Here is a 57,671-nt window from a genome sequence, read left to right on the forward strand (position 1 = left end):
GAGAAACCCGATCTGACCAGCGTTTGAGTGGCCTGTGCAGCAACTTTTGTTTTTACCAGATTGGGAAGGGCGAGTTCTTCGAATAACAAATCGAGATACTCGTCCTTGGAGATCTCGAAGCCGAAGTCATCATCCCCTTCGCCCGAATTGGAGGCCTGACTGCCCCCACCGCCTTGATTTGATTTTTCAGGCCGCTTTACCTGATCACCCTCACTGAACTCTTTGTTACCAGGGTGAACATTTTCTTGTATGCCTCCAGAGCCATGATGAATGATTGGCTCTTTGACATCCTTGGCGGGGATGTTGATCTTTTCGCCAGACTCAGTATCCGTAATGGATCGTTTACTGATCGCATCAGATACGGATTTTTTAATCTGCTGTTTGTATCTCCGCATCAATCTTTGACGGTTCACGGCGCTCTTGTTTCGCCCGTCCAGTCTGCGGTCAATGATCATGGCCATAGGTCACATCCTTTATTCATACTCAATCGACTCTCGCTGTTACATCACCTCCTTCATGTTAGTTGGCCTTCCGAACACGCAGATACCACTCGGACAGTAATCGAACTTGCTTGCGCGTGTAGCCTTTGGTCATCATGCGGCTGATGAAGTCCTCATGTTTTTGCTGGTCCTCAGTAGAGGCCTTGGCATTGAAGCTGATAACCGGCAATAACTCTTCGGTATTAGAGAACATCTTCTTCTCGATAACGGTGCGCAATTTTTCATAGCTGGTCCAGCTGGGGTTTTTGCCATTGTTATTGGCGCGTGCGCGTAACACGAAGTTGACGATCTCATTGCGAAAATCTTTCGGATTGGAAATGCCCGCTGGCTTTTCAATTTTCTCCAACTCTTCATTAAGTGCGGAGCGGTTAAGAAACTCGCCTGTGTCCGGGTCACGAAACTCTTGATCCTGCAGCCAGTAATCAACATAGGTGACATAGCGGTCAAAGATGTTTTGTCCGTACTCTGAATAGCTTTCGAGATAAGAAGTCTGAATCTCCTTGCCAATAAACTTGATGTATTCGGGAACCAGGTGTCCCTTGATGTATTCCAGATAGCGTTCCTGCAGCTCTGGCGGGAATTGTTCCTGCATGATCTGTTGTTCTAATACATAGAGTAGATGAACGGGATTGGCTGCAACTTCGGTATTGTCAAAGTTGAAAACTTTGGAGAGGATCTTGTATGAGAAACGGGTGCTGAGTCCGTTCATGCCTTCATTGACGCCAGCATAGTCCTTATACTCCATAAGGCTTTTGGCCTTGGGGTCAGTGTCTTTCAGATTTTCTCCGTCATAGACCCGCATCTTGCTCCAGATGTTTGAGTTCTCAGGCTCTTTCAAGCGTGTCAAGACTGCGAATTGGGCCATCATTTTGAGTGTGTCCGGTGCGCAGGGTGCTTCTGCCAGACTCGAATGGGTAATCAGCTTTTTATAAATCTCTATCTCTTCAGTGACTCGGAGGCAGTAAGGCACCTTGACGATGTTGACGCGATCCAGGAAGGCCTCATTGTTCCTGTTGTTTTTGAAGCTCTGCCATTCTGATTCGTTGGAGTGAGCCAGGATGATACCTTCGAATGGAATGGCGGATATGCCTTCAGTGCCTTTGTAATTACCCTCTTGTGTTGCCGTAAGTAGGGGATGCAGCACTTTAATCGGTGCCTTGAACATCTCGACGAATTCAAGCAAGCCCTGATTGGCTTGGCAGAGTCCACCAGAGAAGCTGTAGCAATCTGGATCGTCCTGGGAAAATTCATCCAGCTTTCTAATATCCACTTTGCCAGTCAGGCTGGAGATATCCTGATTGTTCTCATCGCCAGGTTCGGTCTTGGCAATACCCGTCTGGCTAAGTCGGCTCGGCCATACTTTTACGACCTTGAATTTAGAGATGTCCCCGCCATACTCGCGCAATCGTTTAACCGCCCAGGGGCTGGGTATATGGTCCAGGTAGCGGCGTGATATTCCATAGCGCTCGAGGATAAGTTCGCCATCTTCGTTGGGGTCGAATAGGCCCAGCGGGCTCTCATTCACAGGAGACCCTTTTAAGGCATAAAAGGGCACTTTCTCCATGAGGTATTTGAGTTGTTCGGCAAGGGACGACTTGCCGCCACCCACTGGGCCTAACAGGTACAGGATCTGCTTTTTCTCTTCCAGACCCTGGGCTGCGTGACGCAAGAATGACACTACCGATTCGATAGCATCTTCCATTCCATAGAATCCATTGAAACTTGGGTAGGTCTTGATTACCTTGTTGGAGAAAATGCGGCTGAGGCGAGGGTCTTTGCTGGTGTCTACTAGATCTGGATCACCGATGGCTATGAGCAGTCTTTCTGCAGCAGAGGCGTATACTGATTTGTCCTCTTTACAGAGATCCAGATACTCTTCCAGTGTTATTTCCGATTCCTGATTGGCCTCAAATCGACTCTGATAATGGTCAAAAATAGTCATGGAGTCGTCCCTCCTGATAGTGTGATACGGTACCGCCATCCGCATTTACAGCAGTATGGTGTCTGTTTTCTCCTCGCCTAGTCTGTCCGTTATTCGTTATGTTTTTCGGCGCAACCAACATAAAGATATACTTCGCTTCAGTTTATGTTGATTTCGTGTAACGCTTATTCGAGAAGCTTAGTTGATGTTTTAGAACTTTGCCGTGAATGTTGTTAAAAAAAAGCGGCATAATATTTAGTGACAGCATTCAGGCAAAGTTAGTTTCAAATAATTTGAATTGATTATCGTGCAGTATGCCAACAGCGATTTTTCAAATGTTGGGCGATAAAAACATGAAGGTGTATCGATGAGTATGCAGCAACTGATTGAGATAATGGCCCAGCTAAGAGATCCAGAAGGAGGCTGTCCTTGGGACAAGGAGCAGACGCTGGAGACTATTGTTCCCTATACCATTGAGGAGGTATATGAGGTCGCTGACAGCATTGCCAAAGATGATATGCCAGAGTTGTGTGATGAGCTGGGCGATCTCCTTTTTCAAATCGTCTTCTATGCGCAAATTGCCAGTGAGCAGGGCAATTTTGATATGGGCGATGTGACACAGAGTATTTGCCAGAAAATGTTGCGTCGTCACCCGCATGTCTTTGCTGATGTAGAAGTGGCCGATGTCCATGAACAGACTCTTCGGTGGGAACAGTTAAAGGCCGAGGAGCGTCAAATAAAGGCCGGGACTTTGCCGGCTCGTCAGCTTGATGGCGTTGCCAGGGCGCTACCCGCACTGATACGGGCCGAAAAATTACAAAAGCGTGCAGCAAAAGTGGGTTTTGATTGGTCAGATAAGATGGATGTGCTGGCAAAGGTCAAAGAAGAGTTGGCCGAACTGGAAGCTGAATTGACGGTTTCCCAACCGGCCCCTCAAAAGATTGCAGAGGAGATGGGCGATCTGCTATTCAGTTGTGTCAATCTGAGCCGACATCTTGGTTTGCATGCCGAGACATTGTTACGTGAAGCTAATGATAAATTCCAAACACGGTTCAACGGTATGGAAGAGATGGTTTTGGCAGAGGGTAGATCATTAAAGGACTCCACATCGTTGGAGATGGAAGATAAATGGGAAGCCGTAAAGAAAATGGAAGGTAAATGATGAGGATGAATAGACGTTTGCCACATTGGCTATGGCCGCTTTGGGTTTTACTGATTGTTGCGGGTATCACGGGCTGTGCCACCAATCCAGTGACAGGAAAGAGTGAGCTGGCGCTGGTTTCAGAAGCGAGTGAATTACAAATTGGCCAGTCACAGTATCAGCCCAGCCGTCAGATGCAAGGAGGTGACTATAAGCTTGATCCCTCCCTGATCAAGTATGTGCAAGGTGTGGGACAACGTCTGGCGGCCGTCAGTGATCGAAAGTTACCCTATGAGTTTGTTGTGCTTAACGATTCAACCCCTAATGCCTGGGCCTTACCCGGTGGCAAGATCGCAGTGAATCGGGGATTACTGCTGGAATTGGATAATGAAGCTGAACTGGCGGCTGTGCTGGGGCACGAGATTGTCCATGCGGCTGCACGCCATGGTGCACAGGGAATAGAGCGCGGCATAGTACTCCAAGGTGTATTGCTCGCGGCCGGAGTAGCGACTCGTGACAGTGACTATTCTCAGTTGGCGGTCGGTGCTGCAGCTGTAGGGGCCAACCTGATTAATCAAGGCTATTCGCGTGATGCAGAGTTGGAGGCGGATCTGTTTGGTATGACCTACATGGTCCGGGCAGGATATGATCCGATGGCGGCTGTAGGGCTGCAGGAGACCTTCGTCCGCCTCTCAAAAGACCGTAAAGAAAATTGGCTGTCAGGTCTGTTTGCCAGTCACCCCCCCTCCATGGAACGTGTTGAGAAGAATCGGGAGACGGCCAGACGGCTGGCGAAAGGCGGGGATTTGGGGCGTGAGCGTTATCAAAAGCAGATAGCCGCATTGAAGCGTGTTGCCCCTGGATATGCAGCGTACACAGAGGGGTTGGCTGCCCTGCGTGATAAGAAGCCAGATCAGGCTTTGGCGCTGGCAAAAAAGGCGATCAAAATTGAGCCCAGAGAGGCCCTGTTTCATGGGCTTAATGGGGATGCGTTGGTGCTGAAGCGGAATAACCCAGCCGCGCTGAGTGCCTACGACCGGGCGGTGCAGTTGGATAGTGATTTTTTCAGGCATTTGCTTAAACGAGGCGCGGTCAAGGCGGAGTTGGGCGATCACGTAGGTGCCAGACAGGATTTAAGTAAAAGTATCGAGCTTCTGCCAACAGCAGATGCGCACTATCTCCTCGGTCAGGAAGCCTTGCGGGCAGGAGATAGGCAGCAGGCCTTGGCACACTATCAGGCCGCTTCTGGCGCTTCGTCTGGGAGTGGCCAGGCTGCGGCTGCGGCATTGGTAAGGCTTGATCTCCCTGCGCATCCGCACAAATATCTTAATACCTCCCTGGCCGTTGACTCTTCCGGTAGGTTGCTGATTCAACTGGAAAACCGGACAACCGTTGCAGTCAGTAATCTGCACGTTCAGTTGGGTGAGCGTAGTGCCAGCGGGCGGGTCAGCGTACGTGCTGAATATAAGGTTCCGGAAAAGCTGGAACCTGGTCAGCGGATAGTGTTAAGGAGTGAATTCCGGCTGGCCAATGCCGGGTTGGTGAGTCGCTGGGCGGGGCGGGTAGTACGGGCGGTGATTGATGACCGCTAGTCAACACACATACCCGTGTGTGTTGCTGGGTTCGAATAATCTGCGCTTGCTGGTTGAGTCCATAAGCCAAACTCAGGAATAATGCCGTATGAGTTTTTTGGATCACATAGCCGCTTGCAATACCCACGATGCGAGTCGTTTTCTCCCCTTTATTGTTTCAGGGCATGTTGTTGGCCGGGTAAACCGTGACTTCGTACGACGGCTGTTGTCCTGGCCCGAGATATTTGATATTACGGACGCCTCTGTTTCGCTTATGGATCGAGGGGATGGCTTGGCACACCGTTCCGAAAAAGTGGCTGATGCGCTGGAACGGCTAGTCAAACAGGGCGTGTTGCGCCCTTTTCATGGTGAACAATATGCGGCGTATGCCGATGGGACTCCTGGTCCGCTGTTACTTATTGATCGGGCGATGGCGCCTTGCTTTGGTATTCGGGCCTTTGGGCAGCATGTCAACGCCTTTGTCCGAAGCCCTGATGGGCTAAAGATGTGGATCAGTCGTCGTGCGGAAGACAGACTCCACTACCCCGGACATCTGGATAATCTCGCTGCAGGTGGACTTCCTTACGGTATTTCCCTCGAGGAGAATCTGGCCAAAGAGTGTTGGGAAGAGGCGGGCATACCCCTTGAGTTGGCAGAACATGCCGTTCCCGTTGGCGCTGTAAACTACCACATGGATACTCAAATCGGTTTTAAATCCGATACGCTCTATTGTTATGACCTTGAATTACCAATAGATTTTACACCTGCTTGCACTGATGGTGAGGTGCAGGCGTTTTATCTCTGGCCAGTTGAGGAGGTAATGGAGCGCGTGAGAAGTGGCAATGAATTCAAACTCAACTGTAACCTGGTTATTATTGATTTTCTTATCCGCCATGGCTATATCAACCCGGATGAGCCGGGATATATGAACCTGCTCACGGGCTTACATCCAGTTATGCCATTCCTCGAATAGGGCGTGCTAAACTCAAACTCATCATGTGATGAAACCTATGGGGCCCATTTGAGGTCCAACGGTTGTTTACGGGATATTACTCTGCCTATGAAATTTAGATATCTGCTGCTTTCGGCCTTTCTGCTACTCCAGAGTGTATCGCTGGTATTTGCCAGTGTCCGGGAGGTTCCACTAGATGAACTGCAGCCGACCCGCTCACAGCGCCAATCCACTCTGATCATTTTAAAAGTGATCGATGAGTATCATTACAAGAAGCATCAGCTAAATGATGAGATGTCAAAGGCGATATTAGATCGCTATCTGACAGTGCTGGATCCCAATAAAAACTTCTTTATGCAGGGTGATTATGACCGTTTTGCAGTTGTGAGCGATCGATTGGATGATGACCTGAAAGAGGCGAGGCTCGACTCCGCATTCAATATCTTTCGAGTATACCGTCAGCGGGTTGATGAACGCATTGATCTTGCGTTGAAATTGTTGGAAGTGGATTATGATTTTACGATCAATGAAAGCTATCAATTCGACCGCGAAAAGAGCCCCTGGGCAACCGATAAGCGGGACCTGGATGAGCTTTGGCGCAAGAAAGTAAAAAGCGATATCCTTAGTCTGAAGCTGAAGGATAAACCGCTGGATGAGATTCGCAGCACCCTGGAAAAGCGCTATGCCGGAATCCAGCGGCGCACTCGCCAGATGGACTCTGATGATGTGTTCCAGATCTTCATCAACTCCTATACGCTCAGTCTTGAGCCCCATACTTCCTATATGTCTCCCCGTGTTTCGGAGAATTTTGATATCAGCATGCGTCTCTCTCTCGAGGGTATAGGTGCAGTGCTGAAAAATGAAAATGAATACACCGTGGTACAACGCACGGTGGTTGGTGGTCCTGCTGCCCTGAGCGGTCAGGTCAACCCGGGGGATCGTATTATCGGAGTCGCGCAGGATGCCCAAGGCGAGATGGAAGATGTCGTTGGTTGGCGGCTACAGGATGTGGTTGATCTGATTCGGGGAGCGAAGGGGACCACTGTTCGCTTACAGTTACTGCCGGAAGATGAAGGTTCCACCGGTCGTTCCAAGCTGGTCACTTTGGTTCGTAATGAGATTAAGCTTGAAGACCAGGCGGCCAAGAAATATATCATTGAAGGCCTGGGTGGTATGGGTAGTACTAAAATCGGAGTCATTGATCTTCCAGCATTTTACCGGGATTTCCAGGGCTTTTCTAAAGGTGATGAGAATTCTACCAGCACCACGCGGGATGTCCGTCGTTTGCTTAAAGAGTTAGAGGCGGAAGGGGTTGATGGTGTCATCATTGATTTGCGACAGAATGGCGGTGGCTCTTTGGTAGAAGCTACCGAGCTGACAGGGCTTTTCATTCCCTCCGGCCCAGTGGTCCAAGTTAAAAATGCCTCTGGAAATCTCGATATAGAGCGTGATCCCGATCCCGCTCAGGTATATGGCGGTCCGTTGGCTGTCTTGGTTGACAGGCACAGCGCTTCGGCCTCGGAGATTTTTGCCGGGGCCATACAGGATTATCATCGCGGTATAATCATAGGCGAACCTACTTTTGGAAAGGGGACGGTACAAACGCTGGTTGATCTTGGTCGATTTGTTCGTTATGGCGATAAGAATCTTGGACGGCTTCGCCTAACGATGGCGCAATTCTTCCGCATAAATGGTGGTAGCACGCAGTTCAAAGGTGTCGTCCCTGATATTATTTATCCTTCAGCCGTTCAGTCGGATGAGCAGGGCGAGCGAAGTCTTGAAAATGCACTTCCCTGGGCCCAGATTCGCGCTGTACAGTATCAAAGTCAGGGGTTGGGCGTATTAGAACCGTATCTGCAGAAGCATCAGCAGCGCGTAAAAAATGACCCTGGTTTTACCTATCTCACGCAGGTCGAAACCCTGTTGAAAGAGGTCCGGGAGCAACATTCGGTCTCGTTACTGGAGAAGGATCGGGTGGTTGAATGGGATTTGCGGGAAAAACGCCGTAAGGCAGAAAAAAATCATTTCCTGACGGCAATTGGTTTAGCGCCCGAGCCAGATGAGAGTGATGAAAAAACAAACCGGACTGATCCTGTTTCTGACAAGGATGATCCTGTTGCCCGGATCATGCTCAACGAAGCCGCGCATATCCTTGCGGATTATATTGGGGGGCAAAGTCGGGCTGCGATGGTCAATTAACCAGATTGATTAACCCGGAAAGTCAGCTGTCTATCCACTTCCGAATGCGGTTGGCATCACCAAATGGGGTGAGTTTTCCAAAGGAGTTGAGTAACACAATAATCAACTCTTTTCCTTTCATTTCAGCCTGCATGACCAGGCAACGACCGGCCTCGTTAATATAGCCGGTCTTGCTTAAGGATATATTCCAGGCTCGATTTTTTAATAATCGATTCGTGTTTCCAAACGTCAGCGCACCTTTTTTGGGATAAGGGTGAACATCCATTTTGAGACGGGTGGTAGCGGCCTCTATCTCAGGGTAGCGACTCGCCGCGCTGACCATCAGTGCCAAATCATGAGGGGATGCCACATTGTCTGCTTCCAATCCGGCAGGATCTGTAAACTGGCTCTGTGTCATGCCTAAGGCCTGCGCCTTGGTGTTCATGGCCTTGATAAAGGCCTCGGTGCCACCAGGATATGTCCGGGCCAGGGCGCTGGCGGCGCGGTTTTCGGAGGCCATCAGGGCGAGATTCAGCAGGTCTCCACGACTGAGTGTGGCCCCGTATTTGAGTCTTGATCCGGTTAGTTTTATCAGGTCTCTGTCCTGCTTGGTGATAGGGATCTTTTCATCCAGTGAGAGTTTGGCATCGAGTATGACCATTACGGTCATTAGTTTGGTAATGGACCCTATAGGCCTCGGTTGCTGGCTCTTCTTGCTGTATAACTCATTGCCCGCTTTATCGATAATCAGCACAGAGGCAGAGCGTAGTTTCAGTTTTCGGGTATCAAGATGAGTCCATATCTCACGGTCAATAGCCTCAGTAGCAGGGTTTTCTTGTGGCTGCGCCGTGTGCTGGGTGCTGTTTTTACCCGCGTATAGTGCACTGCTGGATAGAATAAGGATGAATAAAACCAGGTTCTTCAATCTCTTGTCTCGGGCTATTGAAATTAGACTATCTTTGCCCAACCTGATGTTAATTGCAAAAAGTGTTGTGATTGGGTGTGGCCCGCGGCAATAGTCTGGAGATGTGGTTGATGCATCGGACAGATGATAGTCGCAATGGCTATAATGCCAGTTAAGGAATGGGGCTTTGTCCGGTGCAAGTGGGACGAATATCCAAATCAGACATATAGCCGGGACATTACGATTGTATCAAACAGTTGAAGACCGCATTCGGCAATTGCCGGATGATATCGGACAGTACCTCGCCACGGGGGGGGCTGTAGGGCTCGAAAAGGAGTGCCTGCGCGTATCTGACAGCGGTAGTATTTCACAACAACCGCACCCTTCCAGTCTCGGTTCAGCCCTTACAAATGCCTATATTACGACGGATTATTCTGAAGCACTGGCTGAGCTGATTACGCCACCCTGCCAGCAGGTTGATGAGGCACTGGCATTTCTCAGTGATACCCAGAAGTTTGTCTATGATCATCTGGACAATGAATACCTCTGGGCGACCAGTATGCCCTGTGTCCTGGATGGGGGAGAGAATATTCCGCTGGCCTATTACGGCACCTCCAATCCCGGCATTATGAAGAATGTCTATCGTAGAGGGTTGGGTCACCGCTATGGCAGAACTATGCAGGTGATCGCCGGAGTACACTTTAACTTCTCTTTTGATGAGGCCTTCTGGCCACTGTTCAGGGCGATGCAACAAAGCAACAAGTCGCTACGTGATTTTACCGATGACGCCTATCTGTCACTGATCAGGAATTTGCAGCGATTTGGCTGGTTGATTCCCTATCTTTTTGGTGCATCACCTGCGGTCTGCAAGTCCTTTTTAGGTAATAAGCAGACGGACCTTGTTCTATTTGATAAAAATACCTACTACGAACCCTATGCGACCTCTCTACGCATGGGTGATATCGGTTACACCAATAGCAAAGAGAAAGGCGTTGGCATCAAGGCCAACTATAACAATCTACAGAGTTACATTGAGAGCTTGACCCATGCGATCGAGACCCCCTGTCCGATGTGGGAGAAGATCGGCGTAGAGGTGAATGGACAGTATGAGCAGTTGAATGCCAACATCCTGCAGATTGAGAATGAGTACTACACCACTGTTCGCCCCAAGCAGATCCTGCACGGCATGGAGAAACCCACAATTGCTTTGCGTCGCCGTGGTGTTCGCTATATTGAATTGCGTTCTCTCGATGTGAATGCCTTCCATCCTTTGGGCGTCAGTCATGAGCAACTCTATTTTTTACGTGCCTTTATGGTCTATTCGTTGTTGATGGATAGTCCGCCCATCAATGTACAGGAGCGTAGAGAGATTGATCAAAATATTGGTGGGGCAGCTCACCGTGGACGCGATCCTGCACTCTATCTTTCTCGTCAAGGTCGTGATATTCGTTTACGTGACTGGGCGCGTGAGTTACTTCAAGCGATGATACCAGTGTGTGAATTACTGGATAAATGGGATGATGCTAGACCTTATACGGCAACCCTTCAGCAGCAGATGGCCTGTGTCGATGATCCTGAGCTGACCCCTTCAGCCAGAATGCTACAAGAGATGCGTGATCAGGGAGAAGGCTTCTTCCATTTCGCCAAGCGAAAGTCACTTCAGCACCAGGCCTATTTCAGTGGCTTGGTACCGAGTACGGAGCGATATCAGCTGCTACTCCAGGAAGCGAAGTCCTCACTGGCACAGCAGCATCAGATTGAACAAGAGGATAAACAGACATTTACCCAGTTTTTGGCGGACTATTTCGCGCAACACTGAGTCTGTTTTTGGTCTCAGACTTGACGGAGTACCCAATCCATTGCCCAAAAAGGGAGCAGGCGTTTTAACGTCCCAAACAGGTAGGTCGGAAAGGTCACGTAGTATCGTATCTTTGGCCGAGGGCTCTCCAGGGCGTGAATGACTCTCTTGAGTACGGATTCTGGTGGCAGTGTGAAGGGTACCGCTGGTCCCTTTTTAGTCAGGCGTTCTTCCATTGCTTGATAGGCCTGCCTATGGAAGCTCTGTGTCGGGTCAATGTTCTGTTTCCACATGCTGTAGGCATTGGCACGAAACTGACTTTCGATGGGGCCTGGTTCGATCAGGCTGATCTTAATCCCGCTACCCCTCAATTCTGCCCGCAGGGTGTCGCTGAGTCCTTCCAGTGCAAATTTACTCGCATTATAGGCGCCCCGATAAGGCAGTGCGGCAAACCCGAGGACCGAGCTGTTTTGGATAATGCGTCCCTCTCCCTGTTTGCGCATTATCGGAATGACCCGACAGGTGAGCTCGTGCCAGCCAAAGAGGTTAGTCTCAAACTGTGCCCTCAAGGTTTCCCTGGATAGATCTTCTATCGCACCTGGCTGTCCATAGGCGCCGTTATTGAAGAGGGCATAGAGTTTTCCGCCAGTGATCGCAAGGGTGTGAGCAACGGCCTGCTCAATGCTTGCGGAATCCGTCAGATCAAGCAGAATGGCGCTAAAGCCGGCTGCGGTTAATCGGTCTACATCTTCCTGCTTCCGGGCGCTGGCAATGACCTTATATCCGCGCATTCTCAGACCTTCTGCAGCGCAGAGACCAATGCCACTGGAGCAGCCAGTAATGAGCACGCTTTTATCAATCAGGTTTTTCACGCCTATCTTCCTGTGGGTCAATTATTATAGAAAGTCAGCCCTTTCCTCAGACACCGAATTTTGATTCTGAGCGATACCAAGTTACGTAGTTGTGTCTGAAGGATCAAGCCGCTTTCTTTGTGGAGCGAAGGGTTTGCAGATAATAGTGGATTAACCGAATATAGAATGGTGTTGAACGTTAAAGTTTTTAGCGATGTATCCGCTACAAACGTTAGTACTGAAATAGGTTTTTGCGCGGCCTAGAGGGCGTAATGAGGAAGTATTTGTGGATATAGCGACACTGATCGGATTATTGGGCGGTTTTGGCATCATTATTGGTGCTATTGCCACGGGCGGCGATGTCATGCTGTTTGTTAACGTGCCCTCGATTCTGATTGTGGTAGGTGGCACTTTCATGGTGACGTTGATGCAGGTCTCCCTGAAAGATTTTCTGGGCTCATTCAGTATGGGCATGAAGGCCTTCTTCTATAAGACAGATGATGCAGCGACCTTGATTGAAGAGGCGGTCACACTGGCGGATGTGGCACGTAAAAACGGGTTGTTGGCATTGGAAGGTCAAGAGATCAGTAATGAGTTTCTCAAACAAGGTATTGGGCTCTGTGTTGATGGGCATGATCCCGCCTTGGTTAATCGGTTGCTCAGTAAAGATATTGATCTGACTATACAACGCCACGAGGTGGGTCAGACCATGTTTAAGAATATGGCTACTATGGCCCCTGCCATGGGTATGATTGGCACTCTGGTTGGTCTGGTGCAGATGTTGGCGAATATGTCGGATCCTGCCAGTATTGGGCCGGCAATGGCGGTGGCGCTGCTTACCACGCTCTATGGTGCGGTGATTGCCAATGCCTTTGCTCAGCCGCTGGCCGATAAACTGGCCCGGGCAAGCGCCCTGGAAAAGACAAATAAGTCATTGATTATAGAGACAATAGCCGGCATTCAAGAGGGCATGAATCCGCGTGTTCTCGAACAATTGCTTTCTACCTATCTCCCCTCCAATAAACGTACCAAGGATGAGGCAGAGTAACGGGTATGTCAGATGATTGCCCAAAATGTGATGCAGGATTACCCCCCTGGTTGGCAACCTTTGCTGATTTGATGTCCTTGTTGATGTGTTTTTTCGTACTGCTGCTCTCATTTGCAGAGATTGATGCCATCCGATTCAAAAAGATGGCGGATTCTATGAAGGATGCCTTTGGCGTACAGCGGGAAGTACAGGTGACTGATATCGTCATGGGGACCAGCGTTATTAAGCAGGAGTTTAGTCCCTCTACCATTCCAGAGCCCTCACTGGTCGATGAGGTGCGTCAACAGACCACAGACGTAGAGAAACAGCATCTTGATGTCCCGGATGCGGCTTCGAAATCAGAGGCTGAAGTGGCCGCTGAGGCAGAGGCAGAGGCAGAGGCAGCGGAAGAGGCAGCGGCAGAGGCAGCGGAAAAACTGATGCAGGAGATTGCCCAGCAGGCCGAAGAGATCAAAGAGGCCATGCAGCTGGAAATTGAAGAAAAATTGGTCACTGTTGAGACACAGCAGGCGAAGATTATTATACGTATTAATGAAAAGGGCTCATTCCCTTCAGGTAGCGCAAAGCTGAATGATGATTTCTACGGTGTGATGGTGCGTCTCAGTGAAGCGGTGGCTAAAACCCCCGGTAAAGTCGTTGTGGCGGGACATTCCGATGACGTGCCGATATCGACCAATCGTTTTCGGTCAAATTGGGAGCTCTCTTCCGCCCGAGCCGTTACTGTGGTACATGCCCTGTTGGATGATCCAAACGTTGATCCTGGCCGTGTAAAGGTTGAGGGGCATGCCGATTCACAACCTTTAGTGCCTAATGATTCCAGAGAGAACAGAGCCATCAATAGGCGTGTCGAGCTGATCATTGAGCGTGGCTCCGATGTTGAGAGTGGTGAGGCCTTGGCCATTCCACCTGCTCAGGGCTAGGGTGATTGATGATTTATTCAAGCAGCAGAAAGCAGGAGTGAAGGGCCGTTGAAGATCAGTCAGGATGAGCGCAGGCAGTATTTTCGTATCGAAGACAGTTTGACACTCAGCTATCAGAAGGTGCCATTGGACGAGGTTCCTGATTGTGTTGAGCGTCTTGAGCAAGAGCTCGACAGTCATTTTACCGTGGTCAGCAGCCTTGCCGCAGTTACCCAGGAGATGACGGGTACCTTGCATAAAATAGAGGCGAGTCGCCCTGAAATTGCGGCCTATTTAAAATCACTGGATAAAAAGATTGATATCCTTGGGCGGGCTTTTTTGGCACAGGCAACTGAGCTATTCACTCAGCCTACTCAGGAAGTGAATCTGAGTGCCACCGGGATTTCGTTTAATGTATCGGAACCCGTTTCGGAAGGCACTATTCTGGAGCTTAAAATCCTCTTATTACCCTCCTATACTGGAATTCTCTGCTTTGCTGAAGTGGTGAGTTGTGATGAGCGGGATGCCTCTGATTCAGATCACAGCTATAATCTCAGAACAAATTTCTCACATATACGAACACGTGATCGCGATGTTTTGATCCAGCATGTTATTCAGCGTCAGGGTGCTCAGATCAGGCAAGCGCGTGAAGCGCAAGAAAGAGAAAGTTAATAACGCTGTTATTTAGTCACCCGTTGTTTGACGCAGTGTAGATAAGCCTGTTCATCGGGTGCACGGTTTTCCCGCTGCGCCTCCCAAAGCATTTTTCCCAGACACTCCATCATTTGGTGTTCAGCCTCATGGCTGTCGCCCACTTTTGCCACGGCTTTTTGATAAAGATTGCGAATACCGGCAGGCCGGTCGGTGCCGATTTGCTCCTGTAGACTGATGTGCATACCCATATGTAGGAAGGGATTCGTCTCCCCGCCATCGGGAAGGAAATCTTTGTCGAGCGCATTGTCTGCTGATTCAATCAGTGGATGATATTCCGGGTGCTGCTGAATAACCCCTGCGAGAAGTTGCTCAAGGGGCACTAACATCTCTCCGCTCTGGGCCTTACGCCAGGTCTCGGTAAAAAAACGGCGCATTTGTGTTCTATCAGATCCAAACATTACTCATCAATCCAGGTTTTTATCGCGAAATTCACAGAGATCCTCAATGATACAGGAACCACAACGGGGGGAGCGAGCCGTACAGGTATATCGGCCATGCAGAATCAGCCAGTGATGGGCATCCAGCAGAAACTCCTTGGGTATATGGCGAAGCAACCGTTTTTCTACCTCAAGGACATTTTTTCCTGGTGCGATTTTTGTCCGATTGGCGACCCTGTATATGTGAGTATCGACGGCCATGGTGGGTAGCCTGAAGACGGTATTTAGTATCACGTTAGCCGTCTTTCTGCCGACTCCTGGGAGTAACTCCAATGCTGCCCGCTCCTGAGGCACTTTACTTTGGTGATCACGTATCAACAGTTCACAGGTTTTTATAATATTGGCGGCCTTGCTGTTAAACAAACCGATTGTTTTTATGTAGTGCTTAAGACCCTCTTCACCCAGGGCGACAATGGCCTCCGGGGTATTCGCAACCGGATACAGCTTGGCAGTTGCCTTGTTGACCCCTTTGTCTGTCGCCTGCGCGGATAGAATGACGGCGATGAGTAATTCAAAGGGGTTTTCATACTGGAGTTCTGTAGTGGGGTTGGGCGTGTGCGCTTTAAAGCGCTCAAAGATGGTTTGCCGGATCTGTTTGTTCATAGTGCAATTTTATCATGACTCGATTTTTGCGCGCGGATAAATGTGTTGCGGTTGGCTATTCTGATGATCACTGGCTAATATCCGTGGGACACCCTTTTAGATCGTGTAAGATATAAAGTAGTATACGGTACTTTATAATAACGGTCATATTAGACAATGAGGCATAGGATGCTCACTCGGCTAGACCCCGCGTTGCTTAGAAACCCGGAATTCCAATCAGCAATGGTTCGGCTGGCCATCTGGTTGTTTGCTGTTCTCTACATCGGACTTGGCGCTGCCAGCGACTATTATCTGGTTGATATCGATGACTATTCGCTGTTGTTTGGCGGTTTTTTATTCTTGTTTCTCTCGTTGTTGGCAAGTGTGATACATCGCCCGGTTTGGGAAGCGCGACGCTATTTCTCACTTTTGATGGATGTTTCCGCTACCAGCTTCTGTATCTACCTTACCAAGGACATAGTGAGCCCTTTCTACTTGCTCTATATATGGATATTTATCTCGTATGGCACACGTTACGGAAAAGAGCATCTCAAGTCTGCATCAATTCTCAGTATCCTTGCCTACACCCTGGTATTAACGGCATTGGGTCAATGGGAGCGCTATACCTTTGAGGTGATATTCTTTCTGCTGTTGTTGATTATGCTGCCACTTTATCAGTACGTGTTGTTAAGAAAACTCCATCAAGCCCGGCAGGAGGCCGAGCAGTCTGATCAGGCGAAAAGTATATTTCTATCCTGCATGACCCATGAGTTGCGCACCCCGCTGAGCGGTATTATGGGTATGGCTCAGTTACTCAAAAATACCCCGTTGAATATTGAGCAGAAGGAGTATCTGGAATCGATTGTCTCATCGGGGAGTGTGCTTGATTCATTGATCAGTGAAGTGCTTGATCTCTCTAAAATGGACGCAGGCGGTCTGGAGCTCAAGCCACACCTTTTTGATATAAGGACCCTCTGTCGTGATGTGAGCCAGTCGCTCTCTCATGAGGCATTGGATAAAGGTCTTGAGTTAATTTGTGATGTGGATGAACGACTGCCAGCATTGGTCTTCTATGATGAGTTGCGGCTTCGGCAGATCTTATCCAATCTGCTTTCGAACGCTTTAAAATTCACTGCATCTGGTGAAGTCGTGTTACTGGCAAAACTGATTTCCGCCGAAGATGAAGGGTTGACCAGTGAGTTGTGTATTGAAGTAAGGGATACCGGAATTGGTATCGAGCCCTCACACCAAGAGAAGTTGTTTGAACGTTTCTGGCAGGCAGATACTTCAACCACTAGTCATCATGGGGGTATCGGGCTTGGTACAACTATCTCACGCCGCCTGACCCACTTGATGGGAGGGGAGATTGGCGTGATCAGTAAGCCGGGTGATGGATCTACCTTTTGGGTAAGACTCCCCCTGACAGGGCAGGGTCAATATCCTAATAAAACCAATCTGAGCCGGTATGACGGCTTCTCTGTTCTGATTTATGAGACGAATTCAACGTCGCTACAGTTGCTGAAGAAGTGTTGTGCGACTTATGGTATTCACTGTAATGGTGTGTCGCGTCTGAGTGAGCTCTCGGAGGTTGTCAATCAGGTTGAGATGCAGGGAGGCGTGGATTATGCCATTGTTGCCGATTCTCCTTCCGGGCAAGATATTGCGAGAATTGGCCGTCTCATTCGCAAACACCTGAGGAGCGATCTGCCCGTTATTCATCTTGGCTATCTTGAACGCAAGTCTCCCGATAAACACCCCAACAATCATTTCTTAAAAAAGCCTTTTATCTGTTCAGATCTATTTCAACAAATTTCTACAGTGCTGAAAGAACCTCTCTCCACGGTAGCCGTTTTAGACGGGAAGCGTAATTTTGAACAGGTGAAGATCAGCGTGCTGATGGCTGAAGATAACGCCATTAATGCCAAGGTTCTAAGTACTTTGTTAAGTGGAATTGGTTGCAGTGTAGCCTGGGCCAGGGATGGAGAGGAGGCGTTGGCGATGGCTTTGAAAGGCCGTTACGATATCGCCTTTATTGACTTGAGAATGCCCAAGCTGGATGGGTTGGCATTTACCAGAGAGTGGCGAGCAGGTGAAAAGGCTAATGTCCGATTACCTATCATTGCCCTGACCGCTAACACCAGTGCCAGTGTTCGCCTGCAGTGTGCAGAAGCAGGTATGGACGATTTCCTGGCCAAGCCTGTTGATGAACAGCTACTACAGAAGGCTATTGAGCGTTACAGCGCAGTTGGAACGGGCTAATCTAGGCTGTATTGGTTTCCATCTCTTCATTTGAAGAGGAGATAGGGGCTGGCTTCTTTTTTGGCAGTCTACTATCAATGATATTTTTTAAGGCAATCATTAAACCGAGACCCAGAAAGGCGCCTGGTGGCAGGATCGCAATCAGCATGCCTCTGAAATCTGAGCCCAAGCTGATGGCCCAATCGCTTGCTATCGGTCCAAACATGAGGTCAGCTTGGGCAAACAAGGTACCAAGGCCGATCAGCTCACGCAGGGACCCCAACGCAAATAAAGCGCAGGTAAAGCCAAGTCCCATGGCCAAGCCATCGACTACCGCAGGCACAAGATGATTCTTTGATGCAAAGGCTTCAGCGCGCCCAATAATGGCGCAGTTTGTCACGATCAGTGGAATGAAAATACCCAGGACTTTATATAGATCGAAGAACCAGGCGTTCATGCTCAATTCTACGGCAGTTACAAATGAAGCAATAACAATGACGAATACGGGTAACCGTACCTCAGGTCTTACCAGGTTTCTGATAAGCGAGACGGTCGCGTTGGACATTACCAATACTGCTGTTGTGGCGATACCCAGGCCGAGGCCATTGATGGCAGTGTTCGTAACGGCCAGGAGTGGGCAGAGCCCTAGCAGGGCAACCAGTGCCTGGTTATTACTCCAGAGACCGTCTTTAATCAGTTTTGCGTAGCCGGTATCGCTCATTTTTTGGTTGCCTTTTCCCGATCCATAAACAGGGACTCACCGTGCCTATCAAAATACATCAGGGTGTTTTTTACGGCGTTCACGATGGCGCGAGGTGTGATTGTGGCCCCGGTGAACTGGTCAAAATCCCCCCCATCTTTCTTAACCTTCCAGCGGGTATACTCGGGATTGGAGAGTGATTTTCCATTGAAGGAGTAGATCCAATCTGATCGATTCTCCTCAACCTTATCGCCTAATCCCGGTGTCTCCTTATGTGAGACTACCCTGACGCCACCTAAAGTGCCGTCTGTGCGGACTGCTACCAGTAGCTTAATCGGGCCGCTATAGCCATTGGGTACCACAGAGGAGAAAACTGCCGCGACAGGCTTTCCCTGTTTTCGCCCGAGATAGACCAGGGTCTCATCACTGCCTAGCAGGTCTTTCTGGTGAGCGATTTGGGTATCAGTGACAATGTCATTGTCAATGCTTTCAGCGGGTACCAGGGCGACCAGGCTGCGTAATAGCGCTTCACGCTCGTTGGCGGCAATTTTGTCAGCTGTCAGGTCATTGGTCACTGCAACCAGTGCGGTACCAGCAGTAGCGAACAGGGCCAACAATATACCAGCAACAGATACGGGATGCTTAATCACGCCGTGCCCCCTGGTGTCCGAAAGCCCTGGGTTGGGTGTAATAATCAATGGTTGGTGCTGCCATATTCAATAACAATACGGCGAAAGCAATGGCATCGGGATATCCACCCCAAGTGCGAATGACAAAGACCATGAGGCCGATGCAGGCGCCATAGACCAGTTGGCCTTTTTTAGTCGTACAGGCTGAAACCGGGTCGGTGGCGATAAAGAAGGCACCGAGAATTGTTCCGCCTGTGAACACATGGAACATGCCAAACGGATAGGCCTCCTGATCCAGGAAGTGGAACAGCATGGCGATAACCAGCAGACTGGCCAGCATGGAAACCGGGATGTGCCAGCTGATAATCCGTTTGTAAATCAGGAACAGGCCACCGAGCAGATACCAGTTGCCAACCCATTCCCATCCACGCCCACCAAAATCACCCCACAGAGGGCTCATCAGGATCTCACTGACCATCTTGCTCTGATCTAACTGGGTAAACATGGAATCTAATGGTGTAGCCATGGTCAGGGCATCCCAGGTGAGTCCACCCGGTAAAGCGCCCGTGAAGATGACCGTTGCCGTCTGAAGGAATGTCAGGGGATGTTCGTTCAGCATCTCTGGAGGTAGCCATGAGGTCATCTGAACGGGGTAGGAGACCAGCAGTAGAACATAAGCCGCCATGGCTGGATTAAAGGGGTTGTAACCCAATCCGCCATAGATTTGTTTGACGAGGAGAATGGCAAATGCAATACCTATTACGGTCAGCCACCAGGGCAGTAGTGGAGGTACCGCGACGGCAAACAGGAGTGCGGTCAACACGGCGCTGAAATCGCCAACCACTGGAATTATAGGGCGTTTTCTTAGACGCATGGCTAGCGCTTCACAAATCACCGCGGTAACACTGGCGAGCAGCATATTGATTAGAATACCCCAGCCAAAATACCAGGTCATGGCTATTGCCCCGGGTACCAGTGCCAAAATAACCAGCAGCATGGTCCGGCTTACACTATTGGGCCGGTCACTGTGTGGTGATGTGATGGTGGTGAATTGCATCTTCGCTAACCGCCTTGCTCATCAGTAGTGGTCGCATCCTCTTCATGACTTGACCTGCGTGCATCCACTTTTTTAATGGCCTGCTTCTGGGCCTCTGTGAGGTCATCTTGATTTTTTGGCTTTATTCCGGATTCAGCTAATTTAGCCTTCTTTTCTGCGGCACGCTTAAGTGCTGCGGTGATGGCGGCTTTTTTGGGGTCCTCGCCGATGTCATCAGGCGATGCCGTTTTTACCGAAGCCTCTTTTGCCTTTGTTGCGCTTAGGGCCTCCTTCTTCTGCCGAATTTTGGCTTTTCGCTCGGCCTCTAGTCTCTCCTTGCGTGCCAGTTGAGCCTCGTGGCGTTGGCGTGCCTTTTCAGCAGCGCGTTGCTCCTTCTCCTGTGCCCAGCTTTCAGTTTTTGCAAAACGGAAGTATTGCACCAGCGGAATATGCGAAGGGCACACGTGTGAACAGCAACCGCACTCGATGCAGTCAAAAAGGTTGTATTCCTGTACCTTTTCAAGATCTTTGGCGCGTGCATACCAATACATCTGTTGCGGTAGCAGGTTGGCTGGACAAGCCGCTGCGCATTGTCCACAACGGATGCATGCCAATGCGGGTTGAGGATCAGGTGACTCGGTTTTATCAGCAGCCAGCAAGCAGTTGCATGCCTTAGTGATGGGCACCTCATCCGTTGCCAGGGTAAAGCCCATCATGGGTCCACCCATAATGAGCTTAGAGACCTGCTCTGTGTAGCCTCCGGCTTGAGCAATAAGCTCGGACACCGGTGTGCCGATCAACGCCTCTAGATTCTTCGGTTGTGCTACACCCTTTCCGGTGATGGTGACATAGCGGGAGATTAGCGGCCTTCCCTCCAAAACGGCTTCAGCTACTGAGTATGCCGTTGTCACGTTATGGCAGATCATACCAATCGTTGCGGGTATCTTGCCGGAAGGTACCTCTTTACCGGTTAAAACTTTTATAAGCTGTTTTTCACCGCCGCTCGGGTAGAGTGTCGGGATAGTAATAACTGAAATCCAGGACAACTCATGATCTGTTACAGCCTGTCGAAGTGAGCGAATGGCTTTTGGTTTGTTGTCTTCAATGCCGATGAGGCATTTTTCTGCACCGACTAGCCGACGAATAATCGTGATGCCAGAGAGGATTCTCTCCGCTTGTGTCTGCATCAAGAGATCATCACAGGTGATGTAGGGTTCGCACTCAGCACCATTAATGATCAGGGTGTTGATTGGATTATCCAGTCCAGGGGTAAGTTTGACGCTTGACGGAAAGGCGGCACCACCTAAGCCTACAATGCCCGCGTTGCGAATACGCTCCCGTAAAATTGAGAGATCAACATGCATATAATCAGGCATGGGCTCTAGTTGTCCGCCCCAAGTATCTTTTCCATCAGTTTCGATGACGACACAGGGTGCAGGTAAGCCGGATGGGTGAGGAATGGGGAATACATCAATTGCAACCACGGTTCCAGAAGTGGGGGCGTGTATCGGTGCGCTGACATAACCTTGGGGTTTCGCCAGCATCTGGCCCTTAAGAACATGATCGCCAACCTTCACCAAGGGTTCGGAAATCTCACCAATATGTTGTTGCAGTGGGAGGGTGAGACGCTTTGGAATAGCCGCCTTCTGCAATGGCTGGGTCAATGATTGTGACTTGTTATCAGGTAGATGCAAGCCGCCATTGAAACGATGCAGGGTATGTTTTTGTTTGGTCTGATTCAAATTCTGCATGACGTTTCTTTAACCCACTGAAGATGCTGCAATGGATCGGTTGTTGGCAGAATCGCCGGGATAGGGCCACTTCCAGTTACTGGTATTGACTTCCAGTGGTTTCATATCAATACACTCAACAGGGCAGGGGGGTAGGCAAAGCTCACACCCTGTGCATTCACTGCTGATAACCGTGTGCATACTCTTGGCAGAGCCCAGAATGGCATCAACCGGACAGGCTTGAATGCATAACGTGCATCCAATGCATTCATCTTCACGTATTACAGCCACGGCCTTGGGTTTCTCTTCGGCAGCACCTCCCTCCATCGGTAGAGGGTCTTTGCCGAGCAGGTCAGAGAGGGCAATCATGGTTGTTTCGCCGCCCGGTGGACATGCATTGATCTCAGCCTGATCATTGGCGAGTGCTTCTGCATAGGCATGGCAACCTGGAAAACTGCACTGTCCGCACTGGGTTTGCGGTAAGAGCGCTTCAATCTTTTCAACGATTGGGTCGCCCTCTACCCGGAAACGGATAGAGGAGTAACCCAGCAATGATCCAAATGCCAGGGCAAGCAAAGCGAGGGCAGCAATGGCGATTAGCATATCGGCGCCCCCCTCAGCTTGAAACCAAGCCAGAGAAGCCCATGAAGGCAATGGACATCAATCCGGCGGTGATCATGGCGATGGCGCTGCCTTGGAACGGAGCGGGCACATCGGAAACCGTCACTCTTTCGCGCATCGCTGCAAATAACACGAGAACCAGCGAGAAACCCGCCGCCGCACCGAATCCGTAAAGGCCAGATTCAATAAAGTTATGCTGTTCCTGAACATTCAGAAGGGCGACACCCAGTACAGCGCAGTTGGTGGTAATCAGCGGTAGAAAGATGCCCAATAACTGGTAGAGGACCGGGCTGGTTTTGTGCATCACCATTTCAGTGAATTGAACGAGTACTGCAATCACCAGAATAAAGGTGATTGTGCGCAGATATTCCAGTCCCAATGGCGCTAACAGATATTCATTGGCTAAATAGCTGCAGATTGAAGCTAGGGTGAGTACAAAGGTTGTTGCCATCCCCATGCCGACTGCTGTCTCGAGTTTTTTCGAAACACCCATAAAGGGGCAAAGGCCAAGAAACTTCACCAATACGAAGTTGTTGACCAGCACAGTGCTGACAAGGATGAGCGCATACTCTTTCATTAAAAAAACAGACCTACTCCAGGTTCAGGGATGGCCGATGGTAGTGTTTAAGCCAGCGACTAACAACCGACAGTTTGTGTGTATATAACCTTATAACTTTTAGGTATATATCCAGCTGTAGATGTTGTGTTGCATTATATATCACTTTTTATAAAAAAGTACATGCACAATATTTCATGTATTTGCCGTAACATTTTCCAGCATGACCTGTAAGTTCCTGTTTAATAGTAAGCACCAGAAAATAACCGGCACAGCCAGGCTACATACTGCTTTACCCGGTTACTTGACCCGCATTCCGGGCGTGGCACCGCTATCTGGGGTCAGAATAAAGAGCTCTTTACCGCCGGGGCCTGCAGCCAGCACCATGCCTTCTGAAACGCCAAAGCGCATTTTTCGCGGTGCCAGATTCGCAACCATCACGGTTAGCTTTCCTACCAGATCTTCAGGGGCATAGGCGGACTTGATCCCTGCAAATACATTGCGTGTCTCTCCGCCGAGATCCAGCGTGAGCTGCAGCAGCTTCTCAGCCCCGTCAACCTGTTCCGCCTTGATGATCTTGACAACACGTAAATCGACTTTAGCGAAATCCGGGTATTCAATGGTATCGCAGATGGGATCTTGAGGTAGCGGCTCACTTGTTTTAACCGTGCTAGGCTCTTGCTTTTCCAGGTCCACTTTTGACGCTTCGACGATGGCATCAATCTGGCTATTTTCGATACGCGTCATGAGGGGCTTGAAGGCGTCGATGGTATGTCCCAATAACGGCTGTTCGAGGTCATCCCAACTGATGGGTTGTACCTGTAAGAAAGCCTCTGATTTATCTGCGGTCGCGGGTAAGATGGGGCGGAGGAAACCTATTAACAGCCGGAAAAGGTTCAGACCGAGTGTGCAGACTTCATGCAACTCCTGCTCACGGCCCGTCTCTTTGGCGATCACCCAAGGTTTTTTCTCATCGATATATTGATTGGCTCGATCAGCCAAGGCCATGATTTCGCGGACGGCTTTGCTGAATTCACGCTTTTCATAGCACTCAGCAATTTGATTGCCCGTAGCGGTAAAAGACTCAAAGAGTGCAGTGTCTTCCAGTTTGTTGGCCAGTTTTCCTTCAAAGCGCTTGTTAATAAAACCGGCACAGCGACTGGCAATGTTCACAACTTTGCCAACCAGGTCTGAGTTTACCCGGGCCAGAAAATCATCCAGGTTGAGGTCGATATCCTCAATGCCAGCACCGAGTTTGGCGGCAAAATAGTAACGCAGATATTCGGGATTCAAGTTGTCCAGATACGTGCGTGCCTTAATGAAGGTGCCGCGGGATTTAGACATTTTCTGGCCATCAACGGTCAGGAAACCATGAGAGAAAACGGCCGTTGGTGTACGGAAATCTGCCCCATGCAACATGGCAGGCCAAAACAGGGCATGAAAATAGATGATGTCCTTGCCGATGAAATGGTAGAGCTCGGCACTCGAGTCTTTGCTCCAGAAGGCATCAAATTCAAGCCCGGGCGTGCGATCGCACAGGTTCTTAAAGCTGGCCATATAGCCGATTGGGGCATCCAGCCAGACGTAAAAATATTTACCTGGATGATCGGGGATTTCAAAACCGAAATAAGGTGCATCGCGGGAGATATCCCATTCATGCAGTCCGGCCTCAAACCACTCGGACAGCTTATTGGCAACCTCGGCTTGAAGATGGCCGCCGCGCGTCCACTCCTTGAGCATGTCTTCAAAATTGGCCAGCTTGAAGAAGTAATGCTCGGAATCCCTGTCGACAGGTGTAGCGCCTGAGACGGCGGAGACAGGGTTCTTCAGTTCGTTAGGTGAGTAACTGGCTCCGCAGACTTCGCAGTTATCGCCGTATTGATCTTGTGCGCCGCATTTGGGGCATTCGCCCTTGATAAAACGATCGGGCAGGAACATCTCTTCAATAGGGTCGTAGGCTTGGGTAATTGTACGGTTGGCGATGTTTCCCTTGTCTTTGTTGCGCTGATAGATCAACGAAGCGTAATACCTGTTTTCATCTGAATGTGTCGAGTGATAGTTATCAAACCCCACATTGAAATCGGCAAAATCGGCTTTGTGCTCTTCGGAGACCCGTGCAATCAACGCTTCAGGTTCGATGCCTTCCTTGCGTGCGCGCAGCATGATGGGCGTGCCATGAGCATCGTCTGCGCAGACATAAAGGCACTGATTACCCCGCATCTTTTGAAAACGTACCCAGATATCGGTTTGTATGTACTCCACCATGTGCCCGATGTGGATCGGCCCATTGGCATAGGGGAGGGCACTGGTTACCAGTATATTTCGCGCTTTCTGAATCATGATTTCACGGCTGCGTCAGGGAGATAAGAATGGGGCGGCCGTCTAGATACAGCCACCTGTTTAGTAAAACGCTCAATTATCACATATTTACGCGGATTCCGAAAAGCCAGCAACTCTAATTACCCCTGCATGTGTATTTGTAGTGGGAGTGTCGCAGGTGTTTAATGGTAGCTTAAAGGATAAATATCAATGATAGCCGGCGAAAGACCAAGCGATTTGGTTGGGCATAAGCGTTTTTTAATGTAGAATGCGCGGCCATCATTCCCCGATTTTGCGACCCTGAGGGGTTGTCTCGTAGGAGCAAGTAATGGCTGAAGTAACAAAAGAGTTGATTGAAGAGGCACTTAAAGGCTACGTCGAACCCCACCTCGAAACCGATTTGATCGCTGCCAAGTCGATCAAAGGAATAGATATTGAGGGTGGAAGTGTCAAGGTGTCGGTTGAACTGGGATTCCCGGCCAAAGGCTTCAAAGATGAATTAGCGAATGCACTGAAGGCGCAGATCTCGTCAGTTGAAGGTGTGTCATCTGTTGAGGTTGACGTGACCTGGAAGATTGCAGCTCATTCCGTTCAGAAATCGCTCAAACCAATTGATAATGTCAAGAATATCATCGCTGTAGCATCCGGAAAGGGTGGCGTGGGTAAATCGACTACAGCGGTCAATTTGGCGCTTGCCCTGGTTGAAGAGGGAGCGACTGTCGGTTTGCTGGATGCGGATATCTACGGTCCATCACAACCCCGCATGTTGGGTGTCTCTGGACAGCCTGAATCAAAAGATGGCAAGACACTGGAACCATTGAAAAATTATGGTATCCAGGCGATGTCAATCGGGTTCCTTATTGATGAAGAGACACCGATGATCTGGCGTGGCCCTATGGTGACTCAGGCTTTAGAGCAGTTGCTGAATGATACCAACTGGTCCAATCTGGATTATCTGATTATCGATCTGCCCCCTGGCACGGGTGACACTCAGTTGACCCTGGCACAGAAGGTGCCGGTATCGGGTGCAGTAGTTGTCACTACTCCTCAGGACATCGCCCTGCTTGATGCGCGTAAGGGCTTCAAGATGTTTGAGAAGGTTGAAGTGCCCGTGTTGGGTATCGTGGAGAACATGAGTATCCATATCTGCTCCAACTGTAATCACGAAGAGCATATCTTCGGAGAAGGCGGTGGCAGAAGAATGGCCGAGCAATATGGCGTCAATTTCCTGGGCGCACTGCCATTGGATATCCGCATTCGTGAGGAGACGGATGGTGGTAAGCCCACTGTTGTGGCTGACCCTGAGACGCGTATTTCTCAGATCTATCGGGAGATCGCTCGTAAGACAACCGCTATTCTCGCCAAGCAGGCCAAGAGCTATGCGGCCAAGTTCCCCAATATTGTGATCCAGAATAACTGATCGATATTCACACCTATCCAAAACTACTCATAGCCCGCATAACAGCGGGCTTTTTTGTGTCTTTGGATTACAATAGTTGTTCATGGTTATTTACTTAGCTGTAAGCTTAATAGGGAGGTTCTAAGGTGAATCTTGGGTGAAGATCTAGGGTATATGGGGGAAAAGACTATGAGCAGACGAGTGATAACATAAGTGTTAGTAGTGCAATCGGTGACATACATTATCCACTGCTATTTTTTCTGGATCAGATTGTAAGCGTATCTGCACATGAGCATCTATTCAGACTCACAGAGCCTTTACCTAAACAGACCATTCATCCGCGCACACGCCGTATCGCGGTATTGTCGATTTAGCTTGGTATCCTCCTGACGGACTTGATCGTTCCAGAAGTTACAGGTTTGTTGTAGCTGGGCGTCGACTGATCGCTGCTTAGCCAAGGCCTTATTATTGGCCGAGGCTTGCGCCCTCTGCTTGTCGATCATGGCGTCGACAGTAACCTGGAACTCTTTTATTTGCCATTGGGTGTACAGTTCTTGTGCGCCAAAGCTGAGGGCATTCCCGGTCAAAACACCGATAGCAATGACGATCACCCACCACAGACCTGAGCGTTCTGATGGGTGGTCTGTTCTGAGGTTGGATATCTTGGTTAGATCGGGTTCCAATTCCATTTGGTGATGTCCTTTTTGGTATTATATTTCGTATGATATATTACACAAAAAGACTTACCGTGGAAGAGTTTGCAGGATTTAACAGGGAAAGAAGTAATGAAAAGGACTCAAGCTATAACCGCTATTATATTATTGTTGGTCGCCACTGCCTCTTTTTCAGGCAATTTCAAGTACCCCATCAAATGGAAGGAGCGAGATAATCGCATCCTTCACGAATCTGTCTGTTTCAATCATGACTATGGAAGTATTCCCTATCGAACTTGCAGAAGGGATGCTCAGAGTTATTTCAAGGATCAGTGTCGTTATTACCGTGATAAGGCTAGTAAGGCCAAAGCTGGTTATGGCGAACAAGCTGAAAAGCTGAGGGAAAAATTCTGCTATTCTGCAAGCCAGTACGGGCCGGTTTGAGAGTAGAGGGCTTTGTCGTGCGGGACCATTTTATTCAGGTTGCGAATAGTACCTGGATATGGGTATATTGAGCGTCTTTAGGGAATAAGAAGAATAAAAAGGAAGTTGATATGGTTGATGATCATGGACAGCCGCTGAATCGTCGTTATAACTACACGCAAAACTTTCGAAAAGCCCTCCAGGATCTATTTGGTATATGTGAGGGCATCTTAGCCGACAAACATATAACAACTGGGGAGGCGATCTTCCTGGACACATGGCTTAGGAATAACCGAATACTTGAACGGGATCCTGATTATAGGGATCTGTTCGAACTCACATCGGATATTCTTGCAGATGGAATTGTTACTGCCGACGAGTTAGATGACCTTCAAGGTCTGATTGAGACTTTCCTTGAGTATCGATCAGATTCAGATTTTGCAAATGAAAAAGAAGCTATGCAGCGGTTACTTGGCCTGCTTAAGGGAGTCTCTGCTGATCAGGAGTTGAATGAGGTAGAGATCCTTGTTTTAGCTGGTTGGTTAGACCAGGCAGAACCTTGGACAAATAACCCGATAGGAGCTGGTGTACGTGCTGGCGTTGGTCGAATTCTAGCTGATGGGGTGATTACTTCAGAAGAGAAGGACATCCTGCTGCAGCTACTCTATGAGACTACGGGTTTCGCTCCGGATATGGGGATATCCGACGGACTAACCATCGGTGTTTTTAACGATAAAATTGACCATATAGAGTTTATCGACCGGTCTTTTTGTTTCACCGGGCGATTCACTTATGGTGCTCGATCAGAATGCCAAAAAGCGACCCTCAACCAGGGTGCTTCTATTCACAAAACAGTTACCAAGAAGACGAATTATCTTGTGATCGGTGAACTGTCATCCCGCGATTGGACGAATTCTTCATATGGTACCAAGATTCAGAAAGCGATTGGCTATCGGGATGGGGGTGTCCCGATTGTGATTCTTCACGAGAGGGTTTGGATAAATAGTCTATGTTAAATCAGTATATGCCTTTTGGGTGTTAGCAATGCTATCCTCTAAGAAATGGATCGTTACTGATTTTTTTTCAGCCAAGGGCTTCATATAAATTTATCGCCATGCCACAAGTAAACCCAGAAATAATTCGGTGGGCTCGGGAGTCAGCAGAACTCTCCTTGGAGGAGGCTGCCCGGAAAATAGGTATGTCAACGTCTCAAAAATCTACGGGGGCAGAAAAACTGCAACTGATTGAGACTGGTGGAAAAGACCCAACTCAAGCGCAGCTGATATCTATGGCTGAAGTGTACCATCGCCCACTGATCACTTTTTATCTCGTAAGGCCCCCAATCAAAGGGGATCGTGGTGAGGATTTTAGAAAACTACCACCTGACTTTTCACGGGAAGAAAATGCACTACTTGACGCTTTGCTACGTGATGTTAAAGCACGACAAAGCATGGTGCGGGCTTTGTTGGAGGATGAGGATGAAGCGGATCGATTAGACTTCGTTGGCTCCTCGAAAAGAAGCGCAGGGGTAGAAGTCATCGCTGAAGCTATCCGCTCTAGACTTGGGATTTCGCTAGAAGCTATCCGCAGTTGCGGAAGCAAAAATGAAGTCTTCAATTTTATTAGGCAACGTGCTGAAGATGCGGGCGTCTTTGTGCTTCTAATTGGTGATTTGGGTTCTCATCATACCGATATAGGAACCGACATCTTCAGGGGGTTCGCTATCGCTGATGATGTGGCTCCCTTTATTGTTATAAATGACAATGATTCAAAAGGTGCATGGTCTTTCACGTTACTACACGAATTAGCTCATCTATGGCTTGGTGAGGAGGGTGTAAGTAATAGTAGTGCGTGGGCAGATAATCAAATAGAAAAATTTTGCAATAATGTTGCTGGAGAGATATTACTTCCTGATGTGGAAGTGTTAGGTTTAAACGTTACGCCTAATACAAGCCGATCTGATGTGGTTCATGTAATTCAGGCGTTTTCATCGGAAACAAATCTAAGCAATACATTGATTGCCTATAATCTATATAGAACAGGCAAACTTACCCTTGAGCAATATCAGGAGCTTAGTCGTGAGTTCCGCCAGCGTTGGTTTGAGAGTAAGCCTAAAAGTAAGGATGGGTCTGGGCCGACCTATCACATTTTGCGAAGACATCGACTTGGTGCAGCAATTGTTAATCTAATGGCCAGGATGCTGCGGGGCGGGGCAGTTTCACCTACCAAAGCGGCAAAGATCCTTGGTATTAAAGCTCACAATATCAGCCAAGTGCTAGGTAGTTAAGGGATTATTTGTAAAGGATTACATGCTCTACTTAATCGACTCAAATGTTTTAATAACTGCAAAGAACTATTACTACGAGATGGATAGAGTTCCTGAATTTTGGGATTGGCTTATTCATCAGGGGCAGCAAGGTGCTGTTAAAATCCCCTTCCATATTTATAACGAACCAAAATCAGGTGCGGATGAACTTTCTGCTTGGCTTAAGCAAACACAGGTAATAGAAGCACTATTGCTCAATGAAGAAGTAGACGGAGATTTGCTTCAGTACACAATTGATAAGGGGTATGCCCCTGATCTTACGGATGTGGAATTAGCAAAAGTAGGAATGGACCCTTTTCTAATAGCACATGCTCTAGCGGATATACATAATCGTACAGTTGTCTCGATCGAGGCAAGTAAACCTAAGGCGCAAAGAGCCAACCGGAGAATACCAGATATCTGTCATTCTCTGGGAGTTTCGCATATAGGAACTTTCGAGCTTGCCCGAATGTTGAATTTCAGTACTAGTTGGAAGAAATAGCAACTAAAAATTTGTGAGTCTGAGTAATGTTAATAAGTAAAGCTATTGACCTCGAGTCACACCTCATCTAGCCTTGCCTTAAATATGCCACTGGTTGATTTGATCTGCTGTCACTAGGTGGGTCGTTTTTCGATCATCTGCTTAGTGATTGATTAGCGATAGATAGGATGAGATTGATAAATAGCATTAAAAACAAAAAGGTAGGGCTTATTTGCCCTATTGTGATCCAGAATAACTGATGTACAGCTGTCGGGGTGCAGTGTAATCGCTGCACCCCTCATCCTGCCTGAGAGCATCCATAATCAAACTGTCAGCAATGAGGCCATACCGATGAGTATTAAATGGGATACCCGCTTTCTCGGGCTGGCGGCACATATATCAGCCTGGAGTAAGGATCCTTCCTCTCAGGTGGGCGCAGTCATTACTGACGGTAACCGAATAGTCTCTGTAGGGTATAACGGTTTTGCGGCGGGTGTTGAGGATCGTGCAGAGCGCTTGGCTGATCGTAATTGCAAATTGAATCTGACCATTCATGCCGAAGAGAACGCGATGATCTTTGCAAAGCGTGATCTGACATCCTGTACCGTCTATGTCACTCATCCTCCCTGTCCCCGTTGTGCGTCTAAATTGATTCAGGAAGAGGTTAAGCGGATTGTCTGTATTGCACCCAGTGAGGATTTCCTGTCACGTTGGGCTGATGACCTGAAGCTCTCGCAAGAGATGTACCAGGAGGCAGGTGTAGAGTATCAGAGCTATGACATTGAGCAGATCAATGTTGACGATGCGCACATTACAGTTGCACCCGGTGGTTTCTTTAAGAAGGTGATGAACCGCTTATTACTTCGTGACTGAAAATCAATTGGCCGGAGTTTCCCAGGTAATCGAGACCAACTCCATCACGTAGCTGCCATCTTTTTCATGTTTGGCAATTTTTATCGGTAAGTAATTCAGGCTGGGGGCAAACCAGATCGCCGTATTTGAGGGTTTGCCTTCTTTATGCCGAGCCATTTTTATCGTGTCAAACTCCCCTGATTCGGTGCGGATCGCCTCACGCGCTACTTCCGTATAGCGATAGGTTTTTAGTAACCCACCATCTGCGACTTCAAATTCCGCCATCTTTTCACCTCGGCAAAGTGACAGCATGAGAGAGAGTTGCTGACTGAATTTGTCTTGTGTGCCCGTTGGTATCTCCATAGACCAGTTTGAGTCGGCTATTTGGTTCGTCACCCGCTTTGTCTGCCAATCAAATTCCAGATTGACCTGCCGTAGTTTTTTGGGTTTTTTATGGTGGTAGCGATAGCGTTCAGGAACAATTTTGTCATTAATCATCTGCCCCGCGCTCTCTTCGGTAATCTCATCTTTACGGAAAACGGCGGCTAGACCCACGGGGGTTGTAAACCCGCGATAATTGTAAGCCCCTTGATCCGAGAGTGTCAGGGAGATTTCAGCTGTACCGATGACAAAGGTTCCTCTGCTCACCTGATACTGTGCCTTGTAGGGCTTAAGGAGATCCGGTGATGCGGTAGCTCCATTGAAGCCCAATAGCACCAAGACGGTTATTGTTAATAACGCGATTGATCTCATGGAGAGCGCTGTTATAAGGCGGTTGTCTGATTAAAGGTCATAAGCTTTGGTCCATCCAGTGCTACGCCATCCATTTCAATCACTCCGTTAGTTACACTCAAGCGGCCTTCTGCAAACCAGCGGATTACGGTCGGGTAGATTATATGCTCCTGGGTCAGCACCCGTGCAGCCAGTGAGGCTTCATTATCGTCTGGCTCTATGGGCACAGTAACCTGCAAGATCAGGGGTCCACCATCCAGCTCTTCTGTTACTAAATGAACGCTGGCACCATGTTGTTTATCGCCTGATTCAAGTACCCGCTGGTGGGTATGCAATCCTCTGTACTTCGGCAACAGAGAGGGGTGAATGTTCAATAATCTCCCCTGATAGTGGCTGACAAAGCTGGGAGTGAGGATACGCATAAAGCCGGCCAGTATGACGAGGGCTGGCTGGTACTCATCAATCAGCGCTATAAGGGCCTGATCATAGGAGGATCGATCTTCAAAGGCGGTATGTTCAAGCACACGGGTGGGAATATTGGCCTTACGCGCCCGTTCCAGCCCATAAGCATCCGCTTTGTTACTGATGACGGCTCGTATGTCTACGGGTAGATCAGCCTGCGCATCATCAATAATCGCCTGAAGATTACTACCGCTGCCTGATACCAGAACGACGATAGGGAGTCTCTTTTCTGCGTTCACCTTGTGATTTCCACACAGGGTGCGCCATCGTGGGCGGCGATATGGCCCAGCCTCCATACGCTCTCGCCCTGTTCCTGGAGAAGGGCCATCGCCTTGTCGGCATCTTCAGCGGCTATGCAGACTACCATGCCGACACCGCAGTTAAAGGTACGCAGCATCTCGGATTCAATCACATTGCCCTGTTGTTGCAGCCATTCAAATACGGCGGGCAGTTCCCATGAGTTGTCATCGATAATTGCACGAGTTCCTTGCGGCAGCACTCGGGGTATATTTTCCAGCAGGCCACCGCCAGTAATATGGGCCATTGCATGGATATCGATTATTTCGTGCAGTGCCAGCAGTGATTTTACATAGATGCGTGTCGGCATCAGCAGGGCATTGCCCAGTGTGGTGTCACCGAGGGGTTGATTCAGGTCTGCACCAGAGACTTCAAGAATCTTCCGGATCAGCGAGTAACCATTGGAATGTGGGCCGGATGAGGCCAATCCCAGCAATACATCGCCCGCTTTAACCCTGCCGGGTTCAATAATTCGCGACTTCTCTACAATACCTACACAGAACCCTGCTAGATCATAATCACCCGTTTCGTAGATTCCGGGCATCTCAGCTGTTTCGCCCCCGGTCAGGGCAGCTCCTGAGAGGTGGCAGCCATCGGCAATGCCTTTAATGACGCTGGCCGCTACATCGACGTCCAGTTTTCCGGTGGCGTAGTAATCGAGAAAGAAGAGGGGTTCAGCGCCCGTCACGATGATGTCGTTGACACACATGGCCACCAGGTCGATACCGATCGTATCGTGTTTCTGCATGGCTAATGCCAGTCGCAGTTTGGTGCCTACTCCATCGGTGCCTGACACCAACACGGGTTCGCGATAGCGGTTGAGTGGCAGCTCAAACAGTGCGCCGAATCCTCCCAGTCCTGCCATAACGCCGGGTCTGAAGGTATTTTTAACGATGGGTTTAATCCGCTCAACGAGGCTGTTTCCGGCGTCAATATCAACACCGGCATCCCGATAACTGAGAGAGTCGGATTCTGTTTTGTTCTGGTCCACTGATCGCTCCAGGGTAGGTGCTTGAAAAGGCAGCGCGCTGCAATAGTTGATTCTACCAAATCCATAGCGTCGGATCAGGCAAAAAAGAGGGCGATTATAGCATCTTGTCTGTTTTCGTCAGTGCCCTTGGTCAGTTGGGTGTGCGATCGAGCCACCTTTGAAGGGAGATGAATGGATTTGGATTGGGTGGCAGGCTAAAATCGCACTAACTTAATACTAGACTGGATAAGAGATTAATGCCTTATTGTGCCCGTAGTGACAAAACCAAACGCTTGAAACGGTTAATCAAGCTCCCGCTCGGGCTGTTTTTTTATCTGGGATTCATGGTGCTTGCATCTGCCAGTCAGGTGACGGGGCTGTACAGTGCTGAAGTACCTGTTGCAGGTCAGTCTGCTGAACAGCGCACCGAGGGTATTGTCCGGGCGTTTGCGCAGATGTTGGTGAAGGTGACGGGGAATCGACAAATAGCCCAGCGCCCTGAGTTGCAAAGTGATCTTCCATTGGCACCACGCTATGTACAGCAGTATCGCTATCGCCTACTTTCCGATCAGATGCCTGCGGCGAATGTCACCGATGCGGAAGAGGCCGGGCGTCTGTTGATGGTCCAGTTTGATGAGAACGCCGTGCAGCGTTTGTTACGAGATCGCCGACTACCGGTTTGGGGGGACAATAGGCCATCAGGTTTGATTTGGTTGGGTTTCGAGGGTCAGGGTCAACGCCGGGTGATGCGGCCAGAGGGTGATGCGCAGTTATTAAATGTGATGACTCAGACCGCTGATAAGCGGGGAATCCCACTGATGGTTCCATTGATGGATCTGGAGGATCAGGCGGGAGTACAAGTGGCTGATTTATGGGGTGATTTTGAGCTTAATATCAGGAGGGCGTCGGAGCGCTACTCCCCCGACCTTATTGTCACGGGTAAGCTGACCCAGCTATCAGGTGGATTATGGCGGGCCTCCTGGTCCCTCTATCACGGTGAGCGATCCTCGCGCTGGAAAGATGAAGGCACTCATCCCTCTTTACTGGCCAGTGAGGGGGTTGAGCGTGTCACAGATATTCTTGCAGAGCGCTATGCGCCGGTTTCAGGTGAGGGGAGTCTCTCCCGTGTGCGCTTGCGGGTAAGTGGTGTGGTGGACCTCAAGCAGTATGCGGGTGTGGGGCGTTTTCTTCAGTCACAGAGTTCGGTGGAGACGGCCGAGATCTTAACGGCAGAGCCTGATTCCATTACTTTCGATCTCCGGGTGAGGGGTGGCGTACAGGTGTTGGAGCAGGGATTGGCATTGGGTGGTTTGATTGAACCCACTCCTGAGCAACCCGACGTATCACGGGAACTGGTCGACGGCGTCGATCTCTATTACCGTATGCGCTGAGCGCATCATCAGAAGCGACAAGGATTCCGACTATTTGTGATGTTGAAAAGAGAAGACATACCCAATCTGATTAGCGTATTACGGATTTTCATGTCTGTCCCCGTGGTTTGGATGCTACTGGAGCAGCAGTTTGGTATTGCCTTGGTACTGTTTGCAGTTGCGGGTATTTCTGATGGACTGGATGGCTATCTTGCCAAGCACTATGGCTGGCAGAGTCAGCTTGGTGGTCTGCTTGATCCATTGGCTGATAAGGTACTTCTCGTCTCCAGCTATCTCACCCTGGCACTGATTGGCATAATACCCGTGTGGTTGGTTTTACTGGTGATCCTGCGTGACCTGATCATTGTGACGGGTGCGCTGGTCTATCATTTCCGCGTGATGGAGCTTGATGCCCATCCAAGTATGATCAGTAAGGTAAATACCTTTTCTCAGATTGTCCTGGTTTTAGCGGTAGTCCTCGATAGGGGGCTGGTATCATTACCTGAATTGCTTATTGATAGCTTGATCTGGGTTGTGCTGATAACCACAGTGGCCAGTGGCGTCAATTATGTATGGGTTTGGAGTCGCTTAGCGCTGAGCCACAAGAAAAACCCTTAATAATCAGCGTTGCGAAATTATGTTGGATTTCGTTGCAGAAATGCCTTGATAAACGGAATAGTCAAGCGACGTTGTGCCTCAAGCGAAGCCTGATCTAACTCTTCTAGCAACTGTCTCAACGATCCCATATCCCGTGGCGTGTGCCGGAGTATGTAGCCTGCGCTCTCTTCGCTCATTTCCAGGCCGCGTCTGGCCGCATCTTCAATGAGTGCGGTCACTTTCTGCTGATCATCTAGTGGTTGCAGCTGATAGCAGAGTCCCCAGCTCAGTCGAGAACTGAGGTCGGGGAGTTTTATCGGTAAACTCAACGGACTGCACTGTGCTGAAACCAGGAGTGAATTGCCCTGTTCCCGTATTCGATTAAACAGATTGAACAGCCCTTGTTCCCATGCAGGATCTCCTGCAATCTGCTCAACGCCATCCAGACATATCAAGTTCAATTGTTCCAGATCGTCAAAGATTTCCGGTGAGAACTGTTTGGCCTGGTCCAGTGGAATATAGAGTGCACTTCTCCCAGCTTCGTCGGCAATTTGCGTGGCGGCCTGGAGTAGATGACTTTTCCCGGTCTGAGCAGAACCCCAAAGATAGATGAACGGCTCGCCGTGACCGCGTGCACAAGCCGCCATATCTGCGACAGCCTGTTCGTTTGTGGCAGGTACATAGCTCTCTAAGGTGGCTTTTTCTGGTAGCGTGAAACCCAGTGCGAGTTGTTTTGACATGGCGATCAGGCGCTGAGCAGTTTTTTCGCTATTGTGGCGAGTCGACTGCCCAGTGCACGGCAGAGCTTTTTTTCATCCTCGCTCAGTGGGAGCTTACTGTCGACCCCCGCCAGATGGCTTGGGCCATAGGGGGTTCCGCCGGTCGTGGTATGCAATAGTTCGGTCTCACTATAGGGGAGTCCAGTGATAAGCATGCCGTGGTGCATCAGCGGTAGCATCATCGATATCAGGGTGGTCTCCTGCCCTCCATGTAGGCTGGATGAGGAGGTGAATACAGCGCCCGGTTTACCAGACAGTGTGCCGGTGAGCCAGAGTGAGCTGGTACTGTCGATAAAGTATTTCAGAGGCGCGGCCATATTGCCAAATCGGGTGGGACTACCTAGTGCCATACCCGTGCACTCTTGTAGATCGCTCAATGTGACATAGGGCGCCCCACTCTCTGGAATGGCAGGTTCTGTCGCTTCACAGACAGTCGAAATTGGTGGCACTGTACGTATCCGTGCCTGCATGCCGTTGATCTCTTCAACACCTCGGGCGATTTGACGCGCCATGTCTGCAGTGGCGCCATAGCGACTATAGTAGAGGATGAGTATGTCTGGCATCAGAGGATATCCAGTACACGTTCAGGCGGACGACCGATAATGACTTTACCCTCTTTTACTACGATCGGACGCTCGATCAGTTTTGGGTAATCCAGCATCGCCTGAATCAGTTGATCTTGTGTCAAATCTGGATTATCCAGACCGGCTTGCGCGTATTCGGCCTCTCCCTGCCGCATAAGTTGGCGGGGTTTCAATCCGAGACCGTCGAGTATGCTGATCAGTTCGTCTTTACTGGGTGGTGTCTTCAGATACTCAATGACCTCGGCATCGACACCTTCATCCTCAAGGAGTTGAAGCGTTTGGCGAGATTTGCTGCATTGGGGATTGTGGTAGATCTTAACCGGCATGGTGACCTCGACTCTCCTGATAAAATTGATTCTATTGTAACGAAACCACAGGGTTCTAAACAGCCGTGATAGGTGTGCTTATTCAACGGTGTCGTGGTTATTGGTCTTCTGTTTGATGCATTGTCCGCAGAATCATGTATTAATTGGGAGTAATTATAATTTGTGTTGATGGGAAACTATGATCTTTTGGGGTGACCAAGGATGAACTTCCGACAAGTTCAACATTTTTTTGCACTCCTCGTGTCTCGGTTCGTTGCGGATCAAGGATTACCTACAGCGGCGGCGTTGACCTTTACCACACTGCTCTCGATTGTCCCGTTGATGACGGTCGTATTGGCGATATTTGCCGCATTTCCAGTCGGGGATCGAGTCGTCATTCAGCTTCAGAATTTTATCTTCAATAACTTTATGCCGGAATCCGGCGAGATTATTCACGAATACTTAAACCAATTCAGCAAGAATGCTGCGCGGATGACGGGCCCTGGATTGGTTTTTTTGGTGGTGGTTGCGTTGTTGATGATGGCCAATATTGAGCGGGCCTTTAATATCATCTGGCGGATTGATAAGAAGCGCCGGCCGCTGAATCGATTTATGGTCTACTGGGCTATATTAACGCTGGGGCCACTCCTGATCGGGTTGAGTGTTGCGGCTACCTCCTACCTGACATCGCTGCCTTTTTTATCGGATGCGGCCATACGGTATGGGGTGGGTGATCGTCTGTTCCAGCTAATGCCGCTTTTTGCGTCTGCCGTTGCATTCAGTCTGCTCTATCTGGTAGTTCCTAACCAACCTGTGCCTGTTTTGCATGCAATGGCTGGAGGTGTACTGGCTGCCTTGCTCTTTGAATTGGCCAAGCGGGGATTTGCCTACTATCTTACGCATTTCCCAACCTATGAGACGATCTATGGCGCATTGGCCGTTATTCCCCTGTTTCTAGTTTGGATTTATCTCTCTTGGGCGATTGCCTTGATGGGTGCGGAGTTTAGCTGTTGCCTCAGTCTCCTAAATGAGCAAGGGGATACGGATACCCAGGGTGAGATTAATCCGCTATTGGCCCGGTTTCGTATCCTGCGTCTGTTGTTTTCGGCGCAACAGCAGGGCGAGAGTCAATCTCTTGAAACCCTGGCCCATCATTTAGAACCGATGGGTCTTGATTCACTCAAAGGCCACCTTGGTGGGTTACGCCAGGCCCATTTTCTTGCGACGACGGATACGGGTGAATGGGTGTTGGCCAGAGATCTGTCGGATGTCACACTACGGGACTTGTACAATATCCGACCAGGCGTGTTGCCGGATGCAGAAATGCTCAAGGTTTCATCTAAACCGGAAGAGATCCATCTGGGTGAGATTATTGAGCAGGTGAATCGATTATATGATGAGACGATGGCAACTCCACTGAGTACCTTCTATCGTATGGATAAAGTTAATTTAAAGCCGATCACTATAAAGAAAAGCGATTCATGCAAATTCTGAAGTTATTATTGTTGGGATTGTTGCTTTCGTTATTTTCACCTGCCCAGGGTGCGGACCTGATCTTGCCTGACCTCACGGGTAAAGATCGCGCCTTATCTGAGTTTCGAGGGAAATGGGTGTTGATTAACTTCTGGGCCACGTGGTGTCCGCCCTGTATTGAAGAAATGCCAGAGCTGGAGCGCTTTCATGCGGCACATAAGGATAAAGATGCCATGGTAGTTGGGGTCAATATGGAAGATATTGAACTGGCTGAGTTAAAAGAGTTTGTTGAGAGTATGTTTATCAGCTACCCCGTCTTATTGGCGCCTTCTGATGGAACGACGGTTCTTGGTCGCATATCTGCTCTGCCAACATCATTGTTGATTTCACCTCAGGGTGAATTGATAGAGAGGCGTATAGGCAGTGTGACGGAGGAGATGATTGAGCAGATGATTGAACGGCACTCCAATGATCTGAAACAGGTTAAAAACAGCAACAACTGAAGGAGTTGAATTTGAGTATCTGTATGCGTTTTCTTGTGTCTGGGAAGGTTCAGGGGGTGTTCTTTCGTGCCTCAACTCGCTTTGAGGCGGAGCGCCTTGAAATCACAGGTTATGCCAGGAACTTATCGGATGGCCGCGTTGAGGTGTTGGCTTGTGGTGAACCTGAAGCGGTTGAGCAGATGCGTGTCTGGCTGACGAGAGGACCTTCACAGGCGAAAGTGAGTGGTGTGGCCTCTGAACCTGTCCCCTATCAGGATCTACCCGCTTTCACCATCGCTTAGAACTACCCAGTGGTTGCTGAAAGAAGCGGGCCGGCTGTTTGATGACTCGTTTCATTGTCTTGTTTGTTCTGTGTTTTCCTCTGTTGAAGTTGTCGGATCGGTCCAGGGCCTGAATATGGCCGGTGCTCCATTGATCAGGGTGCCGTTATCCCTCTGGACTTGCTGAGGTAGGGTTTCGGCAGCACTCTCTGGTGTGTTGGGACGCCATTCACCCTGCGCACTGTCTGTTGGTGTCTGGGGTTGTTGCATCATGCCCTGATGGTATTGAGGTTCCCCCATCCCATAGCCCTGTTGAGGTGCCGGGGTGGGATAAGTCATTGGCCCTGGCTGCTGAGCTGGATAGCCGTAAGGTGCTTCTTGGTAGGGGGGGGCTGCCCCATATTCTGGCCCATATCCAGGGGGATATGCTGCCCCATAGCCCTGGATAGACTCCGGCTGTGGGGGGGCATAATACTCTTGCTCATAACCATATTCTTGCGGGTAGCCGTATCCCTGGGGCGCAGTGTACTCGTTGATCGGGGGTGCTGTCTCATACACATAGGGATAGCTATAAGGTTGTTCAGAGTAGTAGCCAGAGGGGTAATTGGGGGCTACAGGATAGGGACTGTTACCCCAATAGTTAGGTTGGGCCTGTGGGTAGGCATAGTATCCCGAGTCATAACGCTGTGGAGGTGCGTAGTCTGTCGGGGGTGCACTGTTGTTTTGTGGTATCTCTTCAGGGTACTGGCTGAACCGTTGATTGGGCGGTGGTTGATTGAAGCTCTGCACAGCCGGAGGTTGATTGTAGGGTGGCTGATATTGCCCTTGTGCGGCAGGCGGTGTCATTTGCTGAGCGGATGCATTTTCATCCGGTCGCCATACGTTATTGTTGGTCGATGTGTAGGATGAGGGAGGAAAACTCTCTGCGCTTGCGATGCTAGAACACAGTACCCAGGTTAAGGCACTTAGTACGAAACCCTGCATTGTTATACTCCAAATATATGACCGGATCTGCGACGTTTCCGATTCTTCTCATTTTCCACATATTAACCGGAAAAATGACAGATGTCGCTGTTGATGCGGACTGGGGAGTAACGGCTTAATAGCCGGCTGTTTTAAGATCAAGCCCTGGTGGAAGTGCCTCGACTCGTTCTATTCCTGAGTTGATTAGACCATCAGGGGAGAGTTCCAGCCAGCGGTATCCTGGCGGAGCGGTACTGATGCCAAACTTGTCTTGATTCTCTACGAATTGAATACAGGTGGAAGGGGTGCCCATCAACCTAATGCCGTTATGAACCGCTTCGAAGGTCTGATGGATATGTCCCCAGACGACGCCTTTTACGTTGTTATGTTGCTCAAGAATGGCCAGAAAAGGTGCTGGATTATCCAGCGACATCTTATCCATCCAGGCGCTATTGATCTTTACAGGGTGATGATGCAGCGCGATCAAGATGTGCCGATCAGCGTAGTTATTGAGTGATTGTTGTAATAGCTCCAACTCTTGATCGCTCAAGTGCCCACCCTCAGAGTGCGGGATGGTGGAATCAAGCAAAATAAGCACCCAGGTGCCTAGATCAACGACCTTAGGGACATCCACCCGCTCACCGGCCAAGTGCATGCGTAATGTCTCAGGCTTATCGTGATTTCCAGGCAGGCAACTTGCCCTGATGCCGGACCGCTGTATATGCTGCCTTAATCGGGTATATCCAGTAATGGACGCATCGTGAACGAGATCCCCTGTCAGCAGTAGCAGGTCAATTGTATCTGCTTCCTGCTGTACAAGATCCATCACCCACTCGAAACTCGTCTGGGTATTGATTCCGGCCAGTCTCCATTCGGGATCCGTATGGAGATGGCTGTCAGTAATCTGGAGAATGCGGAGGGTCTTGTCCTGCTGTGCGCGTTCTTTAGCCTGACTGTCGATGCTGATGATGTCTGGAGTCATATTAAAAACAGGTTTCGACCGATATAGCTGAATATTAAGCCAAGAATGACAAGTTTGTATGCGGATTGGGTGTCATAAATTCTGTATTTAGGAACTCATATCTTGTTTTTGGTCCGGAGACCTGTTTTTTTGTCGACTGGGTCACACTATTCTGTAGCGCGCTGACGGTGTATTGCTCAAGAGTGCATGACCTTTTTTCTTCTCAGTAAAGAGCGGACGGGTGGCAGGGTGTGAGGACAAGGGGCGTTGATGTAGCATCATCACCCCTTGCCTGAATCTAGAGATGTCGTCTAGAAATTATCGGTAGAGACGAAGAGCCCTACGCGTAAATCCTTGGCCGTGTATATTTCACGGCCATCAACCTTCATGACGGCATCGGCCACGCCCATGACCAGGCGACGTGTGATGACACGCTTGAGATCGATTTGGTATGTGACCTTCTTGGCTGTGGGGAGTACCTGGCCGGTGAATTTAACCTCGCCAACACCCAGGGCTCGGCCATGACCTGGGTTACCCAGCCAGGCTAGATAGAATCCGACGGCCTGCCACATGGCGTCGAGCCCCAGACACCCCGGCATGACAGGGTCGCCTGGAAAATGGCAGTCGAAAAACCACAGATCCGGGGTTATATCAAGTTCAGCCAGGATTTCACCTTTGCCATAGGCGCCACCTTCATCTGCTATGCGGGTGATTCTATCCATCATTAGCATGTTAGGTGTTGGTAACTGTGCATTACCTTCACCAAACATTCTTCCGTGGCCGCATTCAAGCAACTCATCTTTTGTAAAGCTCTGTTCTTTAGCCATGAATCCAGTTTCTCTGTGTTATTGTTCGTATCAATTATGAGCCACATTCCTTTGCGTATCTCTATATTCAGGTGGTGATGCCTGCTTGTTTGAGCAGATAGGGGACGACCTGCTCAATCTCAATTAAGTGGTTCTCTGTATCAGTGCGGCCGCGATACTCAAGTTTGCCATCATCGAGACTGCGTTCTCCGATGACCACTCGATGCGGTATGCCAATCAACTCCATATCGGCAAACATGGCCCCTGGGCGTGCGCCACGGTCATCCAGCAGCACATCAACACCCGCTTCGGTTAAGGCTTGATATAGCGCCTCTGTTGCTTCTCGTACCCGATGCGATTTATCCATTTTCATAGGGCAAAGTGCAACTTGGAAGGGGGCGATGCTGGCTGGCCAAATGATACCGCTGTCATCGTGGTTTTGCTCAATGGCAGCCGCTACCACACGGGAGACGCCGATACCGTAACAGCCCATCTGCATAACCACGCTACGCCCGTTTTCATCTAAAACGGCGGCCTTCATGGCGTCGCTGTATTTATCGCCCAATTGGAAAATGTGTCCCACTTCAATACCACGAGCAATGGTCAAGGTACCTTTGCCATCAGGACTGGGATCACCTTCTTGAACATTGCGGATATCAGCGATATTGGGGAGGGGTAGGTCGCGTCCCCAGTTGATGCCAAAATAGTGTTGTCCATCCTGATTCGCCCCAGCGCTGAAATCGGCCGTCAGAGCGACAGTGCGATCCACAATGCAGGGGATGGGTAGGTTGATCGGTCCCAGTGAACCGGGGCCTGCTCCAATGGTATCCCTGATCTGCTCTTCTGTGGCAAAGGTGAGCGGGGAGGCCACTTCAGGCAGCTTCTCCGCTTTAATCTCGTTCAGGTCGTGATCACCGCGAACCAGAAGGGCGATGAACGGTGTTTTTTGTGACTCATCGGCGACAACAATCAGTGTCTTGATGGTTCGCTCAATAGGTTGCTGAAACTGTTCCACCAGATCCTGAATAGTCTTGGTATTTGGCGTATCGATGAGTCGTAGCGCTTCGGTTGGGGCCGGCAGTTCTGATCCAAGGGCAACGGCCTCTGCGGTCTCAATATTTGCCGCATAATCACTCTCTGTTGAGAAGGCAATGGCGTCTTCTCCTGAGTCAGCCAATACATGGAACTCTTTTGATGCGTTACCACCGATGCTGCCGCTGTCTGCCTGGACTGCCCTGAAATTGAGGCCGCAGCGGGTAAAGATCTGACTATAAGCCTGGTGCATCAAATCATACGTCTGCTGTAAGGACGGCTGGTCAACATGGAAAGAGTAGGCATCTTTCATGAGGAACTCGCGTGCCCGCATCACGCCAAATCGTGGTCGAATCTCATCGCGAAATTTGGTTTGAATTTGATAGAAGTTGATGGGCAGTTGTTTATAACTGTGCAGCTCATTCCGTGCCAGATCAGTGATGATCTCTTCGTGGGTCGGCCCGTAGCAGAAAGCACGTTTATGGCGATCGTTAATCCGTAGCAGTTCCGGGCCATACTGTTCCCAGCGACCAGATTCCTGCCAGAGTTCTGCTGGTTGGACCGATGGCATGAGCACTTCCAGTGCTCCTGAGCGATCCATCTCTTCTCTGACGATAGTCTCAATCTTTCGCAGTACACGAAGACCCAGCGGTAACCAGGTATAGAGGCCCGCAGCGAGCTTTCGGATCATACCGGCCCTTATCATCAGCTGATGGCTACTGATCTCGGCGTCGGAGGGGGTCTCCTTCACAGTCTGGAGTGGGAATTGGGATGTGCGCATGTGTGTGAAATCCAGGGGGTCTTGGTGCAAATCGATCTATTCTAACGATATGCCTTGATTGGGACAAATTAAGAAGGGCGTCCAGAGGACGATATGGCGATTTATTCCTTAAAAATCTACAGCTTTATCTGTATCTGCCGATTATATAGAAGATATTTGGCCTTCAATTTCGGTAGCACCTTTGTTAATAACGCCTGCCAATCAATGTAATCACAGCGCAATCTTGGACGATCGCCGTCAATTGATCGGGTGGTCTTTACTGATGGCCGTGTTATTGCTTTGCGGTATGGTCACTGCAGAGAGCTTGGTCAATGCCGAGCTTATTCAGTGGGTCAAGCAAAAATACGGTGAGCCTGCTGCAGCCAGAATGCATGAATGGCAGGGGCTGATGGAAGGCCATAAAGATAAAAGTGAAGATGAGAAGCTCCTATTAGTGAATGACTTTTTCAATAAACTAACGTATCGATCTGATCTGAATATTTGGGGTAAGAGTGATTACTGGGCTACTCCGTTGGAAGCGTTAGGGCGTGGTCAGGCCGATTGTGAAGATTACTCCATAGCCAAGTATTTCACGCTCAGGGAGATGGGTGTGGCTGATGAAAAAATGCGCATTATGTATGTGAAGGCCTTGGAGTTGAATCAGGCCCATATGGTTCTAACCTACTATCCAGAAGAGTCCGCTGTGCCTTTAGTGCTCGACAACCTTAATAGCCAGATTCTCTCCGCTGATAAGCGAGGAGACCTTGCGCCCGTGTACAGTTTTAATGCGGAAGGCCTCTGGCTGGCCAAAAACAGGGGCCGTGGACAGAAGGTTGGGTCATCTACGCGTATCAGTCTATGGCAGGATCTGAAAGCCAGAATGGCAAAGGAAGCGTCGAAATGAACGGTTTTCGGTATCAGTTTAAAAGAGTAGCTAGTAAGGCCGGACGATGGCCAAAGGAAATAATCCAGGGGAAAGCATTATGACTTTGTCGAAACAGCTTGTGGCATTGATTGTTGCCCTACTGCTGCTGGTGTTTGCGGGTACCTTCTTGATAAGCGTGCATAACACGCGTGATTATCTTGAAAAGCAGTTGGAGTCTCATGCCCAGGATGCGGCCACCTCGTTGGGCCTATCGATATCGCCTTATATGGAAAATAACGATATTGCAACCGTGACATCCATGACGGATGCCATTTTCGATCGCGGCTTCTATCGAGTGATTCGTATCGAAGATATGCAGGGTAAACCTCTGGTGGACAGGGTGCTGCCAGTGCAGATCGAAGGCGTGCCTGAATGGTTTATAGAGCGTCTTCCGCTGACCACTCCAGAAGGGCAGGCGACCCTGATGAATGGCTGGCTACAAAGTGGTCGGGTCGTCGTGAGGAGTCACCCGGGCTATGCCTACAATCAGTTGTGGCAGACCATAGCGAGTACGCTCAGGTGGTTTTTGGTAAGCGCTGTCATTGCGTTGTTGATTGGCGTTGTGTTGTTGCGTCAGGTGTTGCGTCCGCTTCGGGCTGTTGAGGAGCAGGCAAACGCTATATGTAACAGAGAGTTTCCAATACTGGAGAAGATGCCGCGAACAACAGACATGCGCCGCATTGTCGAGGCCATGAATCGTATGTCCGCCAAAGTACGGCAGATGCTTGATGAGCTGGAGCGACGGGTCTTAGGATTGAGGCGCCAGGCTTACCAGCATCCCGTAACGGGATTGGCGAATAAGCGCTTTTTCATGGATTTGCTCACCAATCAGGTCAATTCAATCGAGGAGTTTTCTTGTGGAGCACTCTGTCTGATTCAGTTGAAAGCATTTAAACAGTATAACGATAGTCATGGCTATAAGGCGGGTGATGAATTGCTGCAGGATGCGGCCAAGCAGTTGGAAGCGGTTTCTGCGCAATGGCCAAAAAGTCAGCTTGCCCATCTTGCGGGTGCCGATTTTGCCCTGCTGGTGCAAGAGTGTTCCGAGCAGCAAGCGGCTGAGTTGGCAGAACAACTCTCGGCGACGCTGGTTGGGCTGTATGGTACAGGGAAGTTGGCTGATCCGGACGTTGGGCATGTGGGTGTGAGTTACTTTGATGGTAGTCAGAGCGTCTCGATACTGCTTTCAGAGGCTGATACGGCACTGCGCATGGCCCAAATATCTGGCGCAAATGATTGGCATCTGGCCCGCTCAGATGAAAAGGTTCAGGGTCAGGTTAGGGGTGCCTCTCAATGGCGTGATTTTATTGGCCAGGCCCTTGAGCGGAACGTCATCAAGCTTCAGTTCCAGCCTGTTGTCACCTGTACCGATAAGATCCTGCTGCATCGGGAAGTATTAGTGCGAATCCCTGAAAATCTGGATTTGCCCGATGAAGGTGGATTGCTTTCTGCCGGGTTGTTTATGCCGCAAGCGGAGAGTCTGGGCATGACGGCAGATATCGATAAAAATGTGATCTCCCAGATACTTAAATTACTCACTGATTCGCCGAATGACCAGATTCAGTATGCGATCAATATCTCGCCACCCTCCATAAAGCAGGATGGATTTATGGGCTGGTTGGAGGAAAAGCTGCAGGAGTATAAGCAGGTTGCCCCGCGTATGATCTTTGAGCTGCCGGAGTATGGTGTGGTTGCCAATATCGACAAGGTCACCGAACTATTGGCTTTGGTAACAGGCTATGGTGCCAGGCTTTCAATTGATCATTTTGGTCGCAGTTTTGGTTCATTGGCTTATTTACGCTCTATGAAGGTCCACTATTTGAAGATAGACGGCAGTTTTATGCGCTCAATTGAGCAGAATAGCGATAATCAGTTCTTTGTCCAGGCCCTTGCCGAGATTGCTCATGGGCTGGAGATTGAGGTGATCGCAGAAGCGATTGAGACAAAGAGCGCCTGGGAACTGCTGCCTTCGCTTCATATGGATGGAGCGCAGGGGTATTTTATTGGCCGTCCTGAGTGATCATGGCTGTGATCGTAGTAGGGGTCGTCGATTTAGCTTAGGCAATAAAAAACCCCGAAGACTTTCCTTATCTTCGGGGTTGCCGTCGTATTCTTTAGGCAGAAAATGGCATCCATTCGCCCATCCTTGAAGAGTTGTGCCGATCCATGGCCTTCCTTGCTTGACGGTGGATAAAGTATGGCTCACATTGCTAGGATCGAGTGTAGGGATGTACTACTGCGATTTGTAGGAATTATCCTAAACAGCCCGCCAATGATGCAGTAATCTATTTATATTACGATTATTATATCTTTAAATATCAATGTGTTAGTATTAGTTTATTCTCTTGGTAATTATTTATCACAGTACTCTTCGATGCCTTTTTTGCTCTCTTGTATTTTTTGTTGGCGCTCCTCTTCAGTGAGCCGCTTATAGAGACCATCCGGCGTCTTGACCAATTTATTACCTAGATTTTCATACAGGGATAGATTGCTGGTCGCCGCTTTGCAGTTATCAGCCTTTATTTTGTTGGATTCTTCGATCTCAGCCTTGGTAGGGCCAGCTGGTTTCTCTGGGGCCGCCGCCTCTTTTGCCTGTCCATCCGTTGATGGTTTTTCAGGTGGGGCTGCAGTCGATGTGTTGACCTTGATTTCAGTGGCCTCACCTGAGGGAGGAGGAGACTGGGAGTAAACCGTCATACCGCTGTCATCTACCCAACGATACATGCGCGCTTCAGCGCTGCCGACCAATAACAAGGCAAGACCCAGAAGAGATGCTGTTCGGATAACCATGTGTATCATCCTTGTATAGACTGTGAAGAAGCCGATCTTTAATTTATGGCTGCCATTGTAGGGTTTGGTTTCTTAGGCAGCAAGGATGGATTTCGCAAAACAATGGTTTTTACATTGTTGAAGTAACTCTCTGAATCGACATAATAAATGATCCGGACAGACCAAGCTGACCAATCTGATTTTGTTCGTTTGAATTGCCTGAACCTGGTTGAAGCTCGGTGAGTTGTATTCCTGATCGCTTCTGACAGGGTGATCCTCAATGGTTTATTGGCCAATCTAGCTTGACCTACCTGTCTTATATGAGTAATTTGTACCGTTCGATTTTTCCCCTGTTTATTGTGTAGGCTGGTGCGGGAATAGCCCGTTAACTGGTTGTTTGGGAGGTTTTTTGTGGAATTGAGTGGTGCCGAGATCGTCATTCAGTGTTTGAAAGACGAAGGCGTTGAGCATGTGTTTGGTTATCCTGGCGGGGCTGTGCTCCATATTTACGACGCGCTGTTTCAGCAGGATTTCGTAAAACATATTCTGGTGCGCCACGAGCAGGCAGCCACCCATGCAGCGGATGGGTATGCCCGTTCTACCGGTAAACCAGGCGTCGCTCTTGTAACGTCCGGTCCTGGGGCAACGAATGCCGTTACAGGTATCGCCACCGCCTATATGGATTCCATTCCGATGGTCGTGCTTACTGGCCAGGTCCCGACCCCTTTCATAGGGAGTGATGCCTTTCAGGAAGTGGATACAATTGGTATCACACGTCCCTGCGTAAAGCACAATTTCCTGATAAAAGATGTCAAAGACATCGCCGAGACTTTTAAAAAGGCGTTTTTTATCGCGACCTCAGGTCGGCCAGGCCCCGTGGTGATAGATATTCCAAAGGATATCACTGATCCGAATATCAAAATTCCTTACGAATATCCTAAAAAGATCAAAATGCGTTCTTATAGTCCAGTCGTTAAGGGGCATCTGGGGCAAATTAAGAAGGCCGTCAACCTTATACTGAGTGCCGAACGGCCGGTTCTGTACACTGGAGGCGGTGTCGTTATTGGGAATGCCAGCGATGAGTTGACTGAACTCACACGGACACTTGATTTTCCCATCACCAATACCCTGATGGGGCTGGGTGCTTACCCGGCAAGTGATAAGCAGTTCATTGGCATGTTGGGTATGCATGGTACCTATGAAGCCAATATGGCCATGCACGACACCGATGTGCTGATCGCCATAGGTGCCCGGTTTGATGATCGGGTAACGGGGCATATCGCCCATTTCTGCCCGAATGCAAAAATTATACATATCGACATTGACCCCTCATCTATTTCAAAAAATGTCAGGGTGGACGTGCCAATCGTAGGCCCAGTCAAAGGCGTACTTCAGGATATGTTGAAGGTGCTGAAGGAGAGCAAGAAGAGTTCTAATACTGCGGCCTTGAAAAAATGGTGGGCGCAGATTGACAGCTGGCGTTCTGCGAAATGCCTTACCTATGATCGCAGTCACCCGCAGATCAAGCCGCAGTTTGCGGTAGAAACCCTGCATAAAGTGACCAATGGGGACGCATTTGTAGCGTCTGATGTCGGACAGCATCAGATGTTTGCGGCTCAGTTCTATGGATTTGATAAGCCGCGGCGTTGGGTCAATTCTGGCGGGCTCGGAACGATGGGCTTTGGCTTGCCTGCCGCCATGGGTATTCAGATGGCTCATCCCGGTGCGGATGTGGCGCTAGTGACTGGCGAGGCGAGTATCCAGATGTGTATACAGGAGTTGGCCACTTGTAAACAGCATGACTTACCAATCAAGATTATGTTGCTGAATAACGGCTATATGGGAATGGTTCGCCAGTGGCAGGAGTTCTTCTATGATGGCCGCTATTCGCACTCCTATGTAGATGCCTTACCGGACTTTGTTAAGCTGGCTGAGAGCTACGGCCACGTGGGAATGAAGATCGAAAAACCAGCCGATCTGGAAGGGGCAATGAAAGAAGCCTTCTCCTTGAAAGATAGACTGGTATTTATGGATGTCGTGATTGATCCGACTGAAAACGTCTATCCGATGATTGAAGCCGGAAAGGGTCACCACGAGATGTATCTTCCCCCGAAAAGTGAGCTGGTATAACCATGAGACATATCATTTCAATTTTGATGGAGAATGAAGCAGGCGCACTTTCACGGGTAGCCGGACTGTTCTCCGCCCGCGGTTACAATATCGAGTCGTTAACCGTTGCTCCGACAGAGGACGCTTCTCTCTCCCGCATGACCTTGGTTACTCGGGGCGATGAAAATATCATTGAACAGATTACTAAACAGCTCAATAAGCTGGTGGAAGTCGTCAAGCTACTCGATCTCTCTGAGGGCCCTCACGTTGAGCGTGAGATGATGCTGATCAAAGTCAAGGCTGAAAAGAGTCAGCGTGAAGAGATCAAGCGTCTGGTGGATATTTTCCGCGGTAAGATTATTGACGTCACTGATACCAGTTATTTGATAGAGATGACCGGGCAGGCCTCTAAATTGGATGCCTTCGTCAAGGCGATTGAAGAGGATCTGATCGTTGAGGTAGTACGCACTGGGCCTTCTGGTATCTCTCGTGGCTCAAAAGGTTTAACCCTCTAAGCATCATTGCGAATCGATACGTAAAATTTAAATGACATGCTGATGGCATGTCTCTGGATTGAAGCACTATTTAAAGGTAATACAGATATGACCATGAACATCTATTATGACAAAGACGCCGACCTCTCTCTTATCCAGGGTAAGAAGGTTGCTATTGTAGGGTACGGTTCACAGGGCCATGCCCATGCCAATAACCTGAAGGATTCAGGTGTCGATGTCACGGTGGCATTGCGTGCGGGTTCCGCATCAGCCGTTAAGGCTCAGAATGCCGGTCTCAAAGTAGATACGGTAGAAAGCGCCGTAGCGGCGGCTGACGTGATCATGGTGCTGACCCCAGATGAGTTCCAGTCCGTGCTTTATCGTGAGCAGCTTGAGCCAAACCTGAAGCAGGGTGCAACCCTGGCGTTTGCTCACGGTTTTGCCATTCACTACAACCAGGTGGTTCCACGTGCTGACCTGGATGTGATCATGATCGCACCGAAGGCTCCAGGCCATACTGTTCGCTCAGAATTCGAGCGGGGCGGTGGTATTCCTGACCTGATCGCTATCCATCAGGATGCCAGTGGTAAGGCTAAAGATATCGCGCTCTCATACGCCTCGGCTATCGGCGGTGGTCGCACAGGTATTATTGAGACCACTTTCAAAGATGAGACCGAAACTGATCTGTTCGGTGAGCAGGCAGTACTCTGTGGTGGTGCAGTTGAATTGGTTAAGGCCGGTTTTGAGACCCTGACTGAAGCAGGCTACGCTCCAGAAATGGCCTATTTTGAGTGTCTGCATGAGTTGAAACTGATCGTTGATCTGATGTATGAGGGGGGTATTGCCAACATGAACTACTCCATCTCAAACAACGCAGAGTATGGTGAGTATGTCACCGGCTCCAAGGTAATCAATGACGAGAGCCGCGCCGCAATGCGCGAGTGTCTGAAGAACATCCAGACGGGTAACTATGCCAAGCGTTTTATTGCCGAAGGTCAGTCCAACTATCCTGAGATGACCGCTATGCGCCGCTTGAATGCCGCTCATGATATTGAGGTGGTAGGTGAGCGTCTGCGTAGCATGATGCCTTGGATTAAGAAGATCGTGGATAAGTCCAAGAACTGATCCAGCTCATTCTGCAAGAACAGCCGCAGGTTGCCATGTGCGCAACTTGCGGTTTTTTTATGTTCATGGATGGTTGGGAGCGGCTTTGCCAGGAATTATTTATCCCGGCTCAACTGCCCGGTTACTGTCTTTGATCGCCAACTCATCTATAATCAGGCCAGTTTACTAGTCAGGATGGAAATAATGCCCGAGACACCTCAGCAGCAAAAACCGAGTCGCGGCATCTACCTGTTACCGAATCTTTTTACTACAGCCGCCCTGTTCAGTGGCTTTTATGCGGTACTTGCCGCAATGAGTGGAAAATTCGAGCATGCCGCGGTAGCCATCTTTGTCGCCATGGTAATGGATGGTCTGGATGGCCGGGTAGCGCGTTTAACTAACACCCAGACCGCTTTTGGGGCTGAATACGACAGCTTATCCGATATGGTGGCTTTTGGATTGGCCCCTTCATTGGTCATGTATGTCTGGTCATTGAATCATCTGGGCAAGCTGGGGTGGCTAGCCGCTTTTGTCTACACGGCAGGAGCGGCTTTACGTTTGGCCCGTTTCAATACACAGGTTGGCACGGCTGATAAACGTTACTTCCAGGGATTACCCAGTCCAGCCGCTGCGGCAATATTAGCGGGTTCAGTTTGGGTTGCCGTTGAGTATCAGATTGAAGGCGTGGATGTATCCTATCTGGCCTGTTTCATCACGCTCATCTCCGGTTTGTTGATGGTGAGTAACGTGCGCTATAACAGCTTTAAGGAGATCGATTTTAGAGGCAAGATCCCCTTTATGAGTGTGGTTGTTATGATGCTGGTCCTGGCCGTCGTGATAAGCCAGCCGCCGACCGTACTCTTCATCCTTTTCATGGCTTATGCCATATCGGGACCCGTGTTAACGCTGCGCTATCTGCAGCAGCGCAGGGCAGAGAGGAAGGCTGCACAGAAGATAGATGGCGAAGATAAATCAGCCGAGTGATTGAATCGTTAATGGTAGGTATGTCTTAGCGCGCTGCTTGGCAATTGGATATCCTTGGGTTATATTCGGCCTATACCGAGGATTAAACCCGAATGAAACCCTTTGACTCACAGCTTAGCTATCACACTGCCGAACAGGCTGGTGTGGCTGTGCGTCCTCTCCGCGCTTTACTACCCTCTCTGCTGCGACTACTGCCCTGTGGGGCATAAAACGACACGCGCCCTGGCGAGGGCTAACCACGCAGACAACCCGAATTCATAGACAGTATTAAGGTAACCCACATCATCGGTGTGGTATTACTCCGGGAGCAGATAATGAGCAACCCAGATAAATTATTTATATTTGACACCACATTGCGTGACGGCGAACAGAGTCCTGGGGCCTCCATGACCAAGGACGAGAAACTGCGCATTGCCAAGGCACTGGAGAAGATGCGTGTCGATATCATTGAGGCCGGTTTCCCAATCGCCAGCCCGGGTGATTTTGATGCCGTTCAGACGATTGCCCGCACGATTAAAGACAGCACCGTCTGTGGTCTTGCGCGTGCGCTTGAGGCCGATATTGATCGCGCGGGTGAAGCGTTGCGTGATGCCAATTCAGGGCGTATTCATACCTTCATCGCTACCTCGCCCATCCATATGGCACAGAAGCTGCGCATGACCCCGGATGAGGTCGTTAAACAGGCGGTATGGGCCGTCAAGCGTGCACGAAAATACACGGATAATGTGGAATTTTCTCCAGAGGATGCCGGACGGTCAGAGATTGATTTTCTCTGCCGTGTGATTGAGCAGGCTATCGATGCGGGTGCGACGACGATCAACGTTCCCGATACCGTTGGCTACAATTTACCGCAACAGTTTGGTGAGACCATTCGCACCTTGATGGAGCGCATTCCAAACGCGGATAAGGCGGTATTTTCCGTTCATTGCCATAATGATTTGGGTTTGGCGGTTGCGAATTCCCTGGCAGCGGTCACCCAGGGAGCACGGCAGGTCGAGTGTACTATTAACGGTCTTGGAGAGCGGGCGGGTAATGCCTCACTGGAAGAGGTTGTGATGGCGGTCAGGACGCGTCGTGATCTGTTCAGCTGTGATACGAATCTTGATACCACGCAGATCGTCAATTGTTCCCGACTGGTATCCGGTATTACCGGGTTTCCCGTGCAGCCGAATAAGGCGATCGTGGGGGCCAATGCTTTTGCCCATGAATCGGGAATTCATCAGGACGGGGTCCTGAAAAACCGTGAAACCTATGAAATCATGCGTGCCGAAGATGTGGGTTGGTCGCAGAATCGGATGGTGATGGGCAAGCACTCGGGTAGGAACGCCTTCCGTACACGCCTCGAAGAGCTGGGCATCACGTTCGACTCCGAAGAAGAGGTGAATGATGCGTTCCGACGTTTCAAGGATCTGGCGGATAAGAAACATGAGATATTTGACGAAGATTTGCAGGCGCTGGTTTCAGATGCCGGTTTCAGTGCCGAGAATGAACGGGTCAAACTGATCTCTTTAAAAGTGTGCTCTGAGACGGGTGAGATTCCCCATGCCCGTGTCGTGCTTTCCGTGGATGAGAAAGAACTGGCAGGCGATGCAACAGGTAGTGGTCCTGTCGATGCGGCGTTCAAGGCGATTGAGTCGATGGTCAATACGGAATCTGAGTTGCAGCTTTATTCGGTAAACGCTATTACCAGTGGCACGGATGCGCAGGGTGAGGTAACGGTCCGGCTACAAAAAAATGGCGGGATTGTAAACGGTCAGGGTGCGGATACCGATATTGTGATTGCCTCTGCGAAGGCTTATGTGAATGCCGTGAATAAGCTGGATCAGGCGCACAAGGCACATCCTCAGGGGCAGGTGTAGCGCCTCATTGAAAATGTTATGAAACCGTTGTTGAGAAAAGCATATCTGGAGGCCATGGGTATCCAATCTTGGATGCCCCGGTCTGCCGCCCCCAGTGAACTGAAGGCTGATAGTGGAGAGACTGCCGTTGAAGTTGAACCTGTAGCTGTTTCAGTGATACCGGCAACGGAACAAATACCTCAACAGGCCATCCGACCATCCCCACAAGCTCACTCAATGCCAATGGCAGATTCACCTCCCGACTGGCTGGATGATATTCCCTTGCCTGATGATGAGTACGCCCCATCTGCTATTCCAGATGAACTGACGAATGAGAACAATGGATCGGTGTCAAATGATGGTATTGGTCAGCTCAGCTGGACGCAACTAGCGTCACGAGTGGCCCAGTGTACGGCCTGTGAACTGCATAAAACGCGTACTCAAACCGTATTCGGTGTCGGGCTACAGACGGCAAAGTTGATGGTCATTGGGGAGGCCCCCGGTGCCGATGAAGATCGAAAGGGCGAGCCCTTTGTCGGTCGAGCCGGGAAACTGCTTACCGCCATGTTAGGCGCAATCGGGCTGGAACGAGATCATGTCTATATTACCAACATACTCAAGTGTCGACCGCCTGGAAATCGTGACCCGCGGGCTGAAGAGTGTCTCCACTGCGCGGCCTATCTGCAACGTCAGATAGCGCTGGTTAATCCGCAAGTGATCATGGCATTCGGTGCTGTAGCGGCCCATAACCTCTTGCAAAGTGATGAGCCTGTAGGCAGATTGCGGGCCAAGTCACACCAGCTCAAGGGTATTCCTGTTGTTGTCAGCTATCACCCTGCCTACCTGCTCAGGTCACCGGAACAAAAGGCCAAGGCATGGCAAGATCTGCAGCGAGCTGCCCGACTTATCTCATGATGGGCTTGATTGGCGGGTGCAGCAAATGAGCGCCCTACTCAAAGACCCTCTGCTCAAGCTACGCCCGCTACGGGAGAGTGATATTGATGCCATCATGGCAGTGGAGCGGCGCTGTTATGAACACCCCTGGACACCGGGAATATTTCGGGATTCCCTGAAAGTAGGTTATCACTGCTGGGGCTACTTTCTTGATGAAAAGCTTATCGGCTATGCCGTGATGTCAGTGGCAGCCGGGGAGGCCCATATACTCAATATCTGTACCCATCCTGATCAGCGCGGTCAGGGTCTTGCCCGTCGTTTGATGATGCGCGTGATAAATCGAGCCAGAGAACAAGAAGTGGATACGGTATTTCTGGAGGTCCGCTCGAGCAATCGTATTGCACAGGGGCTATACGAGTCACTCGGCTTTAATGAGATCGGCATGCGCCGTGGTTATTACCCGGCTGGCCAGGGCCGCGAGGACGCGATTCTTTTTGCCAAAGTACTTTGAAATCTGTTCCAGACAGATCGTCATACGGGAATGCCCCTGAGCACCCGCAAATTATTGTATAATTCCGCCTTTACCCTGTAACCAGTAGAACTCCATGTCCGAACTTCTCAAGCAACTGCAAAGACGACGTACCTTTGCGATTATTTCCCACCCCGATGCGGGTAAAACCACGCTGACTGAAAAGCTTCTGCTATTTGGCGGTGCGATCCAGATGGCGGGGACGGTAAAGGGGCGCAAAGCAGCACACCACGCTACCTCAGACTGGATGGATATGGAGAAAGAACGTGGTATCTCCGTAACCTCATCCGTGATGCAGTTCCCTTACGGTGACGGTATCGTCAATCTATTGGATACCCCGGGACACGAAGATTTCTCGGAGGATACTTACCGAACCTTGACGGCTGTTGACTCGGCGCTGATGGTGATCGACGTGGCCAAGGGTGTTGAGTCTCGCACCATCAAGTTGATGGAAGTGTGTCGCATGCGGGACACTCCCATTCTGACTTTCGTCAACAAGCTTGACCGAGAGGGCCGGGACGCCCTGGATATTCTGGATGAGATTGAGGAAGTCCTGGAGATCCAGTGTGCCCCCGTTACCTGGCCTATTGGCATGGGGAAACGTCTTAAAGGGGTATTTGATCTGCGGACAGAGACGACGCACCTATTCTCAGCAACGCATGGTGGCAAAATCAAGAGTGGTGAGCTTATCGTAGGTCTGGATAACCCGCGCTTGAATGAAGTCTTGGGTGATATGGCCGATGAGCTGCGCGAAGAGATAGAACTGGTGCGCGGTGCGAGTCACGCCCTTGATCTGGATGCCTATGCGCGAGGTGAATTGACCCCGGTATTTTTTGGCTCGGCGATTAATAACTTCGGTGTAAAAGAGCTGCTGGATGCCTTTGTTGAGTATGCGCCAGCCCCCCGTCCGCGGGAGACGCGACAGCGTCTGGTTGACCCAAGTGACGAGAAGTTTTCTGGCTTTATCTTTAAGATTCAGGCCAATATGGACCCTTCACATCGTGATCGCATCGCCTTTATGCGGGTTTGTTCTGGCAGTTATACGAAAGGCATGAAGATGCGTCATGTCCGCATTGGCAAAACGGTACAGATTAGCAACGCGATCACCTTTCAAGCGGATGAACGGCGCCATGTAGAAGAGGCTTGGCCTGGAGATATTATTGGCTTGCATAATCACGGCACGATTCAGATTGGTGATACCTTTACCGAGGGTGAGGAGCTGAAGTACGAAGGTATTCCCTATTTTGCTCCCGAGTTGTTCCGCCGTGTTGTCCTGAAGGATCCACTGCGACTCAAGGCCTTGCAGAAAGGTGTGCTACAGCTTTGCGAAGAGGGGGCAACACAGGTCTTCCGACCGCTGAAAAACAATGACCTGATCCTTGGGGCTGTTGGTGTGCTTCAGTTTGAAGTGGCGGCGCATCGACTTAAGGGTGAGTATGGCGTAGAAGCGATTGTAGAGGCTGTCAGTGTCAGCACCGCTCGTTGGGTCGTGTGTAAAGACGCCAAGATGTTGGAGCAGTTCAAGGTTAAGGCACATGAGAATCTAGCGCTGGATGGGGATGATCAGTTGGTCTATCTGGCACCGACCCGGGTTAATCTCAGCCTGGCTGAAGAGCGTTGGCCGGATATTCAGTTTTTAGCGACCCGGGAACTTTAAAGGAGCTGTCTATTCCCTGTGGAGGTGGGGGTGTTACCGTTACCAAAGGGCGCTAGACTGTTCCTATGACTAATTA

55 protein-coding genes (1 of these 55 running past the window's edge) are annotated in these 57,671 nt (G+C 49.7%); 30 read left to right on the forward strand and 25 right to left on the reverse strand.

Annotated elements, in window-relative coordinates:
• Positions 1–461 carry the start of a YeaH/YhbH family protein gene (locus tag FHP88_RS09380; RefSeq protein WP_144358784.1) on the reverse strand. The gene continues 805 nt to the left of window position 1, outside the view, so only the first 461 of its 1,266 coding nucleotides appear in the window; it begins with the start codon at positions 459–461; the stop codon falls past the left edge of the window.
• Between the two features lie 58 nt (positions 462–519).
• Positions 520–2,442 carry a PrkA family serine protein kinase gene (locus FHP88_RS09385; protein ID WP_144358785.1) on the reverse strand — a complete coding sequence of 641 codons (1,923 nt, stop codon included), beginning with the start codon at positions 2,440–2,442 and terminating at the stop codon, positions 520–522.
• Between the two features lie 346 nt (positions 2,443–2,788).
• On the opposite strand from FHP88_RS09385, the gene mazG reads away from it, so the two are divergent.
• The 4 genes from mazG (at position 2,789) to FHP88_RS09405 (ending at position 8,284) form a co-directional block, all read left to right on the forward strand.
• Positions 2,789–3,583, forward strand: coding sequence for a nucleoside triphosphate pyrophosphohydrolase (gene mazG / locus FHP88_RS09390; RefSeq protein ID WP_313957288.1), 795 nt, complete (start codon positions 2,789–2,791; stop codon positions 3,581–3,583).
• A gap of 5 nt (positions 3,584–3,588) precedes the next feature.
• Positions 3,589–5,154, forward strand: coding sequence for a M48 family metalloprotease (locus FHP88_RS09395; RefSeq protein WP_186297670.1), 1,566 nt, complete (start codon positions 3,589–3,591; stop codon positions 5,152–5,154).
• Between the two features lie 88 nt (positions 5,155–5,242).
• On the forward strand, positions 5,243–6,106 hold the full coding sequence (locus FHP88_RS09400; RefSeq protein ID WP_144358787.1) for a DUF4743 domain-containing protein: 864 nt from the start codon (positions 5,243–5,245) through the stop codon (positions 6,104–6,106).
• A gap of 87 nt (positions 6,107–6,193) precedes the next feature.
• Positions 6,194–8,284, forward strand: a complete 2,091-nt coding sequence (locus FHP88_RS09405) for a carboxy terminal-processing peptidase (protein ID WP_144358788.1) — start codon at positions 6,194–6,196, stop codon at positions 8,282–8,284.
• Positions 8,285–8,306: 22 nt separating this feature from the next.
• Here the strand turns inward: FHP88_RS09405 and FHP88_RS09410 are convergent, their stop codons facing one another.
• A complete protein-coding gene (locus FHP88_RS09410) occupies positions 8,307–9,188 on the reverse strand; it encodes a serine hydrolase (RefSeq protein ID WP_260843228.1) in 882 nt (293 codons plus the stop codon).
• A gap of 223 nt (positions 9,189–9,411) precedes the next feature.
• Between FHP88_RS09410 and gshA the strand changes: the two genes are divergently transcribed.
• Positions 9,412–10,986 carry a glutamate--cysteine ligase gene (gene gshA, locus FHP88_RS09415; RefSeq protein ID WP_144358789.1) on the forward strand — a complete coding sequence of 525 codons (1,575 nt, stop codon included), beginning with the start codon at positions 9,412–9,414 and terminating at the stop codon, positions 10,984–10,986.
• 14 nt (positions 10,987–11,000) lie between these two features.
• Here the strand turns inward: gshA and FHP88_RS09420 are convergent, their stop codons facing one another.
• On the reverse strand, positions 11,001–11,837 hold the full coding sequence (locus FHP88_RS09420) for an SDR family oxidoreductase (protein WP_260843229.1): 837 nt from the start codon (positions 11,835–11,837) through the stop codon (positions 11,001–11,003).
• Between the two features lie 265 nt (positions 11,838–12,102).
• Here FHP88_RS09420 and pomA point away from each other — a divergent pair, with 265 nt between their 5' ends.
• The 3 genes from pomA to FHP88_RS09435 are packed head-to-tail and all read left to right on the forward strand — an operon-like array spanning position 12,103 to position 14,435.
• Positions 12,103–12,864, forward strand: a complete 762-nt coding sequence (pomA, locus tag FHP88_RS09425; RefSeq protein WP_144358790.1) for a flagellar motor protein PomA — start codon at positions 12,103–12,105, stop codon at positions 12,862–12,864.
• A gap of 5 nt (positions 12,865–12,869) precedes the next feature.
• On the forward strand, positions 12,870–13,784 hold the full coding sequence (locus FHP88_RS09430; protein WP_144358791.1) for a flagellar motor protein MotB: 915 nt from the start codon (positions 12,870–12,872) through the stop codon (positions 13,782–13,784).
• A gap of 48 nt (positions 13,785–13,832) precedes the next feature.
• On the forward strand, positions 13,833–14,435 hold the full coding sequence (locus FHP88_RS09435; protein WP_144358792.1) for a PilZ domain-containing protein: 603 nt from the start codon (positions 13,833–13,835) through the stop codon (positions 14,433–14,435).
• 8 nt (positions 14,436–14,443) lie between these two features.
• Here the strand turns inward: FHP88_RS09435 and FHP88_RS09440 are convergent, their stop codons facing one another.
• Complete coding sequence (locus tag FHP88_RS09440) at positions 14,444–14,875, reverse strand: DUF1841 family protein (protein ID WP_144358793.1); 432 nt, start codon at positions 14,873–14,875, stop codon at positions 14,444–14,446.
• Positions 14,876–14,881: 6 nt separating this feature from the next.
• Positions 14,882–15,517 carry an endonuclease III gene (gene nth, locus FHP88_RS09445; RefSeq protein ID WP_144358794.1) on the reverse strand — a complete coding sequence of 212 codons (636 nt, stop codon included), beginning with the start codon at positions 15,515–15,517 and terminating at the stop codon, positions 14,882–14,884.
• A gap of 168 nt (positions 15,518–15,685) precedes the next feature.
• Here nth and FHP88_RS09450 point away from each other — a divergent pair, with 168 nt between their 5' ends.
• Positions 15,686–17,755 carry an ATP-binding protein gene (locus FHP88_RS09450; protein WP_186297671.1) on the forward strand — a complete coding sequence of 690 codons (2,070 nt, stop codon included), beginning with the start codon at positions 15,686–15,688 and terminating at the stop codon, positions 17,753–17,755.
• 1 nt (position 17,756) lies between these two features.
• On the opposite strand, the gene FHP88_RS09455 is transcribed toward FHP88_RS09450, so the two are convergent.
• The 7 genes from FHP88_RS09455 to metG all read right to left on the reverse strand — a co-directional run bounded on the left by FHP88_RS09455 (position 17,757) and on the right by metG (position 25,346).
• Positions 17,757–18,455, reverse strand: coding sequence for an electron transport complex subunit E (locus FHP88_RS09455; protein ID WP_144358796.1), 699 nt, complete (start codon positions 18,453–18,455; stop codon positions 17,757–17,759).
• Positions 18,452–19,084: an electron transport complex subunit RsxG gene (gene rsxG / locus FHP88_RS09460; RefSeq protein ID WP_144358797.1), complete on the reverse strand. Its 633-nt coding sequence runs from the start codon at positions 19,082–19,084 to the stop codon at positions 18,452–18,454. The genes FHP88_RS09455 and rsxG overlap by 4 nt, the downstream gene beginning before the upstream one ends.
• Positions 19,077–20,120 carry an electron transport complex subunit RsxD gene (gene rsxD, locus FHP88_RS09465; RefSeq protein ID WP_144358798.1) on the reverse strand — a complete coding sequence of 348 codons (1,044 nt, stop codon included), beginning with the start codon at positions 20,118–20,120 and terminating at the stop codon, positions 19,077–19,079. Before rsxD ends, rsxG begins: the two co-directional genes overlap by 8 nt.
• A gap of 5 nt (positions 20,121–20,125) precedes the next feature.
• Entirely contained in the window at positions 20,126–21,850 is a 1,725-nt protein-coding gene (gene rsxC / locus FHP88_RS09470) for an electron transport complex subunit RsxC (protein WP_144358799.1), read from the reverse strand.
• A 9-nt stretch (positions 21,851–21,859) separates the two neighbouring features.
• Complete coding sequence (gene rsxB, locus FHP88_RS09475; protein ID WP_144358800.1) at positions 21,860–22,432, reverse strand: electron transport complex subunit RsxB; 573 nt, start codon at positions 22,430–22,432, stop codon at positions 21,860–21,862.
• Positions 22,433–22,445: 13 nt separating this feature from the next.
• A complete protein-coding gene (gene rsxA / locus FHP88_RS09480; protein WP_144358801.1) occupies positions 22,446–23,027 on the reverse strand; it encodes an electron transport complex subunit RsxA in 582 nt (193 codons plus the stop codon).
• Positions 23,028–23,306: 279 nt separating this feature from the next.
• Positions 23,307–25,346, reverse strand: a complete 2,040-nt coding sequence (metG, locus tag FHP88_RS09485; protein ID WP_144358802.1) for a methionine--tRNA ligase — start codon at positions 25,344–25,346, stop codon at positions 23,307–23,309.
• A gap of 307 nt (positions 25,347–25,653) precedes the next feature.
• On the opposite strand from metG, the gene apbC reads away from it, so the two are divergent.
• Complete coding sequence (apbC, locus tag FHP88_RS09490; RefSeq protein WP_144358803.1) at positions 25,654–26,745, forward strand: iron-sulfur cluster carrier protein ApbC; 1,092 nt, start codon at positions 25,654–25,656, stop codon at positions 26,743–26,745.
• Positions 26,746–27,041: 296 nt separating this feature from the next.
• Here the strand turns inward: apbC and FHP88_RS09495 are convergent, their stop codons facing one another.
• Complete coding sequence (locus FHP88_RS09495) at positions 27,042–27,413, reverse strand: hypothetical protein (protein WP_144358804.1); 372 nt, start codon at positions 27,411–27,413, stop codon at positions 27,042–27,044.
• 96 nt (positions 27,414–27,509) lie between these two features.
• Between FHP88_RS09495 and FHP88_RS09500 the strand changes: the two genes are divergently transcribed.
• The 5 genes from FHP88_RS09500 (at position 27,510) to FHP88_RS09520 (ending at position 31,459) form a co-directional block, all read left to right on the forward strand.
• Complete coding sequence (locus FHP88_RS09500) at positions 27,510–27,821, forward strand: hypothetical protein (protein WP_144358805.1); 312 nt, start codon at positions 27,510–27,512, stop codon at positions 27,819–27,821.
• A gap of 110 nt (positions 27,822–27,931) precedes the next feature.
• Positions 27,932–28,816 carry a BRCT domain-containing protein gene (locus FHP88_RS09505; RefSeq protein WP_144358806.1) on the forward strand — a complete coding sequence of 295 codons (885 nt, stop codon included), beginning with the start codon at positions 27,932–27,934 and terminating at the stop codon, positions 28,814–28,816.
• 182 nt (positions 28,817–28,998) lie between these two features.
• Entirely contained in the window at positions 28,999–30,087 is a 1,089-nt protein-coding gene (locus FHP88_RS09510) for an ImmA/IrrE family metallo-endopeptidase (protein WP_186297672.1), read from the forward strand.
• A 22-nt stretch (positions 30,088–30,109) separates the two neighbouring features.
• Complete coding sequence (locus FHP88_RS09515; protein WP_144358808.1) at positions 30,110–30,607, forward strand: DUF4411 family protein; 498 nt, start codon at positions 30,110–30,112, stop codon at positions 30,605–30,607.
• 330 nt (positions 30,608–30,937) lie between these two features.
• On the forward strand, positions 30,938–31,459 hold the full coding sequence (locus FHP88_RS09520) for a deoxycytidylate deaminase (RefSeq protein WP_144358809.1): 522 nt from the start codon (positions 30,938–30,940) through the stop codon (positions 31,457–31,459).
• 3 nt (positions 31,460–31,462) lie between these two features.
• On the opposite strand, the gene FHP88_RS09525 is transcribed toward FHP88_RS09520, so the two are convergent.
• The 3 genes from FHP88_RS09525 to purM are packed head-to-tail and all read right to left on the reverse strand — an operon-like array spanning position 31,463 to position 33,920.
• Positions 31,463–32,191 (reverse strand): DUF3108 domain-containing protein, encoded by a 729-nt coding sequence (locus tag FHP88_RS09525; protein ID WP_144358810.1) that lies wholly within the window; start codon positions 32,189–32,191, stop codon positions 31,463–31,465.
• 11 nt (positions 32,192–32,202) lie between these two features.
• Positions 32,203–32,871: a phosphoribosylglycinamide formyltransferase gene (gene purN, locus FHP88_RS09530; RefSeq protein WP_260843230.1), complete on the reverse strand. Its 669-nt coding sequence runs from the start codon at positions 32,869–32,871 to the stop codon at positions 32,203–32,205.
• Positions 32,868–33,920, reverse strand: coding sequence for a phosphoribosylformylglycinamidine cyclo-ligase (purM, locus tag FHP88_RS09535; RefSeq protein WP_144358812.1), 1,053 nt, complete (start codon positions 33,918–33,920; stop codon positions 32,868–32,870). Before purM ends, purN begins: the two co-directional genes overlap by 4 nt.
• Positions 33,921–34,156: 236 nt before the next feature.
• On the opposite strand from purM, the gene FHP88_RS09540 reads away from it, so the two are divergent.
• Together FHP88_RS09540 and FHP88_RS09545 are read left to right on the forward strand one after the other, a co-directional pair.
• The gene (locus FHP88_RS09540) at positions 34,157–35,290 is read left to right on the forward strand and encodes a DUF2066 domain-containing protein (protein WP_144358813.1); all 1,134 of its coding nucleotides are present in this window, start codon (positions 34,157–34,159) and stop codon (positions 35,288–35,290) included.
• A 39-nt stretch (positions 35,291–35,329) separates the two neighbouring features.
• Positions 35,330–35,887, forward strand: a complete 558-nt coding sequence (locus FHP88_RS09545) for a CDP-alcohol phosphatidyltransferase family protein (protein WP_313957289.1) — start codon at positions 35,330–35,332, stop codon at positions 35,885–35,887.
• 17 nt (positions 35,888–35,904) lie between these two features.
• Here the strand turns inward: FHP88_RS09545 and hda are convergent, their stop codons facing one another.
• The 3 genes from hda to arsC are packed head-to-tail and all read right to left on the reverse strand — an operon-like array spanning position 35,905 to position 37,555.
• Complete coding sequence (hda, locus tag FHP88_RS09550; protein WP_144358814.1) at positions 35,905–36,606, reverse strand: DnaA regulatory inactivator Hda; 702 nt, start codon at positions 36,604–36,606, stop codon at positions 35,905–35,907.
• Positions 36,607–36,611: 5 nt separating this feature from the next.
• Positions 36,612–37,208, reverse strand: a complete 597-nt coding sequence (gene wrbA, locus FHP88_RS09555; protein WP_144358815.1) for an NAD(P)H:quinone oxidoreductase — start codon at positions 37,206–37,208, stop codon at positions 36,612–36,614.
• Positions 37,208–37,555 (reverse strand): arsenate reductase (glutaredoxin), encoded by a 348-nt coding sequence (gene arsC, locus FHP88_RS09560; RefSeq protein WP_144358816.1) that lies wholly within the window; start codon positions 37,553–37,555, stop codon positions 37,208–37,210. The genes wrbA and arsC overlap by 1 nt, the downstream gene beginning before the upstream one ends.
• 201 nt (positions 37,556–37,756) lie before the next feature.
• Here arsC and FHP88_RS09565 point away from each other — a divergent pair, with 201 nt between their 5' ends.
• The 3 genes from FHP88_RS09565 to FHP88_RS09575 are packed head-to-tail and all read left to right on the forward strand — an operon-like array spanning position 37,757 to position 39,791.
• Complete coding sequence (locus tag FHP88_RS09565) at positions 37,757–39,028, forward strand: virulence factor BrkB family protein (protein WP_144358817.1); 1,272 nt, start codon at positions 37,757–37,759, stop codon at positions 39,026–39,028.
• Entirely contained in the window at positions 39,016–39,510 is a 495-nt protein-coding gene (locus FHP88_RS09570; RefSeq protein ID WP_144358818.1) for a TlpA disulfide reductase family protein, read from the forward strand. The genes FHP88_RS09565 and FHP88_RS09570 overlap by 13 nt, the downstream gene beginning before the upstream one ends.
• A 23-nt stretch (positions 39,511–39,533) precedes the next feature.
• Positions 39,534–39,791 (forward strand): acylphosphatase, encoded by a 258-nt coding sequence (locus FHP88_RS09575; RefSeq protein WP_144358903.1) that lies wholly within the window; start codon positions 39,534–39,536, stop codon positions 39,789–39,791.
• A 51-nt stretch (positions 39,792–39,842) separates the two neighbouring features.
• Here FHP88_RS09575 and FHP88_RS09580 read toward each other — a convergent pair whose 3' ends face one another.
• The 4 genes from FHP88_RS09580 to FHP88_RS09595 form a co-directional block, all read right to left on the reverse strand.
• Positions 39,843–40,754 (reverse strand): hypothetical protein, encoded by a 912-nt coding sequence (locus FHP88_RS09580; protein ID WP_144358819.1) that lies wholly within the window; start codon positions 40,752–40,754, stop codon positions 39,843–39,845.
• A gap of 115 nt (positions 40,755–40,869) precedes the next feature.
• Positions 40,870–41,715, reverse strand: a complete 846-nt coding sequence (gene cpdA, locus FHP88_RS09585; RefSeq protein WP_144358820.1) for a 3',5'-cyclic-AMP phosphodiesterase — start codon at positions 41,713–41,715, stop codon at positions 40,870–40,872.
• 290 nt (positions 41,716–42,005) lie between these two features.
• On the reverse strand, positions 42,006–42,521 hold the full coding sequence (fabA, locus tag FHP88_RS09590) for a 3-hydroxyacyl-[acyl-carrier-protein] dehydratase FabA (RefSeq protein ID WP_144358821.1): 516 nt from the start codon (positions 42,519–42,521) through the stop codon (positions 42,006–42,008).
• 67 nt (positions 42,522–42,588) lie between these two features.
• Positions 42,589–44,313, reverse strand: coding sequence for a proline--tRNA ligase (locus FHP88_RS09595; RefSeq protein WP_144358822.1), 1,725 nt, complete (start codon positions 44,311–44,313; stop codon positions 42,589–42,591).
• A gap of 262 nt (positions 44,314–44,575) precedes the next feature.
• On the opposite strand from FHP88_RS09595, the gene FHP88_RS09600 reads away from it, so the two are divergent.
• Entirely contained in the window at positions 44,576–45,196 is a 621-nt protein-coding gene (locus FHP88_RS09600) for a transglutaminase-like cysteine peptidase (RefSeq protein ID WP_144358823.1), read from the forward strand.
• Between the two features lie 79 nt (positions 45,197–45,275).
• Positions 45,276–47,237 (forward strand): EAL domain-containing protein, encoded by a 1,962-nt coding sequence (locus FHP88_RS09605; protein WP_186297673.1) that lies wholly within the window; start codon positions 45,276–45,278, stop codon positions 47,235–47,237.
• A 332-nt stretch (positions 47,238–47,569) separates the two neighbouring features.
• Here the strand turns inward: FHP88_RS09605 and FHP88_RS09610 are convergent, their stop codons facing one another.
• Positions 47,570–48,007 carry a DUF4124 domain-containing protein gene (locus FHP88_RS09610; RefSeq protein ID WP_186297674.1) on the reverse strand — a complete coding sequence of 146 codons (438 nt, stop codon included), beginning with the start codon at positions 48,005–48,007 and terminating at the stop codon, positions 47,570–47,572.
• A gap of 390 nt (positions 48,008–48,397) precedes the next feature.
• Between FHP88_RS09610 and FHP88_RS09615 the strand changes: the two genes are divergently transcribed.
• The 8 genes from FHP88_RS09615 (at position 48,398) to FHP88_RS09650 (ending at position 57,595) form a co-directional block, all read left to right on the forward strand.
• The gene (locus FHP88_RS09615; RefSeq protein ID WP_144358826.1) at positions 48,398–50,116 is read left to right on the forward strand and encodes an acetolactate synthase 3 large subunit; all 1,719 of its coding nucleotides are present in this window, start codon (positions 48,398–48,400) and stop codon (positions 50,114–50,116) included.
• 2 nt (positions 50,117–50,118) lie between these two features.
• The gene (gene ilvN / locus FHP88_RS09620; protein WP_144358827.1) at positions 50,119–50,610 is read left to right on the forward strand and encodes an acetolactate synthase small subunit; all 492 of its coding nucleotides are present in this window, start codon (positions 50,119–50,121) and stop codon (positions 50,608–50,610) included.
• A 93-nt stretch (positions 50,611–50,703) separates the two neighbouring features.
• Positions 50,704–51,714, forward strand: coding sequence for a ketol-acid reductoisomerase (gene ilvC / locus FHP88_RS09625; protein WP_144358904.1), 1,011 nt, complete (start codon positions 50,704–50,706; stop codon positions 51,712–51,714).
• Positions 51,715–51,897: 183 nt separating this feature from the next.
• On the forward strand, positions 51,898–52,677 hold the full coding sequence (gene pssA / locus FHP88_RS09630; RefSeq protein WP_420492997.1) for a CDP-diacylglycerol--serine O-phosphatidyltransferase: 780 nt from the start codon (positions 51,898–51,900) through the stop codon (positions 52,675–52,677).
• A 314-nt stretch (positions 52,678–52,991) separates the two neighbouring features.
• On the forward strand, positions 52,992–54,536 hold the full coding sequence (locus FHP88_RS09635; protein WP_144358829.1) for a 2-isopropylmalate synthase: 1,545 nt from the start codon (positions 52,992–52,994) through the stop codon (positions 54,534–54,536).
• Between the two features lie 18 nt (positions 54,537–54,554).
• Entirely contained in the window at positions 54,555–55,430 is an 876-nt protein-coding gene (locus FHP88_RS19460) for a uracil-DNA glycosylase (protein ID WP_144358830.1), read from the forward strand.
• Between the two features lie 25 nt (positions 55,431–55,455).
• A complete protein-coding gene (gene rimI / locus FHP88_RS09645) occupies positions 55,456–55,920 on the forward strand; it encodes a ribosomal protein S18-alanine N-acetyltransferase (RefSeq protein WP_144358831.1) in 465 nt (154 codons plus the stop codon).
• 94 nt (positions 55,921–56,014) lie between these two features.
• Positions 56,015–57,595, forward strand: coding sequence for a peptide chain release factor 3 (locus tag FHP88_RS09650; protein WP_144358832.1), 1,581 nt, complete (start codon positions 56,015–56,017; stop codon positions 57,593–57,595).
• Positions 57,596–57,671: the final 76 nt, after the last annotated feature.

The organism is Sedimenticola selenatireducens (genome assembly GCF_007625115.1).
In the GTDB taxonomy this organism is placed as follows: Bacteria; Pseudomonadota; Gammaproteobacteria; order Chromatiales; family Chromatiaceae; genus Sedimenticola; species Sedimenticola selenatireducens_A.

Coding starts and splice junctions, on each gene's coding strand:
- fabA (WP_144358821.1), bottom strand. CDS start 42,521: ATGGCTAAAGAACAGAGCTTTACAAAAGATGAGTTGCTTGAATGCGGC.
- FHP88_RS09610 (WP_186297674.1), bottom strand. CDS start 48,007: ATGGTTATCCGAACAGCATCTCTTCTGGGTCTTGCCTTGTTATTGGTC.
- rsxC (WP_144358799.1), bottom strand. CDS start 21,850: ATGCAGAATTTGAATCAGACCAAACAAAAACATACCCTGCATCGTTTC.
- hda (WP_144358814.1), bottom strand. CDS start 36,606: ATGTCAAAACAACTCGCACTGGGTTTCACGCTACCAGAAAAAGCCACC.
- FHP88_RS09515 (WP_144358808.1), top strand. CDS start 30,110: ATGCTCTACTTAATCGACTCAAATGTTTTAATAACTGCAAAGAACTAT.
- FHP88_RS09395 (WP_186297670.1), top strand. CDS start 3,589: ATGAATAGACGTTTGCCACATTGGCTATGGCCGCTTTGGGTTTTACTG.
- rsxA (WP_144358801.1), bottom strand. CDS start 23,027: ATGAAAGAGTATGCGCTCATCCTTGTCAGCACTGTGCTGGTCAACAAC.
- FHP88_RS09510 (WP_186297672.1), top strand. CDS start 28,999: ATGTCAACGTCTCAAAAATCTACGGGGGCAGAAAAACTGCAACTGATT.
- FHP88_RS09595 (WP_144358822.1), bottom strand. CDS start 44,313: ATGCGCACATCCCAATTCCCACTCCAGACTGTGAAGGAGACCCCCTCC.
- FHP88_RS09385 (WP_144358785.1), bottom strand. CDS start 2,442: ATGACTATTTTTGACCATTATCAGAGTCGATTTGAGGCCAATCAGGAA.
- cpdA (WP_144358820.1), bottom strand. CDS start 41,715: ATGACTCCAGACATCATCAGCATCGACAGTCAGGCTAAAGAACGCGCA.
- FHP88_RS19460 (WP_144358830.1), top strand. CDS start 54,555: ATGAAACCGTTGTTGAGAAAAGCATATCTGGAGGCCATGGGTATCCAA.
- FHP88_RS09455 (WP_144358796.1), bottom strand. CDS start 18,455: ATGAGCGATACCGGCTACGCAAAACTGATTAAAGACGGTCTCTGGAGT.
- rsxD (WP_144358798.1), bottom strand. CDS start 20,120: ATGCAATTCACCACCATCACATCACCACACAGTGACCGGCCCAATAGT.
- FHP88_RS09570 (WP_144358818.1), top strand. CDS start 39,016: ATGCAAATTCTGAAGTTATTATTGTTGGGATTGTTGCTTTCGTTATTT.
- FHP88_RS09545 (WP_313957289.1), top strand. CDS start 35,330: ATGTTGAAAAGAGAAGACATACCCAATCTGATTAGCGTATTACGGATT.
- wrbA (WP_144358815.1), bottom strand. CDS start 37,208: ATGCCAGACATACTCATCCTCTACTATAGTCGCTATGGCGCCACTGCA.
- FHP88_RS09500 (WP_144358805.1), top strand. CDS start 27,510: ATGAAAAGGACTCAAGCTATAACCGCTATTATATTATTGTTGGTCGCC.
- apbC (WP_144358803.1), top strand. CDS start 25,654: ATGGCTGAAGTAACAAAAGAGTTGATTGAAGAGGCACTTAAAGGCTAC.
- FHP88_RS09400 (WP_144358787.1), top strand. CDS start 5,243: ATGAGTTTTTTGGATCACATAGCCGCTTGCAATACCCACGATGCGAGT.
- FHP88_RS09575 (WP_144358903.1), top strand. CDS start 39,534: ATGCGTTTTCTTGTGTCTGGGAAGGTTCAGGGGGTGTTCTTTCGTGCC.
- FHP88_RS09565 (WP_144358817.1), top strand. CDS start 37,757: ATGAACTTCCGACAAGTTCAACATTTTTTTGCACTCCTCGTGTCTCGG.
- FHP88_RS09635 (WP_144358829.1), top strand. CDS start 52,992: ATGAGCAACCCAGATAAATTATTTATATTTGACACCACATTGCGTGAC.
- arsC (WP_144358816.1), bottom strand. CDS start 37,555: ATGCCGGTTAAGATCTACCACAATCCCCAATGCAGCAAATCTCGCCAA.
- mazG (WP_313957288.1), top strand. CDS start 2,789: ATGAGTATGCAGCAACTGATTGAGATAATGGCCCAGCTAAGAGATCCA.
- FHP88_RS09495 (WP_144358804.1), bottom strand. CDS start 27,413: ATGGAATTGGAACCCGATCTAACCAAGATATCCAACCTCAGAACAGAC.
- FHP88_RS09440 (WP_144358793.1), bottom strand. CDS start 14,875: ATGTTTGGATCTGATAGAACACAAATGCGCCGTTTTTTTACCGAGACC.
- pssA (WP_420492997.1), top strand. CDS start 51,898: ATGCCCGAGACACCTCAGCAGCAAAAACCGAGTCGCGGCATCTACCTG.
- ilvN (WP_144358827.1), top strand. CDS start 50,119: ATGAGACATATCATTTCAATTTTGATGGAGAATGAAGCAGGCGCACTT.
- FHP88_RS09520 (WP_144358809.1), top strand. CDS start 30,938: ATGAGTATTAAATGGGATACCCGCTTTCTCGGGCTGGCGGCACATATA.
- FHP88_RS09450 (WP_186297671.1), top strand. CDS start 15,686: ATGCTCACTCGGCTAGACCCCGCGTTGCTTAGAAACCCGGAATTCCAA.
- ilvC (WP_144358904.1), top strand. CDS start 50,704: ATGAACATCTATTATGACAAAGACGCCGACCTCTCTCTTATCCAGGGT.
- FHP88_RS09430 (WP_144358791.1), top strand. CDS start 12,870: ATGTCAGATGATTGCCCAAAATGTGATGCAGGATTACCCCCCTGGTTG.
- FHP88_RS09505 (WP_144358806.1), top strand. CDS start 27,932: ATGGTTGATGATCATGGACAGCCGCTGAATCGTCGTTATAACTACACG.
- FHP88_RS09605 (WP_186297673.1), top strand. CDS start 45,276: ATGACTTTGTCGAAACAGCTTGTGGCATTGATTGTTGCCCTACTGCTG.
- FHP88_RS09540 (WP_144358813.1), top strand. CDS start 34,157: ATGCCTTATTGTGCCCGTAGTGACAAAACCAAACGCTTGAAACGGTTA.
- FHP88_RS09650 (WP_144358832.1), top strand. CDS start 56,015: ATGTCCGAACTTCTCAAGCAACTGCAAAGACGACGTACCTTTGCGATT.
- FHP88_RS09525 (WP_144358810.1), bottom strand. CDS start 32,191: ATGAGATCAATCGCGTTATTAACAATAACCGTCTTGGTGCTATTGGGC.
- FHP88_RS09600 (WP_144358823.1), top strand. CDS start 44,576: ATGGCCGTGTTATTGCTTTGCGGTATGGTCACTGCAGAGAGCTTGGTC.
- FHP88_RS09580 (WP_144358819.1), bottom strand. CDS start 40,754: ATGCAGGGTTTCGTACTAAGTGCCTTAACCTGGGTACTGTGTTCTAGC.
- nth (WP_144358794.1), bottom strand. CDS start 15,517: ATGAACAAACAGATCCGGCAAACCATCTTTGAGCGCTTTAAAGCGCAC.
- FHP88_RS09405 (WP_144358788.1), top strand. CDS start 6,194: ATGAAATTTAGATATCTGCTGCTTTCGGCCTTTCTGCTACTCCAGAGT.
- rsxB (WP_144358800.1), bottom strand. CDS start 22,432: ATGCTAATCGCCATTGCTGCCCTCGCTTTGCTTGCCCTGGCATTTGGA.
- rimI (WP_144358831.1), top strand. CDS start 55,456: ATGAGCGCCCTACTCAAAGACCCTCTGCTCAAGCTACGCCCGCTACGG.
- metG (WP_144358802.1), bottom strand. CDS start 25,346: ATGATTCAGAAAGCGCGAAATATACTGGTAACCAGTGCCCTCCCCTAT.